The following is a 57,671-nucleotide window of genomic DNA, read 5'->3' as shown; positions in this document are numbered from 1 at the left end:
TCACCAAATCGGCGCGGGTGTCGTTGTTGGCGAAAGTCTGCGAGGAGTTGGTCGTCACGGCTACCGGGGCCAGCTGCGTGGCAATGCCCAGGGGGAAGTTGGACGAGATGCGAATGTTCTGCGAATCCTCCACGTAGAAGGTCAGCAGCTTGTCGACTTTCTTGCAGGCGGCCGCGCCGAGGAGCAGCAGGGCCGTGAACAGAAACAGGACTTTTTTCATGGTCAGAAGAACGAGTGTGGCGCAACATACGCACGCGCCGCACGCAGTGGTTGAACCCTAAAGGCCTCTCGCCGCAGATTCGTTCCAGAGTCCTACGGCACGGAGCTTAAGTGCAGCCCCGCGCCGATTATTGTACTTACACGTTTTCCCGCCCAACGCGCCATTGACAACCGCCGGCCGCCAATCTGCTCAGGGCGTCTGGTGGGCCTGCACCCGGAAGCGCAGCCGCAACTGCAGCCGGGCCACTGCCCACCCTGGCTGGGTCATCTCCACCTGCGGCTTGAGGTAGTATTCCCGGTTGCGCAAATAAGCCAGCAGGGAGGCATTGGTCGGCGTGAGCGTCAGCCGGGTAGCTCCCTGGGGAATGTTCGTCGCGGTAGCCAGCAGAATCTGGTCGTTGCCATTGCCCGACATGATGTAGAAGTTCATCTGCCGCAGAAAGTCAAAGGTCTGGCCCGGCGGGGCGTCTACCGTCAGCGTCGCCTCCGCCAGAGTGGCACTTTGCAGCCGCTCCAGCGACGTTTTATTGCGCCGGCAGGTATCCGCGCAGGCCGACCGTATCCGACTAGTGGCCAGGAACTGCGTCAGGGGGCCGGTGGGAGCGGCGCTGACATCTGCCAAAGCCGTCCACTGGTCGACCACTTCCAGGGCGAGCGTACGGGGCTCGGCTTTTTCTTTCTGGCAGCCCGCGCTTACCAACAGCAACAACAGCAGGCAGAATAAGGTGGTGAGGCGCATAGGCGAAAGGGGCGAAATAGTACCGGACAAAGGTATTCCCGGTGCCGAACGCCGCCACTTGACAATTATCAAGAACGAAGCGGTGCGGCCCCGGCAACCGAATTGCCCGCGCCGCACCGCTTCAAGCTTTTTTGCGCCCACCCTAGTCCATCATGTCGGCCGGTTTGGGGCCGGCGTGCGGGTAGTCGGGGTTCCAGCTCAGGGGGTAGCCGGTGTCCTCGTATTGCAGGGCCGTTTCGGTGAGGTAGAGCGGGCGGAAGGTGTCCACCATTACGGCCAGCTCGTGCGTTTCCTTTTTGCCGATGCTGGCCTCCACGGTGCCCGGGTGCGGGCCGTGCGGCAAGCCTGAAGGGTGCAGGGTGAACGACGCCAGGTCGACGCCGCGGCGCGACATGAAGTTGCCGGCCACGTAGTACAGCACCTCGTCGGAGTCCACATTGGAGTGGTTGTAGGGCGCCGGAATAGCCTGGGGGTGGTAGTCGAACAGGCGCGGCACGAAGGAGCAGATGACGAAGTTATGGGCCTCGAACTGCTGGTGCACGGGTGGCGGCTGGTGAATGCGGCCGGTAATGGGCTCGAAGTCGTGGATGCTGATGGCGTAAGGGAAGAAGAACCCGTCCCAGCCCACCACGTCAAAGGGCGTGTGGGCGTAAATCAGCTCGTGCAGGGCGCCTTCGCGCTTCACCAGCACGCGGTACTCGCCCCGGTCGTCGTCCTCGGTCACCAGCTCGTGGGGCGGGCGGATGTCCCGCTCGCAGTAGGGCGAGTGTTCCAGCAGCTGGCCGAAGTGGTTGCGGTAGCGCCGGCAGGTTTCCACCGGGCTGAACGACTCGATGATGAGCAAGCGCACCGGCCCGTCCTCGAAATGGAACTGGTGAATGATGGTGCGCGGAATGACGATGTAGTCGCCGGGCTCGAAGGCGACCTTGCCCAGCTGGCTCCACAGCTCACCGCGGCCTTCGTGCACGAAGATGACCTCGTCGGCCAGGGCATTTTTGTAGTAGTAGTCCATGCGCCCCGGGGCGGGGTTGCAGATGCTCAGCGTCACGTCGGCATTGCCCATCATGGTCTGGCGGGCGGCCAGGTAGTCGGGGCCGGTGACGGTCTGGGGCAGGGTGCGCAGGTGGGTGGGCTGCAGCGGGCGGTCCTTCAGCAGCTGCGGGGCGTAGGGCCGGGGCGTACCCACGCGCTTGATCTGGGTGGGCGGGTTCCGGTGGTAGAGCAGCGAGGAGACGCCGTGGAAGCCCAGGGTGCCCACCAGCTGCTCGGCGTAGAGCGAGCCGTCGGGCTGGCGGAACTGGGTGTGGCGCTTGCGCGGAATCTGACCGAGGCGGTGGTAATACGGCATAATCAGACGGGAAACGGGGTGGGAATGCGGCCCGCGGGCCGGGGCGGTGAAGGTACGAAAAAGCCGTACCGGCCCGCCACCTGGCCTCTGCGGCGCGGGCTTCACATCATCGTGCGATGGTGCCGCCCGTGGCCAGCCGCTTACTTGCAAGTGGTTTCCGCTCTTTTTCGCTACCGACCATGACGCTGCGCCTGACTGCCCGCTACCTCTTCGTGTTTGCCCTGGCCCTGCTCGTCTTCACCGAGCTGCACGAGCTGGCGCATCTTTCGGTGCTCGGCCTGGTCTGCGGCTCCTTCGGCCCCCGCGACTTCAACCAGTGGCAATCCGGCCCCGCCTGCGCCCATCCCGCGCTGGGCTTCCTCACCAGCGCCGCCGGCCCGCTGTTCTCCTACCTGATGATGTGGCTCGGCGCCACCGCGCTGACTTCCCCGGACCCGAAGCGCCGCGGCCTGGGCTTCTCGCTGCTCTTCGCCAATCTGCCCTTCGCCCGCCTCTTCACCGCGCTGCTGGGTGGCGGCGACGAGCTGACCATCATCCGCACCCTCTGGCCCGACAGCCCGCAGCTCATCCTCTACAAAGCCCTTATGATCCTGCTGGTGGCCGCGCTGTCGGGCCTACCGCTGTGGTGGGCCTACCGCCGCCTCCGCAACCCGCGCCCCTGGCTGTGGCTGCTGGGCTTCGCGCTGGGCCCGATGCTGTTCGAGTTCGGCTACCTGTTCCGGCTGCTGAACGGCGTGCTGAAAGCCGGCGTGCTGGCGCAGCCCTGGGCCCTGGGCACGCCCGCCTTCATCTGGCTGCACACGGCCCTGTGCGCCGCGCTGCTGCTGACCTTTCGCCGCTACCTGCCGCTTATCGACGCGGAAGCCGCCTCGGCCCCACGTGACGTAACCCGGCAGGTAGTCGCATCCGGCGTTGTCGGATGATGCGATAGTGTGAGCCGCAGGGCGAGGTAGTGCACTTTCAGTTGGCGTGGCGCAGCACGGTAGTCGTTTGGGCGTCAGCAACGATACGCGAACTAACAGTTCGCCCTACTCCGCGCTACGATACCCGGCCTACTGCCCGTTCGTCTCGCCCAGGGCCAGCTTGGCATTGGCATCCTGCAAGGACTGCAGGGCCTGAATCAGCTCGTGGTCCTGGTCGCGCAGGATGGCGAAGTAGGCGTCCTTGCCGTAGGCGCTGCGGGCCACCAGGGCTTTGAGCTGGTTGCGCAGGGCGGGCGTGCAGCGGCGCAGGGCCGTCGGGTCCTGCCGGATTTTTTCCTGCGCGGCGCGGGCCGCCAGGGCCTGCAGCTGCACGTCACTCACCTCGAAAGCCTTGCGAAACTGCTCGAACGTGAGCTGCTCCAGCTCCTCGCGGTGGTCCTGGTAGAGCTGCAGGCCGAACTCGCGCACCAGGTTGGCGCCCTGCAGGCGGGCGTAGTAGCGGTTCTGGGCCGAACTGTCGCGGGGCACGAACACGTCGGGCATGATGCCGCCGCCGCCGTACACGCTGCGGCCGTGGGCGGTGCGGAAGCGCAGGTTGGCCGCGAAATGCACGCTGTCGGCGTGAAAGGCCTCGCCGCGGCTGTAGCGCTCTTGCAGGTCCTTGTCGTAGGCGGCCACGCCGTCGCGGTAGGGCTTCTGAATGCAGCGGCCCGAGGGCGTGTAGTAGCGCGCAATGGTCAGGCGCAGCTCCGAACCGTCGCTGAGGGTGATGGGCTGCTGCACCAGGCCCTTGCCGAAGGAGCGGCGGCCCACCACGAGGGCGCGGTCCTGGTCCTGCAAGGCACCGGCCAGTACCTCGGAGGCCGAGGCCGAGCCTTCGTCAACAATGACCACCAGCGGGCCGTCCTCAAACTCGCCGGCCACCCGCGAAAACGTCTGGGTGTCGTACTGGTCGCCCTTGCCGTCGGTGTACACGATTTTGCGCGTGCCGCCGATAAACTCATCGGCAATCTTGGTGGCGCGGTCGAGGTAGCCGCCGGGGTTGCCGCGCAAATCGAGGATAAGCCGGGTCATGCCCTCGCGCCGCAGCCGGCCCAGGCCCTCCTTGAATTCCTCGTAGGTGCCGGCGGCAAAGCGGCTGATTTTGACGTAGCCGGTGGTGCCGTCCGCCAGCAGCGCCGCCACGTCCACCGAGGTGTTCGGAATGCGGTTGCGCGTCATGGCGAAGGTGAGCGGGCGCGTCTGCCCGCGGCGCAGCACCAGCACGCGCACGGTGCTACCGCGCGGCCCGCGCAGCCGCCCGAATACCTGGTCGGTGCTCAGGTGCTGGCCCGATACGCTCTGGCCGTCGACGGCCAGCACCCGGTCGCCGGGCTGCAGGCCGGCCTGCTCGGCGGGGCCGCCGCTGAGCGGGGACACCACCGTCACCGTGTCGCGGAAGAGGTTGAATTCCACGCCCACCCCGTCGTAGTCGCTCTGCAGAAAGGCGGCGGCCTGCTGCTGTTCCTTGGCCGGGATGTAGACGGAGTGCGGGTCCAGCTTCTCCAGCATCCGCTTGATGGCGTAGTCCGACAGCTCCTCGGCGTTGACCGTGTCGACGTATTCGCGGTCCACGTAGCTCAGGATTTCCTTGAACTTAAGGTAGCCCCGGGCCGTGGCGTCGGGGTTCTGGTCGGAAGGCCGGAAGGGGTTCGAGCCCAGCAACACCCCGCTCAACAGGGCCGCGCCCAGCAGCAGGGGCTGCCGCCAGCGCTGCCAGCGACTGCGCGGCACGCGCGCGGCGGCCGGTTCCGGCTGCGAAGCGTCGGGGCGGGGAGCAGGGGTCATCGGCGGCGCGGGCGAGGAGAAGTGGGCGATACGGCGGGGCTGAGGCTCAGAATACTAGTCAAATTTACTTCAACTATTCCGAGACGCTTGGGCTTCGGCCGGGCAGCGAAGTATTTTCAAATAAAAAGCCAACGGCATATTTGAATAGAACAAGCCACTGTCCGCCGGAATCAGCAGCGGCAAAGTTCGGCCGCCGCTTGTTGGGCATCAATCACATATTCCGGCGGCCCCAGCGGCTGGGCCAGAAGGTGGCGTAACCATTCTTTGCGCAGCCATTGTCCTTGTTTCCCCTCTTCCCTCACTCGGTACAACTCCCGCACGGCCAGCCCCCGGCCCTGATCAGCGGCTTCGTTCGGATGCAAGCCGGCCGCCGTATCTTTGCGGGCTGCGACGCCGCATTGGCGCCGCTGGTTTTCCGCCCGTTGTCCCCGCCCGCTTATGCCCCGCCTGCTCGCCATCGATTACGGGAACAAGCGCGTGGGCCTGGCCGTGACGGACCCGCTGCAACTCATTGCCACCCCGCTCGACACCATCCACAGCAAGGATCTGTTCGACTTCGTGAAAAAGTACCACCAGCAGGAAGGCGGGCTGGCGGGCATCGTCGTCGGTATGCCGCGCACGCTGCTGAACGAGGCCACCGACTCCACCTCGGCCGTGGTGGGCGTGGTGCGCAAGCTGCGCCGCGAGCTGCCCGAAGTGCCCGTGCACGAGGTCGACGAGCGGTTTACCTCGCGCATGGCCCACCAAACCATGCGCGACGGCGGCCTGGGCCAAAAGGCCCGCCGCGACAAAGCCCTGGTGGACCGCATCAGCGCCACCATCATTCTGCAATCTTTCCTCGACTCCCGTCCGTTATGATTTACCCCATTGTGGCCTACGGCGACCCGGTGCTCAAAGCCCGCGCCAAGGACATTCCCGCCGACCTTTCGGCCGATGAGCTGCAGAAGCTCATTGCCGACATGTACGATACCATGTACTACGCCCACGGCGTGGGCCTCGCCGCTCCCCAAATCGGCAAGAGCATCCGCCTGTTCGTCATCGACTCGGCCCCCATGACCGAGGACGACGAGGACGACGACGCCCCGGCCGAAGCGGGCGTGAAGCGCGCCTTCATCAACCCGGTGATGGTGAAAGAATCGGGCGAGGAGTGGCCCTTCGAGGAAGGCTGCCTGAGCATTCCGGGCATCCGGGAGCGGGTGTTCCGCCAGCCCGACATCATCATCCGCTACGAGGACGAAAACCGGCAGGTGCGTGAGGAGGGCTTCTCGGGCATGACGGCCCGCGTGATTCAGCACGAGTACGACCACCTGGAGGGCGTGCTGTTTACCGACAAGATTTCGGCCTTCAAAAAGCAGATCATCAAAAGTAAGCTAGCGCGCATCGCGAAAGGCGATGCCAAGGCTGATTACCGCATGCGCTTCGCCGGGCAGCGCGGGCGCTAAAGTCAGATTCGGGCGCTTTTCGGTGTCTCCAAACGGTGGCGGAACCGGGGCAAATACTCAATATTTGTCCCGGCTCCGCCACTTGTTTATTCACCCGTTCTGCCCCGGTATGTTTTCGTCCTGGATTATCCCGCGCCCGTTCCGCCTGTTACCCTCCGCTGCTCTACTGCTCACGCTCGTCGCCTGTATGCGCGAAGGAGTTGAGCCGAAGCGGGTCCTGCCGGAGGCCACCCAAAGCGGCCTGAATACGGCCGGCGCCAAAGTCGACGGCCAAGTGTGGCTGCCCGCCACCGTCATGTTTGCCGGCTCGGCTACCCATGTTGCCTATCAGCGCATCAACGGCCGCCATGAACTCAGGATCAGTTTGCGGCGGGTAACGGACACGGAGGCCGACCCCCTACAGCAAACGAGCATCGGTTTCTACGTGCCCGACATCAGCGCCCCCGGTACAGTGGTTTTCAACCAGAGCGTTGATCCGTACATAATGGTCAACCAGCGGGCCTTTGCGAAGCTCATGTACAGCAAGCCAACGCCTGATCAGGAATTCGTCACGAATTCGGCCATGCACGGCCAGCTTACTGTCACCCGCCTCGATACGGTGGCGCGCATCGTCGCCGGCACATTTGACTTTCAGGCTCAGCAGCGCGGCACTACTGCCACCACCAGCGTAACGGAGGGTCGTTTCGATTTGCGCTACTAACGGCCGGCTACCCGTGTAGTCGGCTGGCCCTGGCACCTGAGTGGCACTACTGGTCCCGCTTCCAGCTCCTGGCCCTACCGCTGTACTTCCTGATTTTCTTACGAAAACGCCCGGCCGAGCCGGGCGTTTTTGCTTTCTTTGGGTAGGCCAATCTGTCCTGCCCGACCCTTATGCTCCGCCGTCCCGTCTTTGCTGGTTTGCTGGCCCTTGCGCTGTGGCTGGCCCCGCCCCGGCCCGATTCCCGCGCCTGGGGCTTTTTCGGGCACCGCAGCATCAACCGGCTGGCCGTGTTTACGCTGCCGCCCGAGATGATAGGCTTTTACAAAGGCCGCATCGAGTACCTGACGGTGCAGGCCACCCGCCCCGACTCGCGGCGCAACGTGGTGGCCGGCGAAGCCCCGCGCCACTTCATCGACTTGGACGTGTACGGCGACTCGGCCGCCTACAAGCTGCCGCGCAACTACGCCGACGCCGTGGCCCGTTTCGGCGAAGACTCGCTGCAGCGCCACGGCATCGTGCCCTGGCACGTGCTGCGCATGAAAAACCAGCTTACGGAGGCCTTCCGCAGCCGCGACGCGGAGCGCATCATCAGCCTCTCGGCCGACATGGGGCACTACATCGCCGATGCCTGCGTGCCGCTGCACACCACCCACAACTACAACGGGCAACTCACCGGGCAGCGCGGCATTCACGGGCTGTGGGAGTCGCGGCTGCCCGAGCTGCTGGCCCAGAACTACGACTTCTTTACCGGCCCGGCGCCCTACATTGCCAAGCCCTCGGACGTCATCTGGGCCACCGTAGCGCGCAGCAGCGCCGCCGTCGACTCGGTCTTGCGCTTCGAGCGGGAGCTGACGCAGAAGATGCCCGAGGACCAGAAGTACGGCTTCGAGGAGCGCGGCCGCGGCACGGTGCGGGTGTACTCGCAGGAGTTTAGCCGCGAGTACCACCAGCGCCTCGGCGGGCAGGTGGAGCGGCAGATGCGCCTGGCCACGCGGCTGGTGGGCGCGTTCTGGTTTACCTGCTGGGTGGATGCCGGCCAGCCCGACCTCAACAACCTGCCCAAGCTCAGCGAAGCGCAGATGCGCGAGCTGGCCCTGCAGGACAAGGAAGAAAAGGCCGCCCCCGCCGTGGAAACCCGCGGCCACGTGGACTAACCCCGGCCTGCTGCTTCCTGTATCTACCTTTCTTCTCTATCCCTTCTAACCCATGCGCTTTTATTCCTTTCCGGGAAAACTCGTCCTTGTTGGCACTACCGCTTTGTTGCTAGCGTCTTCTCCCGATGCCTTTGGGCAGAAAGGCTTTTTCCGCCCCGGCTACGTGGTGCTGGCCACGGCCCCGGCCGACACCTTGCGCGGCGAAGTGGACCTGAACCGCGCCGGGCATACCCAGGCCCAGGTGCAGTTCCGCAGCGGGCAGCAGGCGGCCCGCACGTACGGCCTGCGCGAACTGCTGGCGGCCGGCGACGACAGCGGCCGGCGCTACCGGCGCTGCGAGGTGCCTCAGGGCGAAAACAAGGTGGTGGCCATGCTGCAGGTGCTGGTGGCCGGTCAGGCCAGCCTGTACCAAGACCCCACGGGCAAGCTCCCAGCGACTTTTTACCTTGATAAGCCCGCGCAGGCACCCATGCCGCTCAAGCGCGAGCAGTTCGTGCAGGTGCTGCAAACCTCGTTTGCCGACTGCCCGACGGTCAACACCACGGTGGCGTACATGGGCCGCTACATTTACGAGGCCTCCGAGCTGCGCCGGTACGTAGTCAACTACAACCGCTGCCGCTACCCCTCGGCGCCGGTGCAGAGCGCCTACATTGCCCCGACCAAAAACCAGGTCCTCACCAAGGACTTCGTACGCTGGGGCGTGCAGGTGGGCGTGGCCCGGGTGTCGATATACTACCCCTATTCGGCCCGCGAGACATCCATGACAGCTTCGCTCACGCCCGCCCTCGGGTTGCTGACGACGCTGCCGCTCTCCAACCATTTTGGATTCAGCACGGGCTTCACTTACACCAACTTCCGTTCCGACAACACCTTCGTCCTGCCCGTGGCGGGCACCACTTACATGCGCACCTACCACTATCAGACCAAGGGCGCGCTGGTGCGCTGGCCGCTGGCCATGCGCGTGACGCTGCGCCGGCCCGAAACCGTGTGGCGCCCCTACCTGCAAGGCGGTGTTCAGATGAGCTACTTACTTGGCTCACAGCTCCGGATGCAGACCAGCTACTCCGATCCGAGTACGCCCTTGCCCGGCATGAACTTCACGGAATCTATGGACGGCCTGGGGCGGGGCCTGCTCGGCGAGGCCGGTGTGCTGCTGCGCTACCGCAAGGCGTTGCTGGGAGCCGGGGTCCGGGCCGAATCGACCAACGGCTTCCCGGTGCGGGGCCGCTCCTACCTCAATGACTTCAACCAGCTGACCTTCGCCCTGACGTATTACCGCTAGCAAACGGGCGGCGTATTTTCGGGCCCAGCACCGTTCACGGACCACCGGCCGGCGTCTTTTCGCGTAGCTGCAGATTCAGCGCCTGCGCCGCCCGCTCTTCTAACTCGCCGCCTTCATGAAAGCCACTCTTACCATTGCCCTGCTCTGCGTTTCCAACCTGTTCATGACCTTCGCCTGGTACGGGCACCTGTACTTCAAGAAGCTGCCGTGGTTTGCCAAGACCGGGCTGGTGGGCGTGATACTGCTGAGTTGGGGCCTGGCCTTGTTCGAGTACGCGTTTCAGGTGCCAGCCAACCGCCTCGGCTTCGAGGAAAACGGCGGCCCCTTCAGCCTGTTCCAGCTCAAGGTCATTCAGGAAGTCATTACGCTGACGGTCTTCACCCTGTGCGCGGTGTTCGTATTCAAGTCGGACACGCTGCGCTGGAACCACCTCGTGGGCTTCGGCCTGCTGGTGGCGGCGGTCTACGTGATTTTCCGGAAGTGGTAGGCTGGGCCCATCATTCGTCCGACAACGGGATGTAACAGCAAAAAGCCCGCGCTGCCAAGGCAACGCGGGCTTTTTCGTGAGTCGAAGCAGGTTCTACTGTTGCTTAATGGCCTTGAGCACCTGGCTGCGGCCGTCCACCGTCAGCTGCACCGTGTAAAGGCCGGCGGCCAGCGTAGGCACGGCCAGGGCCAGCTGCTGCGGACCGGCGCCCACCGGCCGGGTTTGCCGGTGCACCACCTGACCCAGGCTGTTGCGCAGCAGCACCGTCACTGCTTGGGCGCGCTGGGCCTCGAAGCGGACCGTCAGTTCAGCGGCGAAGGGGTTTGGGAAGATGGCCGTGCTGGCGGCGGGGCGCACGTCGGCGGCCTTCAGGATGTTGGCGAAGGTGCGCAACGAGCCCCAGGTTTCGGTGCCCGAGCCGGTGGGCAGGTTCACCTTGCGGTAGCCGAGCAGGGTGGTCACGTTGTTATAATAAATGCCCCCGACATCGGTCCGCAGCTCCCCCAAGCCCGCCGCGTAGCTAGCTGAGCCGCCATTATCGAGGATTTCGCCCAGCAGCGTGCTGTCGGCGCTGGGCTGGCACACCTGCCGCATCAGAGTTGTCTGCACCTTGCGGCCGTTGTAGGCAGCAGTACGCACACCAGCCAGGGTGAGCGACTGATAGATAGAGGTCGTTCCGGCTAATGTGTGCGTGAGTTGCGCCAGCCGACTCCCGTCGTTAGCCGTTGCGACCTGACTGTACAGGTACCCGGGGCTAAGCGTGGTACCGGGAGTGTTCTGACAGAACCCATTCGGGGCTGATGGGGAGCCGTAGTTACGCTTGAGCGTGCGGCGCCAGATAGTGTAACGCACCGTGTCGCCGCTGCCACTGAGCGTGCGGGTAAGCACGCTGTCACGCGTCCAGCTTTCGGAGCACAGGCTACCCGTTTGCGTGCCCTCCTGCTTGCTATAACGCAGAAACACGTCGCCGGGCTGAAAGTCGTACATGGCCGCCGGCCCCACGGCGGGCTGGCCCGTCCAGCGGCCGGCCACGCTCAGCGCCGTCAGGGTAAGGCGGCGCGGGCGCTGCCCGTTCAGGTAGCTGCCCAGCGCCGGGCCTTCGACGAAGCCAAACTGCTTGCTTAAGCGCAGCGTCTGCCCGTCGGAAAAGGTAATGGTGGTGATGGAATCGGTGACGCCGAGCACCGTGCCTACGCCGCGGGCGGTGGTACTGGCCGTCAGGCCGGCGGCGGTGGCCGTCCACTGCTGGTTGAGCGGGGCCTGGGTTTTGAGCAGCAGGGTACGGCCGTTGGCGGCGCGCAGCAGGTATTCGTGGCGGTTGAAGCCGATGGTGACGGTGGCCCCAAACAGGCCGTCGGGCCGTATTACGTGCGTCAGATACGTGCACGTCGAAGGTCGGGTGCGCACGCGCACAGCCCGGCCGTTGAAGCGGCCCAGCGAATCGGGCCAGGTCATAGGGCCCGCGTAGTTCAGGCGCACGGTGTGGGTGGTGTCGCCGGCGGTGCCGCTTTCGCTGAACTGGTACACCACGCCCGGCCGCAGCAGGGGGCGGTAAATGGTTTGGGCGCGGGCTCCGGTGGCTAGGCCGATCAGGGCTAGGCAAGCGTACAGGTGCTTCATAAATAACGCGGAAAGTGAATGGAAGAAATACGGCCGCAGATTACGCAGAACGAATCTGATGCGCAAGCCGATGCCGCCGAACAACCCGGCTTCGGGCCCTGCGTACCTAGCGCGTTGCACGCCTGCTTCCCTCCTGCTTTATGACCCGATTTTTCCGCCCCGCGTTGGGCTTACTGCTACTTATTTGTTGCTGCCTGGCCCGACCTGCGCAGGCCCAGAAAGTGGGCCTAGTGCTCAGCGGCGGCGGGGCCAAAGGCCTGGCCCACGTGGGCGTGCTGAAAGTGCTCGAGAAGAACCGCATTCCCATCGACTACATCGTGGGTACGAGCATGGGCGCCATCGTGGGCGGGCTGTACGCGGCCGGCTACTCGCCCAAGGAAATCGAGGAAATTGTCATCAGCCCGCAGTTTCAGGACTGGGTATCGGGCCGCCCGCAGGAGGGCAAGGTGTTCAACTACTACGACGCCAACCCCTCGCCCGCCGCGCTGCACCTGCGCCTGGCCCTCGACTCGACGCTGAAGGCCCGCGTGACGCCCAAGCTCGTCGACGACGTGGCCCTGAACTACGTGCTGGCCACCATGCTGGCCCCGGCCGGCGCCATTTCGGGCTACAATTTCGATAAGCTGCTGGTGCCCTACCGCGCCGTGGCGTCTGAGGTATTCACCCGCGAGCGGGTGGTGCAGCGCAGCGGCTCCCTGTCCGACGCGGTGCGCAACTCCATGGCCTACCCGCTGGCCTTCCGCCCCATTCGCCAGCCCGACGGCCGCTACCTCTTCGACGGGGCCGTGGTCGACAATTTCCCCACCGGGGTGATGCGCGACGAGTTTCACCCCGACGTCATCATCGGCGTGAACGTGGGCGACGTGGCCTTCGGCAAGTACCCCACCGGCAAGGACGACGCGCTGCTCACCGGCACGCTCATCTTCCTCGGCTCGAACGCGGCCGATACGCTGTCGGTGGGCCGCAACGGGGTGTTTATCCAGCCCAACCTGGAGGGCATGACGGCCGGCGACTTTGCCAAAGTGAAGAAATTCATTGCCCTGGGCGAGCAGGCCGCCACCGACAGGCTGCCGCTGGCCCTGCGCCGCATTCAGCGCCGCGAGGATACGCTGGCCCTGCAGCAGCGCCGCCGCGCCTTCACCGAGCGGGCGCCCAAGCCGGAGTTCAAGGAAGTGCGGGTGCAGGGCATTCCGCAGATGCAGCAGAAGTTCGTCACGCGCTTTTTCCGCCGCTCGGGCTCCTCGTACTCGCCTTCAGACATCGAGGAGGGCTACTACCGCCTCGTCAACAACGACTTCTTCAACAACGTGTACCCGCGCGTGCGCTACGACGCCAAGCAGCAGGGTTACGTGCTGAGCGTGGACGCGCGCCAGAACTCCAACTTCACCACCGACCTCGGCGTGCTGCTCACCACCCGCTCGATGAGCAACTTCTACCTGGGCGCGGCCTACCGTTACCTCAACCGCTACCTCTACACCATTCAGGCCGACGCCACCATCGGGCGCTTCTACAACGGGGCCGAGGGCTCGTTCCGCGTCAGCATTCCGGGCCGCGTGCCGCTCTACGTCGAGCCGACCGTCACCTTCAACAACTTCAACTTCCAGGACACCGGCGGGCTGATCGGCAATGGCAAGGCGGCCCAGAACACCGCCCTGCAGCAGCGCGACTTCAAAACCTACGTGCAGGTGGGCTTCAGCCCGAAGTACCGCAGCCGCTACGTGCTCAGCTTCGGGGCTTTCACCAACCGCGACCGGTTTGCCAACGCCGACCAGATCAGCACCGACGCCCAACTGGACCAGAACCGATTCCAGGGCTTCACGGCGGCCCTCGCCTTCCAGCGCAACTCGCTGAACCGCCGCCAGTACGCGACCAAGGGCCGCCGCGCCGAGTTTGGCTTCCGCGGCGTGACGGGCCAGGAAAAGTACGAGCCCGGCTCGACCGCCGAGGGCCTGGCCGGCCGCGAAAAAAACCACCAGTGGCTGAAGGCCAGCCTGTTTACCGAGCAGTATTTCAGCCTCAACAAATCGGACACGGTGGGGGCCCGCACCCACGCCTGGGGCTACATGACGGAGCTGGTGGCCAGCACCCAGGGCACTTTTGCCACGTACCGCTCCACGCTCACCACCTCGCCGGCCTTCCTGCCCCTGCCCGATTCGCGCACCATCTTCCTCGATAACTACCGCGGCACGGCCTACGCCGCCGCCGGCCTGCGCTACGTGAAAGCCGTGGCCGGCACCCTGGAATGGCGCACCGAAGCCTATGCCCACGCCTTCGTGCGGCCCTGGGACCGGCGCCCCGACGACCCGCTGCGGGCCCAGCGCACCAACCTCTTCAGCCGCCCCTACCTCACCCTGATGACCGGCTTCCAGTACCAGACGCCGGTAGGCCCGGCCGCGCTACAGTTCATTCATTACGACGAGAAGGACCACCAGTTCGGCGTTTTCGCCCACATTGGCTACGTGCTCTTCCGCGACCGGTCACTGGATTGAGCTTGGCTCGGTTCGCCCGTTAACTACAAAGGCCCGCTCCTAACAGAAGCGGGCCTTTGTCATGCTGGCAGTCGGAGCTGCCGGGTAGTTTTGGCGTTATTCTGCGGCTTTTTCCAGCTTCACTACCTCGCTACGCAGCGACGTAACCAAACGGGCCGTGTAGCTGCCCGCCGGCAGGTGCTTGGCCCAGCGCACTTCCTGACGGCCTGCAGCTGCAGCTGGCAATTGAATGACATCCACCTTCCGGCCAGCGAGGTCCATAATTTCAATGGTGCGACCTTTTTCGTTGGGCTGCAGGAAGAAGACGAACGACGTGGCCTGGGTGCTGGGGTTGGGGTACACTTGCAGTGCTTCGTCGGATGCGGCTGCCGAAGTGGGCTGCTCCACGCTGGCGCTGGGGCGGCTCAGCGGCCCTTGGCCAGCGTTAGACGAGGCCAGTTTGTAGCGAATATCCCGGCCGCCATTGTCGTTGGCAAACACGTACTGGGTTTCGCGGTAGAGGTTACGACCTGCAATGGACGGCACATTTTGGTTGTTTTCGGATTCCCCGTGTACGCGGCTGATGCCGTCATACGTCGGGTAACCGTCTTTCATCTGCCGAGCCCACACATCTTGGCTCTTGCCGATGCCGGGGTAGTTCTGGCCCACCCACGCCACGGTGTAGTAACCATCGGCGCCGCTATACGTCACCACGGCTTGGCCCGAGTACAGTTCGCGGTTCACGTCGGGGATGACGCTGGTGGCACCGGGACGGAATGCCCCACCCGATTTGCCTACATTGCTAATACCCCAGTACGAAACCGGGCCACGGTCTACCACGCAGTCGCCCCCGGCCCAGTTGCCGACCACTTCCACGTCAAGCGGAGCCGTCGAAAGCGGGCTGGCCGCAATGCGTACCCCACTCAGACCGACGGCCCATTCCTTCTTATCCACCTCGTTGAAGGAAGCACTAAAGACGGGGTTGTCGCCTTGGCTTTCGCAACGAGCCGTGAAGGTCGTCTGCCGTACCGTCAGCAACGACACCGTCTGGTAGGTTTTGAAGTCTACGTAGACGTGGTTGTACACGAACGAAATGTGGTTCTGGCTGCCCACAGCCACATCGGGCGCGAGGGACTGATCCAGCAGCCGCAATGCCCCACCGGAAATAATCGAGCCTCGGGAGCAATACGGTTGTTGGTTGCTGGTTAACACCGTAGCATAGCCGTAGCCGTATTTGATATCCACATCGTAAGCCATCGAATAAGAAGCCGAGGTAACTACTACGTGGCTTTTTTCGATGATTGACTCCTCCCACACGATGGCCGTGTAACCGGTGATGTTGGCGTCGATGTTGGGCGAGGCGTGCTCGCGCAGTTCTCCGATGCTGTTGACGGTTTGGCCCAAGTCCACATAGTTGGGCGAGGCGTAGGGTACAAATTTTGACGTGCCAGCATCCCAGCTAAACACTTGGTACTGCGTACGGTGCTTGCCAGTGCTTGCGTTCAGTTGCAGGTACACCACTTTGGCCAGCAGGTAGCCACCTTCATTGGTCAGTATCACGTCGGGGTCGGACAGTTCGCCCCCGCTGCTGGTGCCGCCAAGGTCTAGATTGCCTACGGCCCCGTTGTAATCCCAGGACAAACGTACGTGGTCAGGTATGTTGTCGCCCGACTGGTCGGTATCGTACACCATGGCCTGTACCCGTCGTCCTTTGGCCAAAGGCAGTACATCGGCGCCGGTGTTGTACGTGACGAGCCCGGTGCCGCTGCCGCTGGCTTTCAGTTCGCCAGTAGCGGCATCGTAGAGCAACTGAGCGTGAACAGCGGGTGTCAAAAGGAAAGCCCCGGCAGCCAGCAGGCCGCGAAAGGTATAATTGTTCATAGTGTGGTAAGCGAAAAAAGACGAAATAGTACTGAGTGTGCATCGAGCCCGCAGGGCGCATAGCCCTCCCGCTCGCAGAGCCTTGCTCCGCTGTATCTTTGCATCTACCAGAGTTTTTGTTGAACAAAGTTGTAACCGCTTGCATCCTAGAAGGAATACAAGGGAAAGTTCAGACAATAGCCCTATTGCAAGAGCAAAAAATTGCACTTAGCAAAGGAAACAACAACAGGTGTGCAAAAGCGGGTAATCGGGGCGGATTGCAAAACGGCTAGTGAGCCGTGGTAGTAGCACAAATGTATATGTCTTAATTCGGCGTCAAAATATTTAGATGTTTATTTTATGTGATTTTTCAAATATAATTTTACCCGCACTTAATCCCAGATGCGCTTACTCCATAAGTAGTATAGATTGGCGCTGGCTTGAGCGTTTTGCTCGATTCACCTGTGCACCGCCGGGCTACATGCTGCTACATGCAGCCCGGCATTAGCGGACTACTCATCAGATTAGGTTACGACTACTAGCCCTAGAGGTAGCAAGTATAAGTACCTGCCTTTACCGTCACGCAGACCACGTAATTCTACGCATACACCGCTTTCCCAATCCGGCAATATTTGTTTTTAAGCAATAGCAAACATAAACAAACTCTAAATGCTATGAAAAAAGAAAGAAAGAAGGGTGCTTTGCTTAGGCCAATTTGCCAAATTGGCGCCGGATCATAGTAGCAGTGCTAAATACTAGATACTCTGAACCATCCGCGCCTTTACCGACACCACCTATTGCCCCCCTTGCCGCTTAGTCATTGACGACCAAGCTGGTTCTGTGTTGTCCTCTGATTAGCTTCTCGCCCGCCTTTTTCTTTCTTAACCTCCTCTTCCCAAACTCCTTTTATGGATCCTTTTGTTGGCGAAATCCGCCTGATGCCCTACTCCTTCACCACGCGCGGCTGGCTGCCCTGCGACGGTCGATTGTTGCCCATTCAATCGAATACCGCCCTGTTTTCGCTGCTGGGCACCCGGTACGGCGGCAACGGCCAGACGACCTTCGCCCTGCCCGACCTGCGCGGCCGTGCCGTGGTGGGCATGGGCCAGGGCGCGGGCCTGTCGCCGTATATCCAGGGCGAGGTGACGGGAACGGAGAATGTCACGCTGAAGCCGCTGGAACTGGCCATGCATAGCCACTCCGTGACGGCCTCCGTGCCCGCCAATAGCGCCCGTGGCACGGCCAGCTCGCCCCAAAGCGACTTCTACGCCGCGACGGCGCCGCAAGCCGAGCAGTACGGCACCGCGCCCAACAACGGCAACATGGCCAACCTGCTCAGCGGCACGACGGCAGCGGTAGGCGGCAACCAGCCGCACGAAAACCGCATGCCCTTCCTGGCCCTCGCCTACTTCATTGCCGCCCAGGGCGTGTTCCCGCCGCGCCAGTAAGGCGCGCTTTCCTCTCATCTCCTCAAGTTACTGCGTATGTCAACTCCTTACATCGGCGAAATCCGGGCCGTCGGCTTCAACTTCGCTCCCCAGGGCTGGGCCTTCTGCAACGGCCAGAGCCTGGCCATTTCCGAGTACGACACCCTGTTTGCTCTGATCGGCACCACTTACGGCGGCGACGGGCAAACCACCTTCAACCTGCCTAACCTGCAGAGCCGCCTCGCGGTAGGCAGCCAGGGCGGGGCGGCCGGCCCGGGCCTGAGTGCTTATCCGCTGGGGGTGACTGCCGGCACCGAGAGCGTGACGCTGAACACGACGCACGTACCACCCCACCAGCACCCATTCTCCTCGAAGATGGCGGCCGCCTCCGGGGGCACGCTCACCGATGACCCGAAGGGTGCTTTCCCCGGATCCGGCAACGCGGCGCCTTACGCCACTGCGCCCGGTAACAACGAGGCCCTGAACCCCAACGCCATCAGCGGCCTGGCCCAACCCAACCCGGGCAGCCAGCCGCACAACAACATTCAGCCCGTGCTGGCGCTGAACTACATCATCAGCCTGTACGGCATCTTCCCGCCCCAGCAATAAGCGGCCGGCTGTATTCTCCAACCTCTTCTCCGACTTTCCCTCATGGACGAACCATACATCGGCGAGATTCGCATCATTTCCAGCTCCTACGCGCCCAAAGGCTGGGCCTTCTGCAACGGCCAGCTGCTGCCCATCAACCAGAACCAGGCGCTGTTTTCGCTGCTGGGCACCACCTTCGGCGGCAACGGCCAAACCAACTTCGGCCTGCCCGACCTGCGCAGCCGGGTGCCGGTGGGCGCGGGCCAGGTGCCGAACGGCACCAACTACGTGCAGGGCATGCGGGCCGGCACGGAATCCGTGAGCCTGCTGACCAACCAGATTCCGAGCCACACGCACGCCTTCACCGGTACGCTGCAAACCTCGACTGACCCAGAGGATATCAGCCCCGTGGGGAACTTCCCGGCCAAAGGCGCGGCGCAGCAGTACAGCGCCGGCCCCGGCGACACCACGATGCTGTCGGGCCCGCTAGCGGGTAATACGGGCGCGACGGGTAACGGCATGGGCCACGAAAACCGCATGCCGGTGCAGGCCATCAACTACGTCATTGCGCTGACGGGCAACTTCCCCTCGCGCGAGTAATTCGGCCCGCCCACAGCCACCCGTCGCGGTCTGCCCCCAACGTTTCTAGGGGGTAGCTGCGGCGGGTGGTTACGCGGTTTTAATCAGTTCTCCTTGCTCTTTTCCTCCCCTACCCCAACACCGTGCGCGTAGCCGTTATCATTAGCAGCCTGCTGGGCTGGCCCCTGCTGCAAGACCTGCTGGCGCAGGGCGTGGTGGCCGGCGTGGCGGTGCCCGCCAGCGGCCGCGAAGAAGCCGAACAGCTTCACCAGTGGCTGACGCAGAGCGGCCTGGCCCCGCGCCGGCTGACCCGGGCCGGGCTGGCCGAAGAGCTGACCAGCTGGCTGACGGCCCTGCAGCCCACGGCCGCGCTGGTGCTGACCTTTCCCTGGCGCATTCCGGCCGCCGTGCTGGATTTGCCCCCCCAGGGCTTTATCAACGTTCATTTTGCGGCGCTGCCCGGCTACCGGGGCCCGGAGCCCACGTTCTGGCAGCTGCGCAACGGCGAGGCGGCCGGCGCCGTGACGGCCCACCGCATGGAAGCCGATTTTGATACCGGCCCGGTCCTGGCGGCAACGCCGGTGCCCATCGGGCTGCACGACACGCACGGGCTGCACCGCGCCCAACTGGCCCTGGCGGCCGTGGGGACGGGCCGTGCACTGCTGGAGGCGCTGCGCACGGGCGCCCCCGGCCACCCGCAGGACGAGGCCGCAGCCCGCTACTGGCCCCGCCCCGCTTTGCCCGACCTGTGCATCGACTGGCAGGAGCCGGCCGAGGCTATTGCCCGGCTGGTACGGGCCGTCAACCCCTGGAACCGGGGCGCCCTGGCCGCTCTGCGCGGGCAACCGCTACGCATCCTGAGCGCCACGCCCCGCCCCGAAACCGTGGACGCCGCTCCCGGCACCGTGGTACTGGCCGCCCCCGGCCAGGCCCTGCTGGTGGCCTGCGGCGCGGGCCAGGTGCTTCAACTTGACATGGCAGCCCTCGAAGAGGGCTTTTTCACGGGTGGACAGCTGGCCAACCTGGGCATTCAGCCCGGGGAGGTACTGGGCACGCTGCCGGCAACGGCCGCCGCGATAATTCCGCAGCCCCAACTGGGCTAACCCGTTTTCTGGAAGATTGCCGGCCGGCCTTATCCGCTGCCCAGCACGCACAAACGCTTTTTCAACAGGTTCCTATGAGATTCAAACCGCTACTATTCTGCCTGCTCCTGCTCAGTACGCTGGGGGCAAGGGCACAGACCCTGCTGCAACAGCAGTCATTCGAAGAAACGGGCACCGACCTGCTGCCGGCCAACGGCTACACATTCACGCCCTTAACTCCGGCCACCAATATCTACTTTGAACGGTCAAAGCTGCCAGTAGCGGGATTTTTGACTACCTCTCCAGCCTCGACGGTAACGAACATCAACGGCATTGCGACGGGCTCTACTGGCACCTGGTTCTGGGCGGCGGAAGGCGTTAATCGTGCTACGTCACCGACCGCGAAATCCGTTACGCTGAATTCCCTTAACGTAGCTGGCAAAACCAGCCTGAAAGTGCGGGTGGCAATGGCTGACGCCCAGGGACCAACCAATCAGGCGGGCACTGGCGGCGGTAGCGTACGCTGGGAAAACACTGATCAAATTCGTATCCAGTACCGCTTCGACGGGGTGGGCAACTTTAACAACGTCGGGCGGTTTGTGGGAGATAATCCAACCACATCACCCGGCCGTCTGCGGCAGGATATAGCACCGTTCGACGGAATTGCTGATGCTGGCGCGCCCATTTTGACTCAAGAACTGACCGACTACACATTTGACATCCCGGGCACAGGTGGCAACCTGGAGGTGCGGGTGGAACTCGACTTTGAGGGCTTCAGCGAGGAATTCGCCTTCGACAACATCCGGGTATACGGAGAGGGAGCTGCAAGCAGCCCCCCGGCGCTGGCTAATATCGGAGGCACCGCTCTCGCCTACACGGAAGGTCAGGGCGCTGTACAGATTACCAATACTCTGACGGTAACCGATTCTGATAACACGACGCTGAGCAGCGCCACGGTACGTTTTACGGCCGGTTACAACAACCTCGAAGACCGTCTGGCCTTTACCCCCGACGGGACGACTGGCAATATCACTGCCAGCGCCTTCAACACCACAAACGGCAGCCTGACCCTTACCTCGTCTAGCCCGTTGGCCGACCTTACCCAGTGGCGGAATGCCCTGCGCAAGGTAACCTACGAAAACATCGACGTAGCGGACGCATCGACCGCGCAACGCACAGTAACCTTTACCGTGACGGACCCAGCCGGCGTCGCTTCTAACTCTCCGTTCCGCAACATCAACATCACCGCTGCGCTGGACCCGATTGCCCCGCTGCCCTACATTGTAACGTTTGAAGAAAACGACGGTGAAGGCACCCTTTACCAGAGCAACACTTTTTTTGCCACCGACGGTATCCAGTTTCTGCGTACCAACGCCAACCCCCGCAACTCGGCTAGCGGCGGCCCGACCACATTTGGCAACGTCGCGGCGGGCACATACTACTGGTTTGGCGAAAACACGGCGCAGACCGACAACCCCGCTCCCGTCGACGACGGTACGCTGACAACCCGGCAGATCAGCGCTACCGGCCTCACCGGCGTCAACTTCTCTATCCGCCTGGGCGCCAGCACCGCTTCGACCACCTGGCAGACGACCGACTACTTCAAGATGTACTACCGCACGGGCGGCTCGGGCGCCTGGACGGCGTTTGCCTCCTGGCGGGGCACGGGCACTGGCGGTGCCGGCGTGATGCGCCAGGACGCCAGCGCCACCGCGGCGCCCGGCTCGGCCGCTCCCACCGGCACCCAGCTGACGACGGCCCTGAGTCCCTTCAGTTTCTCCCTGCCGGCCCTGAATGGGCAGGCAATTGTGGAGTTTCAGCTGGTACTGGTTAACCGGAGCAGCAACAATGACTTCGCCTTCGACCAAATTGAGGTAACGGCCTCGCCGGCGGTAACCACCGCCGCGGCGACCAGTGTCACCGGCACCGGCGCCACGCTGGGTGGCAACGTCACTTCCGACGGCGGCGCCCCGGTGACCGGCCGTGGCGTGGTGTACAGCAGCACCGATAACACGCCCACCATCGGCGAAACCGGCGTCGTGCAGGATACCAACGGCAGCGGCACGGGCACCTTCTCCGAAGCTATTGCCGGCCTGACGCCCGGCACTACGTACTACGTAGCGGCCTACGCCATCAACGGGGCCGGCACCAGCTACGGGGCCGTGCAGACGTTTACTACTACGCCCAACGCGCCGGTGGTAATAACGCCGGCCAACGGCAGCCTGACCAACGACAACACCCCTACCTACACCGGCACGGCCCTGGCCAACTCGACGGTGACGGTGTACGTGGACGGCTCAGCCCTCAGCCCGACGACCACGGCCAATGCCAGCGGCAACTGGAGCCTGACCCAGCCTACGGCCTTGTCGCAGGGCAGCCACACGGTATTCGCCCGCGCTGCAATAGGTTCTTCGGCCCAGAGTGCTAACAGCAACACCAACACTTTCGTAGTGGACACTACGCCGCCAGCGGCCCCGGTAGTCACCACGCCGGCCAACGGCAGCCTGACCAACGACAATACCCCAACCTACACGGGCACGGCCGAAGCCAGCTCGACGGTGACGGTCATCATTGACGGCAGCAGCATCGGCACAACCACGGCCAACGCCAGCGGCAACTGGAGCCTGACCCAGCCCACGGCCTTGTCGGAGGGCAGCCACACGGTGCGCGCTACCGCAACGGATGCGGCCGGCAACGTCAGCCCCAGCAGCAACACCAACACGTTCATCATCGACATAACGCGCCCGACGGTGGCCATCAGCTCGTCGGCCGGCGCCTCGGGCAGCACGACCACGACCACGCCCATTCCGTTCACGGTGACCTTCTCCGAAAACGTGTCGGGCTTCGTGGCCGGCGACGTGACGGTGACCAACGGCTCGATTACCGGCGGCACCGTCAACGGCGCCAGCCCCGGCACCACCTTCACCTTCACGGTGACGCCCGCCACCCCCGGTACGGCTACCACGGTGAACGTGCCGGCCAACGTGGCCCAGGACGCGGCCGGCAACGCCAACACGGCCGCCCCCGCGCCGTACAGCATCACCTACAACCAGCCCAATACCACGGTGGTGTCGGTGACGCGCCTCACGCCCTCGCCCACGGCTACGGCCCAGGTGAGCTACCAAGTGGTATTCGCCAGCAGCGTGACGGGCGTGACTACCAGCAACTTTTCGGTGACCAGCAACACCGGCGCCAGCGTCAGCAGCGCCTCGGGCTCGGGCACGACGTACACGGTGGTGGTGAATACCGGCACCGGCAACGGGACGCTGACGCTGAACGTGCAGAACACTTCCGGCATTTCGCCCACGGTCACCAACGTACCCTACACCAGCGGCGAGCAGTACACCATCCAGAAAGGCTTCCCTGCCGCCCCCACCCTGCGCATTCAGGCGGCCGGCAGCGCCAGCAACAACGGCGACGTGACGGCCTTCGTGGACGTAGTGCAGGTGGTGCAAAGCGGCACGAGCACCGTGGTAGCCAACGGCCTGCAAAACGGCAGCTTCGAAACCAACAACGTTGATCCGAACAACTTCAAGAAGACCCCCGACGGGGTAGTGGCCTCGCCCTGGAGCTTCACCGGCCTGGCCGGCGTGTCGCGCAACGGCAGCGGCTTCGGCTCGTCGGCGGTCGACGGCAACGCGGTGGGCCTAGTGCAGAGCGCCGGCGACAACTTCGCCAGCATCTCGCAAGACTTGGCCGTGCCCACGGGCAGCTACCAGATCAACTTCCAAACGGCCCAGCGTAGCTACACCTCCCGGGACCAGCGGTTGAACGTGTTCCTGGTGCAGGGCGGCAACACCGTCTTCATCGGCAACATTCAGCCGAACAACAACCCCCCCCCCACTTACGACACCTTCACCTCGGCCACCTTCAGCGTAACGGCTCCGGCCCTGACGACCACCGTCAGCAGCACGGCCGCCGCCTCGGGCGGCACCACCGGCACCACTCCCATTCCCTACTCGGTGAGCTTCTCGCAAAGCGTGGGCACCAGCTTCACGGCTTCGGACGTGACGGTGACGGGTGGCACGCTGACCAGCGGCAGCTTCTCGGGCAGCGGCAGCGGCCCCTACACCTTCACCGTGACGCCCGCCACGCCCGGCTCAGCCACCACGGTGAGCGTGGGCGCGGGCGTGGCCCAGGATGCCAACAACACCCTGAACTTGGCCAGCAACTCGTACAGTGTCACGTTCGTTCGCACGACGGCGCCGACGGTGGTAGCTCCCGCCAACGGCGTCACCGTTGCCAGTAACCTGCCGACTTACAGCGGCACGGCCCCGGCCGGCAGCACGGTCACGGTGTACGTGGACGTCACCAGCCGCGGCACGACCACGGCCGACGGCAACGGCAACTGGACGCTTGTTCATCCCTCCAACCAACCCTTGACGGTGGGCGGCCACACGGTGTACGCCACGGCTCAGCTCAGCGGGCAGGGCGTTAGCCTGAACAGCAACACCAATAACTTCGTAGTACCGAATCCGGCCACCTACACCAGCAGCACGGCCGACCAGCCCACCACGACGCGCGTGGCGGCGGGCAGCACCAACCAGGAAATCTTGCGCGTAGCCGTCGTCATCGGCGGGGGCAACGACAACCCGCTGAGTGCCCAGTCCTTCTCGTTTACCACCAGCGGTAGCACCAGCGCGGCCGACATTGCGGCGGCCCGGGTGTACTACACCGGCACCAGCGGCACGTTTGCGACTACCACGCAGTTCGGCAGCACCGTAAGCAATCCGAACGGCAGCTTTACCATTGCGGGCACGCAGCAGCTGAGCACCGGCACGAACTACTTCTTCCTGGTGTACGACGTGGCCGCCAATGCTACCGGCGGCAACCTGCTTGATGCCACGGTACCGAGCCTGACCGTTGGTGGGACAGCCTATACCCCCACCGTTACCGATCCGGCCGGCAACCGGCGCATCGTGGTCACGAGCCGCGTGGCGGGCACGGCGCTGCGCTTCACGGGCGCCAGCACGGCGGGCTACGTGGACTTCAGCGGCAGCACCACTCTGGCGCCGCTGCTCAACGGGGGACAATACACCCAGAGCGCCTGGATACGACGCAACGGGGGCAGCGGCAGCGCAAACTACTACGTGCTCGGCAACGGCACCGGCAGTTCGGCGGCGCCCTTCCTCTATGTCACCGGCAATGGCCGCGTCGGGGCGGGCTTCGGTTCCGCAACGGCTGAACTCAATTCCAACGTTATTGTCAACGGCGAATGGAACCACGTGGTGTCGACCTTCAACGGCACCGTACTGACCGTTTACCTGAATGGTAACGTGGTAGCTACCACCACGCCCGGAGCGGCGGTACCCGCTACCCGCGTCAACTACATCGGCAGCGTAGGCTCCACCGGCAGCAACTTCTTCCCCGGCGACATCGACGAGGTGAGCATGTGGAGCCGGGCGCTGACGCAGACGGAAATCCGCCTGTTGCGCCACCTGACGCTGAGCGGCCTGGAGTCGGGCCTGCTGTCGTACCTGCAGTTCAACGACAGCGGCACCACCACTACCGACGCCGTCGGCGGCACGGTGGGTACGCTGACGGGCGCGGTAACGCGCAACACCAGCACGGCACCCGTCGGCTACGGCACCAGCGCCCTGACCTCGATAACGGGCGCCGGTAACTTCACTTTCCCCGGCACCAACGCGGCCATCAACTTCACCACGCCCGGCACCACGCCCTACGACGTGGTGGTCAGCCGCCTCGACGGCCGGCCCCTGGGCATTCAGCCCACGGCCACCGGCCTGGTGAAGACGTTCACGCCCGCCTACTGGATTGTGGACCGCTACAGCGCTTCCACCTTCGCCGCCAACATTACCTACACGCTCAGCCCCACCGACATCAGCGCCGCCGACGCGGCCAATGCCTCGGCCAACCTGCGCTTGTTCAAGCGTGGTAGCAACGACGACGGCGCCTTCACCGAGGTTATTCCGGCTAGCAGCGCCAACGCCGCAGCCGGCACCGTGACCTTCCCCGTTACCTCGTTCAGCCAGACGGTTATCGGCACCTTGGGCACCTCGCCGCTGCCGGTCACGCTGCTTGACTTCACGGCCGAGCGCCAGGGCGAAGATGCGCTGATCAAGTGGGCTACTTCGATGGAGAAAAACAACGCCTACTTCGCCGTGGAAGGCAGCGTGGACGGGCGCGCGTTCAGCGTGGTGGAGCGACGCGCCGGACAGAGCAACAGTACCTCCCGCCACGATTACCAGGTGACGGACCGCAACCTGAGCCGCTACGGCGCGGCCCTGGTGTACTACCGACTGCGCCAGGTAGACCAAGACGGCACGACCACTTACTCGGACGTGCGCACGGTGCGCGTGCCCGGCCCGTTGAAACCGCAGCTGGCCGTGTACCCGAACCCCGCCCGCACCGCCGTCAAGCTGACGGGGGCCGGTGCCGGCACGGGCATTCAGGTGTTTGACGCCGTGGGCCGCCTCGTCATCAGCACCCGGGCCGATGCCAGCGGCGCCGCCCAGCTGACGCTGCCCGACGCTCTGCCGACGGGCGTGTACGTGGTACGCGCCGGCAGCCAGACCCAGCGCCTGGTGGTGGAATAAGCCAAGGTCACGCCTCCCAAAGTAAAAGCCCCGGTTACTGCGCGTAACCGGGGCTTTTTGGTTGATAACCCCACCTGATGCGGCGGTGGTCGATGCTGCTGCCGGGCAGCTCACTCATTCGACACCGGCCACGGCCGCATCAGGTGGGTATCGGGGAAGCGGCAGGGTGTCGGCGGGCAGTTCCCGCCGACGTCAGCCGCCCGGTGCCGTACGGTGCACCAAGCGGCGGCCCGCATGCTTAGTAGCGTACCAGCGGCAGCGACACCACCCGGCCCGCGCCGCGCACCTGCACCACGTAGGCCCCGGGCCGCAGCGTGCGCAGCGACAGCGCCGGCTGGCTGCCCCCGCTCACCGCCTGCTCCTGCACCAGGCGGCCCGTCAGGTCGAGGATGCGCACGGCGTAGCGGGCGGCGGGCAGGCGGCTCAGGTCCAGCGTGGCCTGCTCGGCGGCAGGGTTAGGGTAGAGCGTCACGACGGCCGGCATGGCCTTGGCGTCGAACTGCACGGCGCGCACCTCGGAGTAGGTGGCGGTGCCGTCGGTATCGACCTGTCGCAGGCGGTAGTAGAGCGTGCCGGCGGCGTAGCGGGCGGCGCCCGGGTCGGAGTAGCGGTATTCGCTCACGGTGGTGGCGTTGCCGCGGCCGGGCAGCGTGCCCACGCGCTCAAAGTCGCGGCCGGTGCCGGAGCGTTCCACCTCAAACCGGTCGTTGTTTTTCTCCTGGGCCGTATGCCAGATCAGCAGGGCATCGGCGCCCTGGGCGCGGACTGTGAAGTCGGTCAGCGTAACGGGCAGCGGCGCCGCGCCGATGGCCGTGGTGACGGTGGCCGAGTTGTTGGTATCCACCGGGTCGGGCACGGCCGAGGAGGCCGCCGTAGCCAGCCCGTCGACGGGGCCGGTGGTGGGCGCCCGGAACGTCACCGTGTTGTCGACGGGCGTGGCGGTGGCGCTCAGGGAGTTGATTTGTCCGAAGGTTACCCAGCCGCTGGCCGGGTCGTAGCTGCCGCCGGTGGCCGTAACGTTGGCGGTGGGCAGGCCGGCGGGCAGCTGCAGCTTGGGCACTACGCTGGTGGCCGTCAGCCCGCCGGCATTGGCCGTGCGCATGGCGTAGGTGATGAGGCTGCCGGCCGTGGCCGAAGTCGGGCCGCTGACGGTGGTGGCCACGTCGGCGCCCTGCACCGTCACGCTGATGTTGGCCGGGCTGGAAGTGTAGTCGCCGCGCAGCACCGACTGCACCGTGTAGGGCGCCACCACCGTGCCGGCGAAGCTGCCGCTGGGCGTGAACGTGACCACGCCGCTGCTATTGACGGCGAAGGTGCCCTTGCCCGGCACCGCCAGCGAGGCTTGTACGCCGGCCGTGTTGGGGTCCAGGTCCACGGTGGCCGGGTCGATGTTGCTCCCGGGCGCCACGTCGTTGCTCAGAATGGGCACGGTCACGGCCGCGTTGTAGGCGGTGGTGGCCGCGTCGTCGGCGGCGAAGGGCACCTGCACCAGGTTCAGGTTGCGGATTTCGTGCACGTTGGTGCTGCCGCCGGTGGCGCCGGCAAAGCCCAGGCGCAGGTTCTGCGGGGGCGTGGCCACCTGGAAGTTGTTGATGGCAGTATATACCGCGTTGCCGTGCTGAATGCGCACCGTAATGCGGTAGGTGGTGGTGCTGCCCGCGGTGGTGGGCACCACGTCGATGTAGGCGCGGCGGTAGTCGGCCGCGCCGGCCTGGGCGCGGGTGGTGGGCACATCCAGCGTAAAGCCCAACGCGCCGGGCGTGGTGCCGGTCAGGTAGGGGTAGTCGGTGCTGGCCGAGCCGTTGCCGGCGCCCCGAATGGCTACGCCGTTGGGCACCCGCCCGCTGGCGTCGACGGTGGGGCTGCCGCCCGAGCGGCCCTCGGTGCCGGCCGAGTAGTTGCCGAACTCGTCGATGCCGATGCCGATGTATCCTTTGGTCACGCCGGCCGACACCGGGTCGATGGTCTTCTGGGCGTAGCCCAAGGAGCCGCCTGAGGCCCCGATGCGGAAGCCGCCGCTGGGCTGGTTGGCATCGACGAGAAACACGCTGAAGCCGTCGGCGCCGTCGGCGGTGGTGCGGCCGTAGCTGAAGAACTCAAACGAGATGGTGAAGCCCGCCCCGGCCGGGAAGCCGATGTTGTCGATGGCGTAGCCGGCCTGGTTGGTCAGCGCGTCGGTCAGGCGCAGGTAGCCCTGGCCCACCGCGTCGTTGCCGGTGCCGCCGGTACCGGTCAGGCGGGCGGTGCCGCCGAAGGTGAAGTTAGTGGCCGAGCCGCTCTTGAAGGGCTCATTGCGGGGGAAGGCCGGCGTGGTCTGGGCCGAGGCCGCCGTGCTGCTTAAGAAACCCAATAACGCTAGGATATGGGCACGCTTCAGCCCGGCGGCCAGGGCCGCAAGAGTACAAGTTGTTTTCATAGTAGTGCAGGAAAGAAGTGGCGCGAGAAGGCAAATCAGATTTGCACCGAAATGTATGCAACTAAGTTCAGCGCCCGCAATAGCAAGTCCTACCACTTTCTTTATAAAGCCCTATTTTTCACGCATATTCTTTTCAATATCGCTCATTTTGTTTCTTAAATTATATATCCAGACAACCGTTACGTGAAATAAATCATCCTCCTCACCAAGCATTATTTTGTACTCAACCATTTTCCACGGCTCCCTGATCTAAAAGCCCTTATTCTTACGATAATTACAAAAAACCATAACTCACTGACCAGCTGACCAGACATTACGAACCCAGCAGAATACCTGGCTAATCCGGAGGCTTGAGCCCGCGCCAGGGCTGGTTCAGTACTCCGCGGCGGGCTTCGTCAACGCGGTGAATAATGGGGCCACCTGGGCCTCAGCACAGTTCGGCGGCAGGTTTAGTCCGCCCTCGGCCCCGCTCCGGCGCAACATTGCCGCCGAATTCGCATCCTTGCACCCGTTTCCCATTCTCCCCCGCTCATGCAACACGCGCTGCGCGCCGGCCTGCTGGCCACTTTGCTCTCCACCGGCCTCGCGGCCCAGGCCGCCCCGAAGGAACTGACCTACACCGTCACCATCGACCCGGCCAAGTCCACCGACGAGTTTCAGGTGGCCCTGCAGCTGCCCCAGAAGCTCAAGAAAGACCAGGCCATCTACCAGTTTGCCTCCACCGCGCCCGGCACCTACCAGGTGATGGACATGGGCCGCTTCGTGCGCAACTTCCAGGCCTTCGACGCCAAGGGCAAGCCCTTGGAAAGCAAGCAGCTCGGCACCAACCAGTGGCAGCTGGCCCAGCCCGACAAGACCCGCGAAATCCGCTACACCATTGCCGAAACCTGGGATACGCCTGTCAACGAGCACCGCATCTACCGCATGTGCGGCTCCTCGCTCGAAGCCGACCACGCCCTGCTCAACGGGCAGACCATCCTGGGCTACCCGCAGGGCATGCAGAATCAGCCGCTGCGCCTGAAAATCAACTACCCCAGCGGCTGGCAGGCCGGCTCGGCCCTCACGCCCGACGCCCAGGGCTACTACCACGCCAAGGACTACGACCAGGCCGTGGACTCGCCCATTCTGCTGGGCCGCCTCACGCAGGCCACCACCAAGCTCGGCGACGCCGAAGTAGCTCTGTACTGCTACTCCAAAACCGACCAGATCAAGGCCGAGCCGCTGTTGGGCGCCATGCAGAAGATGCTGGGCGCCGCCCAGAGCTTCCTGGTGCAGCTGCCGGTGAAGCGCTACGCCTTCCTCTACCACTTCGAAGACCAGAGCCAGGGCGCCTGGGAGCATTCCTACAGCTCGGAATACACGCTGAAGGAGCAGCCGCTCACGCCCGAGTACGCCCAGAGCATCACCGACATGGCCGCGCACGAGTTTTTCCACATCGTGACGCCGCTGAACATCCACTCCGAAATCATCGAGCATTTCAACTTCGTGCAGCCCACCGGCTCGCAGCATTTGTGGCTGTACGAGGGCACCACCGAGTGGGCCGCCCACATGATGCAGCTGCGCGGCGGACTGATTCCCTTGGATGACTACCTGAAGACCCTGCAGGGAAAAGTAGCCTACGACCACCTGCGCGCCGACACCACCTACTCGCTGAAAAAGCTGGGGCTGAACTCCTTCTCCGACGAAGGCCAGCAGCAGTACGGCAACATCTACCAGCGCGGGGCCATGACGGCCGCCCTGCTCGATCTGCGCCTGCTGGAGCTGTCGGGCGGCAAGCGCGGGCTGCGCGAGGTGCTGCTGGAGCTGGCCAAGCAGTACGGCCCGAGCAAGCCGGTGAGCGAGCAGAACTTCTTCGACGACTTCGCCAAGCAGACCTACCCCGAAATCCGCGACTTTTTCCGCCGCTACGTGGAAAACGCCGAGCCGCTGCCCCTGCAGGAGTACTACGGCAAAGTGGGCGTGCAGTACGCCCCCGTGTACCGCACCGGCCGCAAGCTCGGCTCGCTCGGCCTGAACGGCTACGCCCCGAAAAACGGCGGGCTGGCGTTTGCCCAGGTTAGCGCCACGCTGCAGGCCTGCGGCGTGGCCGTCGGCGACCAGTTCGTGGCCTACAACGGCGCGCCCATCACCATGGAAACCTTCCGCCAGACCATCATGGCCATGCAAAGCGGCCAGCCCGGCCAGGAAGTGGAGCTGACCATCAGCCACGAAGGCAAAGAGAAGAAAGTGCGCTGCCGCACGGTGGAGCGCGACGAAACCAAGCGCTTCTACTTCGCCGTCGACCCGCAGGCCACGCCCCAGCAGCTGGCCCTGCGCCAGGCCTGGCTGAAGAACCTGTAGAAGCGCAAGCACAGCCAGAACGTCATCATTCATCTGGCGTACGGCGTAGCCGAAGGACCTTCCTCGGGCCCTGTACCGCCGCGACTTACGAAGAGCAGACGCTTTTTGAAAGAAGCGCACTAACGAAAAAGCGCAGCCACCATGCCCAAACGATAGGGCGTTGGTGGCTGCGCTTCTTCGTTCGTGCGGGGTTGGAGGAAGGTCCTTCGGCTGCGCCTCAGGATGACAGGCAACTCTATTTCGCCGGCCCGATTTTGTACCGATTCATCAAGGTCAGCAGCACGCCGTTGGTCCAGCCGAAGCCATCCTGCGTGGGGTACTCGCCGCCGCCGGCCGTCAGCGCGGTGTCTTCCACGTTGTACTTCTCCAGCAGCTTGCCCGTCTGGTTGAACACGCGCACGTTCAGCGCCACCCAGCGCGTGGCCACGGTGCGCGCCAGCTTGCTCTGCTGATACCGCTCCAGCCCCTCGATGGCTACGTACTGCAGCGGGGCCCAGCCGTTGGGCGCGTCCCACTGCTGCCCGCTGCGCGTGAGCGTCGTCACCAGACCGCCGGGCTTCAGGAAGTCTCGTTGCAGGCCGGCCGCTACCCGCTGCGCCTGCTCCTGGGTAGCCAGGCCGAAGTACAGCGGAAACGCGGCGGCCAGGGTACGTACCCGCGCCGGCTGCCGCGTTGTCAGGTCGTAGTCGACAAACCAGCCCTGCCCGGCGTCCCAGCAGTAGCGCAGCAGGGCTTTTTTGCGCGCCTCAGCCCGCTGCTCGAAGGCGCTGGCCTGGGCCGCGTGGCCCTGTTGGCGGTAGCCGCGGGCCAGGGTCTGCTCCAGGCCGTAGAGCAGGCAGTTCAGGTCGACGGGCAGCAGCTCGGTGGTGCGGATGCTGGCCAGCGTACCGCCCGCCCCGAACCAACGGGTGCTGAAGTCCCAGCCCGAGGCGGCGGCGGCGCGCACGTTGCGGTAAAACTGCGGCGCGGGCTGCCGGCTTTGCTTGGCGGTGGCCACGTCTTCGGCGTAGGATTCCTCGCGGGCGTAGTCGCCGGCGTCCCAGTAGCGGTTGAGCACCTCGCCGCCGGGCAGGCGCACGGCGCAGCGGCGGGCCTCGCCGGGCCGCAGCGAGTCGGCGCCGGCCATCCAGTACTGGTACTCGCGCAGCAGCTGGGGCTGGTAGCGGCGGCGCACCGAGTCGCCCTGCACCTGGGCCAGCAGCTCCACCATCTGGCTGAAAAACGGCGGCTGCGAGCGGGTGAGGTAGTAGCTGCGGTTGCCGTTTGGGATAAAGCCCTGCCGGGAAATCAGACTGGCAAAATTGTCGACCATGCCGCGAATCAGGGGCGTACGGCCACTTTCGCGCAAACCCAGCATGGTGAAGTACGAATCCCAGTAGTACACCTCGCGAAAACGGCCGCCCGGCACCACGTAGGGCCGGGGCAGCGGCAGCAGCGAGCTGTACCGGCCCACCGAGTCCTGGGGCTGGCGCGTCAGCACCGTCCAGAGCGTGTCGAGGTGGTGGCGCAGGCCGGCGGCCGGGTGGCTGCGGTAAGTGGCCGTGGCCGCCGCGGGCAGCTCGAAGTGCTGCGCCACGAAGCCTGGCAAGCTGAAGCCCGACTGCCCGCGCTGCTGCAAGTACAGCCGCTCGATGTCGGCCGGGTTACGGCGGGGCCGGGCATCCACGAAGGTCTTGCCGTCGGGGAATACGTGGCCGAGCTGCACGGCTTTAAACAACGCCGGGTACAGCTGGCGCGGGGAAGGTTGGGCGTGCGCGGCGCGCACGAACAGCAGCAGCAGGCAGAAAAGCGAAAATCGGGACATAGGCAGTAACTCAGGTAGCGCGAAACGGGGTTTATCCGACCGGCGCCGCCACGGGCCAGCGCGAGGCCACGCCGCCGGTGCTCAGCCGCGGCCAGCCGTCGGCCGAGTACTCCAAACGGTCGAGCAGCATCACGCGGCGCGAGTAGCCCTGGTCGGCGTCGATGGCGTTGAAGGTGGGCTGGGCCGGGTCGATGGCGTGGTAGGCCAGCCAGTCCTGCCCGGCCGCGTCGGTCACGACGCAGTTGTGGCCGGGGGCGCGCCAGTCGGGCGAGGCTTCGAGGATGGCGCCCGGGCCGCCGGTGGCATCGGCCAGCGTCTCGAAGGGCCCGGTGGCGGCGCGGGCCCGGGCCACCAGCACGCCGTAGTGCGCGTCGGGCCCGCAGCAGTTGTTGCCGGAGTAGAACAGGTAGTACCAGCCGTGGCGCCACAGCAACCAGCTGCCCTCGATGAGGCGGTGGTAGTGGTGCGGGTCGTCGGGGCGGGCGGGCAGCACCTCAATGGGCTGGCTACCGGCGAGGAAGCTCACCCGGTCCTCGGCCAGCTCCTGCACCCGCAGCGGCCCGAAGCCCGAGCCCCAGTACAGCCAGCGGCGGCCCGTGGCAGGGTCATCGAAGGCCATCGGGTCGATGTCGGCGAAGCCCGGCAACCCGGTTTGCCGCAGCGGCCGGCCGATGTCCGTGAACGGGCCGGCGGGCGCCCCGGCGGTGGCCACGGCCAGGCACAGGCCCGGGCCGTGGTCGGGCTCGGCGGAGTAGTAGAGGTAGTAGCGCCCCGCGTGCTCACTGACGTGTGGGGCCCAGATTTCCTGCGTGGTGCGCGCCCAGACGGGTTTTTCGGGCAGTCCTTCGCCGAGGTAGTCCCAGTGCACCAGGTCCCGGGAGCGGGCCACTTGCAGGTTCACGATGCGCCCCCCGAACAGCTTGGTTTGAGTGCCGTAGGCGTAGTACCAACCGTCGGGGGCCCGGATGATGGTCGGGTCCGGGAAGTCGGCGTCGAGGACGGGGTTGCGGTAGCGGCCGGGAGCAAGGGGCATGGCAAAGCGGCGTGGGTGCAGATGTAGCAGTACGTGCCCGGCCGCTTGCGCGGTGGCCCCACGACTCCGGCCCGCACGAAAAACCCCTGGCTCGGCCAACCACGCGGATTGAACGAACCAGGGGCTTTTCTGCTCGAACCACCAGCCGGTGGCCTAACTCTGCAGCAAGCTGGCCACCGTGGCATCGGTGACGGACTGACCCAGGCCGCTCAGGGCCTGCCGCATAGCCTCGGCCGTGGGCGGCGGCGGCAGTGCCAGCCCGGCCTGCAGCGAGTTGACGGGTCGCAGAAACCAGGTACTGGCCGGCCCCCACTGCGGCGCCGAACTCATCACGCGGTAGCCGCTGTGGTTGCCTTGCGCATCCATGTTGGCATTCACGCTCAGGTAGAGCCCGTTGAAGCCCTGCAGGCGCACGAACAGGTCGGGCTGGCTCAACGTCAGGATTTCGTCGCGGCCGATGGCGGTAATCCAGTCCGCGGAGTGCGGCGCCTGGGTCTGCACGTAGTAATTCCAGTCGTCGCGCACGCTGGCGTAGAGCGTACGGCCGCCGTAGCCCCCTTTGGGCGAAAGCGCCACGTGCCCGTTGTCGAGCTTATACACCACCCACAGAAAGGTGGAATTGTCGTTGGGGTCACAGTTCAGGGCGGAGTACAGCCAGTTGTAGGTGACGCGCAGCCGGCCCTGATTCGAAAGCGGCAGCAGTTCGGCTTCGGCGACGGGTCCGGCCTGGGCGGCCTGCAGGAAAGAGGAAAACATAGGAAGTACGAGGTTATGCCGTGGCTACCGCCGCCTGATCGACCAAATTGCGCTGGAAGCCCGCTACCTCTTCCCCAATGCCCTGCCAGACCAGCAGCGCCGTTTGCAGTTCCAACGAGAGGAGCACATCCACCGTCAGGTCCACCTGTTGCGCGGTCAGCGTGTCCAGATCGTCGGCAATTGCGCCCCACTCCCCTAGCACCTGGCCGGTGGCGTCGTCCACGGCTTGTGTTACTTTGGTGATAGACTCGCCCAGGAAACCCAACTGGCCCGCATAGCGGGCCGCTTCGGTGTCCACCTGCCCGTTGACGATGTAAAAGTTATTGATCTGGGGCTTCAGGTCGTCAAACGCCTTGCTGAGCACGCTGGTGCGCTGGCTCAGCCCGAGCAAGGCCGCCTGGGCCTGCGAGTGAACCGCCGGGTCCAGCGGCGCCCCCGGGTCCAGAGCCGCTACCGTGGCTGCCAGGGGGGTAAAGTCCTGCAAGGCCTGCGCGGCATAGGCCGCCAACAGGCGGCTCTGGGCCACGATGGCCGGAAAAGTGCTCGACTGCCACTGCTGGCAAGCCGTTACCAGGTCCGGAAAATGCGGCAGCATCGTCTGAATTTCGCTCGCCATGGGCTGCGCTATCTGGGCCATTTTCACCCGCTGGTGAATGGCCGCCCAGGCGCTGGCGGGCACGGTGTATAAGTCGGCCACGGAGGCGCTGGCTATTTTCAAGGACATAAAACAGGGTGGGTGAAGGATAAAAGAACCGCAGCAGGCTCGCCGCGGCGCGGGCTGCTGCGCCCGCGCCGCGGCGGCCCTCGTCAGGCGCTGGCTTCGGCAGCCAGCGCGGCCGGAGCGGCCTGCTGCGCCCGTCGCAGCACCACCGTACCGATGGCGCTTCCCTCGAACTGCAGCGTGACTTTGCTGACCTGCGAGAGGTCGAGGCCCGCGTTGGCCGGCGCGGGGTTGACCTGAATGGTCCACTCCGTGAACGGCGTGGGCTGGAAGTACGCGTACTGCACTTCGCGGTCCACGTTCCCATCCAGTTCGATGAAGCCCAGGGTGCCGTCGGCGAACTGCCAGTCGGGGTTGGGTTGGTGCGAGGCCGGGGCTTCCACGTGGTACTCAAACGGGCGCTTGAGCGGGGCGCTGGTAAATTGGTAGCCCGAGCCGTCCAGCTGGTCGCGGTAGCTGCCCGAGGTTCGGATGCTCAGGCTGATTTTCTGCTGGCCCTGGGGCCGGGCTCCTTCCAGCCAGGCGCGCACGGCCGTAATGCGCACCCGGTTCAGGCCCAGGAAGTCGGCCTCGTCGGCCGGCATGGCCCAGGTGGCCGGCTTCTGCTGCCGCAGGGCGGCCAGGAAGTCCGGATCGGTGATGTCCACTTGCTTGTTGCTCATGGTTTCGGGCGCCGGGTTGAAGTGTTCCAGGGCCGCGGCTTGGTCCAGCTTCATGGCCGTGAGCGACTGCAGCCCGGTTTCGAGGTTGTTGACCGGGTCGATAACCTGCGGCCGCACCTGCGAGGCAGCCATTGCCCAGTAGAAGTAGGAGGCGCGGTAGTTTTGCAGCGCCGCCAGCAGCGACTCTTTCGCGTCGAGGTAGCGCTGGTAGAACTGCTGCATCACGGCGGCCGTGATGCTCTGCCCGGCCGTGAGCGAATTTACGTAGGCGTCCAGCCGGGCCTGCTGCTGCGCGGCCAGCTGCTCCTGCAGCAGCACGCGGGCATACTCCTGCCCGGCCTGCACCGCCGCCAGCTGCGCCGACGACAACGACTGCCCGTAAATCACCAGCACGTCGAGCGCATCCTGGTAGTCCTGGGCATAGCCGATGCCCTTGGCAATGGGCTCGGCCATCACCCCGTGCACGTGCAGGCTGAAAATCTGCCAGGCGTCGGCCGCCGAAAGGTCGGCCCCTTCGGCGTCGAGGTCCATGTCCTGCAGCTGCTTCACCGAGCCCTGGGCCCCCTGAATGTCGCTGGCCGCCTTCACGATGGCCATGGACAGCTCGTACACCTTCTGCAAGCCTTCCACCAGCTTTTTCAGGGTCTTCATCACCTCGCTCAGCTCCTTGGCCAGCTTGGCAATGGTCGACGCCGTGGTGGCCGCCGCGGCTACCGAATCGGCGGTGGCCACGGCCGCGCCGGCGGCGGCCGGGGCGGCTTCCTCCTGCCCCACGGCCATCAGCGCAATGGCGCCGGCAAACACGACCACGGCCCCGGCCAGCTCAAAAATGGCCTCAGCAATGGCCTTCCGCTCGTACTCGGGCAGGCCGATGTTTTCGAAGTTGATACCAATCGACTGGGCTTTGAGCTGCTGGGCGCGGAAGTTCTGCAGCGCCTTGTCGACGGCCGCCTGGGCGTTCTGGTAGTTGGTGCCGGCCTGCTGCTTCAGCCCTTGCACGTAGGCACTCTGGTACTGGGCGTTGTCGCGCAAGGCCTTGGCCTGCTCAATGTTTTCCGCCGTCAGCACGCTCTGCGTGTTCAGCGCCATGTAATCCGACTCGTACTGCCGCGCCTCGTCCACGAAGGCCTCGGCCAGCTGCCCGTACACGCTGGCCGTGAGGTAGGGCACGAAGGTGGCCCCGTTGGCCTGCGCGTTGAGCTGCGAGGTGAGCAGCGTGGCCAGGGAGGTGCTGCGCCAGAACAGGCCCGACAGTTCGTCGGCTTCGGCCGCCCAGTTTTTCACCCAGGTCATAATGCCCAGGGCCAGCGGCGGGTTTTGGTCGTAGAGCAGCGACCCAAACAGGAATGCGTTGGTCAGCGCGAGCGGCAGGGCTTCCGGCAGCTCGGCGGGCAGGCCCTGCGCGTAGGTCAGTGGCTGCTGGGCCGGTTTCCCCGCTTGCGGGTCCAGCCCAATGTGCACCCCGGCGCTGGCCAGCGGCGCCGTCAGCGCGAAGGTGCTTGGCTGCGGCTGGCCGGCCACCACGGCCTGCACCGTCCAGGTGCCGCTGCCCTCGGCCGCGAAAAACACGAAGCTGGCCGTGCTGGTCTGCCGGAAATCCAGCACCACGGCGGCCTGCGCGCCCACTTCCACGCGGCGGGCCTGCACCACCAGCGCCGCGCCGTTGAGCACCCAGGTGAAGTGGTCGGGCACCGTCAGCACATCGGCGTACAGCGTCACCACGGGCGGCGTCACGCCGGCCGCGTCAAGTTGGCTGCGCACGTCCTGCAGGTTCAGGTACATGGCCCGGAAGGTGGCATTTACGGCCGAAATACCGGCGTCGGTGGCGTGCGGCACCCGGGCCTGCACTTCCAGCCCGTTGTAGAGCGCCGCCCAGTCGGCGGCGCTCTGCGGTAGTTGCGAATTGCTTTCCATAGTCAGCAGTCGAAGCAGGGGACTAAACAGCCGCAGCGGCGGGCTCGGCGGGTACTGCGGCCGGGTCCGTGCTTTGGTTGTCCACCGTGATGTAGGCGTTCATGCGGTAGATATCGGCTTCGGCCGCCACGTCTTTCCAGGCCTGAATGGCCTCGGCAATGCCCAGGTTCATGATGATGGGCAAGGCCTGCCGGATGTCCGAGTCGATGAGGGCCACGATGCTCGTCAGGTCGTCTTTGATGCTGCCCCACAGGCCCTGAATCTTCTGAATCACCGGCAGCGCCGCCGACAGCTCCTGGGTAATGGTGTTCATGCCGATTTCGGCATTGTGGATGGCTATCATCAGATTGGTGTCGGCGGCCAGCGTGGCGCTCATCGAGCTGATCTGGGCCTGCGTGGCGTGCATCAGATCGAGGGCGTCGGTGGCGCGCTTGCCGTATACCCCCGCCACCACGGCGGCGGCGATGGTGCCAGCCGGGAATATCCAGGCGTAGGTGGGCGAGGTAGCCGCCACGATTACGTCGTGGTTATACTCGTTGGTAGCGTCCTTCAGGATTTGCTGCTGGTCTTTGATCTGCTGGGTGAGCTGCTGCACTTCGGTGCTCGTCGCCCCGTACTTGTCGTTGTACTTTTTCAGCAGCCCGCTCTGGCCGTCGGTTCCCACCAGCGTCGTCTTGTCAGCGGCGGTCTGGTTGGCGAAGTCCTGAATCTGGTTGTACACCTGCTGGGCGTGGTCGGCGTAGGTCTGGGCCTGCTGGGTGAGGTTGTCCAGGATGGCTTTCAGCGCCTTCAGGGCCTGGGCGTTGTCGGGGTCGTTGCTCAGGATGTCGGCTTCCTGCTGGATGGCGGCGTAGTAGATGGGCGCTTTTTTGGTGCCGTAGAAGCTCACGTCGCTGGCCAGGCTCACGCTGGCGGGGAAGGTCGTGGTCTGCCAGGTGGTGCAGTGAGCGTTAATCGATTTGTAGCAATCAATCAGCTCCTGAAAATCGGACAAGTCGCTCGGCGCGCCGGCCCCCAGCGAAGCGCGGAAGGCGTCGGAGGTAGTGGGCAGCGCCAGGGCATCTTTCACGTACGTCTGAATGGCCAGCCACTCGGGGGCGGAAAGCGTGAACTTAGGACCATTGGGAGTACCGGGCGTAGCCAGGGCACCGGGGGCAATGCTGGGTGTCGAATTAGCTGACATGAGCAAGAGAAAAAGGGTTGATGGGGTTGAAAACTGACCCAATCTTACCCCCTTCCCCGGCCAGGCTACAGGAAGATTCACCCTGGATTGTGACTATGATTTCCGCCGCTCGTCCTGTTAATCCACGCCAGGCCAGACCAACTGCGTCCGCGGCAGCCTAGTTATCAATCGGTTGCTAACCAGCAAGTTATCCACCCAAGCCAGTCAAACCCACCTTACAATGTTCATACTACCAGTTATAGACTACTCGTTCACACAACGCTTACAAGGGACATTCCGACAATGGTTATACCTATAAATCAGGTAATTATACGTCTCATCGGGTAATTTTACGCGATTCATGGGCGCAAAAATGCTTTTACAGCCGTTGCCGGCCGTATTCCGATAAGGCCGTGAGCGGCATGCTACCGGTACCTATGATTGTTGCTGCAGCCACACGTAGGCCGAAGCCACGTCGCCGAAGGCCACCACCACCGGCCGCTCGATGTGCTGCAGGGCCTGCTCGGTGTGCTGCCGCATCATGAAGTCGCGCGGGAATACCCAGGCCAGGTACTGCAGCCCGGCGCTGGTCATTTCCTCCAGCCACCACGCGCCCCACAGGGTGAGCTGCATAGTTTGCCGCGTCACGCCCGAGTTGTCGTTGAGAATCTTGCGGCAGGGCTGCCGGCGCAGCGCCTCCAGCATCAGCAGGCACGCCGCCTGCGACGACTCCTGGTCGTGCAGCCCGCGCCAGTCGCAGTACAGCCACTCGTTGGCGGCGTCGTGGCTGATGACCAGCCCGGGAGTGTCGACCAGAAAGTGCATGGGCGAGGAGAAAACGGCCAGCGCGGCCGGTGATAAAAGTAAGGCCGGCCAGCTTACTTCCCGGCCATCCTTGTACTTATGTAAGGCGCTTGCATGATTTCCGGTTCATTTTACCGGCATTTCGTACCTGCCACCAGATTGACGCAGCCCTTCCCGCCCTGCGGCCGTATCATTGCCCACCTCACGTCTTACTCCCCCGCTGCTTATGGAAGGCCTGGCCAAAATCGAAGACCTCGGCAAGCCCCGCGTGGTTATCGTGGGCGGCGGTTTTGGCGGCCTGGAGCTGGCCAAGGCCCTGCGCCACGCCCCGGTGCAGGTCGTGCTCATCGACAAGCAGAACTACCACACCTTCCAGCCCCTGCTCTACCAGGTGGCCACCGCCGGCCTGGAGGTCGACGCGGTGGTGTCGCCCTTCCGCAAAATCCTCGACGAGCAGGAAAACCTCTTCTTCCGCCTGGCCGAAGTGCAGCGCATCGACGCCGAGCGGCAGGTGGTGGAAACCTCCATCGGGCTGGTGCGCTACGACTACCTGGTGCTGGCCACCGGCGCCACCACCAACTACTTTGGCGACGCCGAAATGGAGCGCAACGCCATTGCCATGAAGAGCGTGATGGACGCCATCGAGCTGCGCAACACGGTGCTGTCGAACTTCGAGAAGGCCCTGCAGCTCGGCGACGAAGTCCAGCTCAACTCCCTGCTCGACTTCGTCATCGTGGGCGGCGGCCCCACGGGCGTCGAAATTGCGGGGGCCCTGAGCGAGCTGCGCAAGCACATCTTTCCGAAGGACTACCGCGAGCTGGACTTCCGGCAGATGGACATTCACCTCATCCAGAGCGGCGACCTGCTGCTGAAGGGCATGTCGGCCGAGGCCTCGCGCAAGTCGCTGGAGTATCTGGAGCGCTTTGGCGTGCAGGTGCACCTGAACAAGCGCGTCAAATCGTACGACGGCTACACCGTCACGCTCAACACCGGCGAAACCCTCGTCACCCGCACGCTCATCTGGGCCGCGGGCGTGGCCGGCGCCCCGGTCGACGGCCTGCCGCCCGAGTGCCTGCGCAAGGGCGGCCGCTACGCCGTCGACGAGTTCAACCGGGTGAAGGGCCACCCCCACATCTTCGCCATCGGCGACATTGCCGCCATGGAATCGACGGAGTACCCCGAGGGGCACCCCATGCTGGCCCAGCCCGCCATGCAGCAGGGCCGGCTGCTGGCCCACAACCTGGAGCGTCTGCTGGCTGGCCAGGCCCCGCAGCCCTTTCGCTACGACGACAAAGGCTCCCTGGCCACCATCGGCCGCAACCACGCCGTGGCCGACATCAAGCTGCTGGGCAAGGACCTCAAAACCCAGGGCTTCCTGGCCTGGATCATCTGGATGTTCGTGCACCTGATGTCGCTCATCAGCTTCCGCAACCGCCTGTTCGTGTTTCTGAACTGGACCTGGAGCTACTTCACCTTCGACAAGGGCCGGCGCTACATCATCGGTCCCACGCGGGAGCCCGTGCCGGTCGAAGCCACCACCGAAAAGGCCATCGTGTAACCCGCCGCCCCGGTCGCCCCAACGGCCGGGGCGGTTTTGCGTTCGGGCGCTGAGCCGGTTGAGCCACGCGGCCACAACGCAGGAGCGGCGTTGGGCGGATAACGACCCGGCCGCCGACACCCTCATCCACTTACCGCATCCGACCGCCGCGGCTCGCACGTGGGGGCGCGTTGCATCATTGGGTGAGCCTTGCACCGCCGACGAACTGGCGCCCCCGGCACCGGGCCTGATACTCTCATTTCGGTTGAGTTATGGCCTGAGAATGGAGAGGAAACTTTCATTGACCAACATAAAACTTTACTTTAACTAATTTTTATTTGCATATAACAGATATCAGGATTAGTTTTATTCAACAATAAATTTCAAACACCATATTACCATGCACTCCACCCTCTCTCTGACCCTTCTGGCCCTGGTTTTCCCCCTGACTTCGGCCCTGGCCCAAACGGCCCCTGCTCTGCCCGCCACCGCCGTTGCCCCGGGCCTGCCCGCCGACCATTCGGCGCAGGTTATCAAGGGCCAGGTTATCGACGAAGATGGCCAGCCCCTGCCCGGCGCCACCATCATCATCAAAGGCACCCGGCACGTGTGCAGCACCAACGCCGACGGCGTCTTCTCGCTGCCCAGCGCGCACCCGAGCGAGCAGGTACGCGTGAGCCTACTCGGCTACACCGAAGCGGATATGGCCGTGCGCAGCGGCACCGCCAACGCCGTGACGCTGCAGCTGCTGCCGGGTACCCGTATCAAGCACGGCGGACGCCACAACGGCAAGCTGCTGGCCGTTGGGCGGGCGGAAGAGTAACGCGGCCCGGGCCCGGCTGCTGGCAGCCGGAGCAAACCCGTCCTTAGCGGCTTGCCGCTTGCTCGCCGGCGTGCATCTGCGCCAGCCAGTTCATGGCGGCCTGCTCCTCGATGAAACGCTGCACCTGGTAGGGCCGGTGGTCGAAGTAGCTGAGCTTGGGCACGTCCGCGTCGGCTTGCAGCTCCTCCAGGTGCGTAGGCGTAAAGAGGTAGGCCAGGTACACCTTGCCGCCCAGGCGTGGCGCCAGCTGCGGAAAGAATTCGTCCATCATCCAGCGCGAATCGGCCTTGTGGGAGTGCAGCCGCCGCCGGCCATCTACCAACCACCAGCGGCACTGCCGTGCGCTGGCGGCCTCCAGCAGGGCGAGGTAGCCGGCCTGCAACTGCTCAGGCGTCACCGACTGCAGCCAGCGCCCGACGAGCACATTTAGCTCAACCCGGTAAACGATCTGGAGAAACTCCGGCGAAGGCAGGATCAGCATGGCAGCAGTGCATTGATGCCGTAAGGTAAGGCATCGGCTCAAAAGGCCTGGCGGTTATGCAAATCTGCCAGGCTGGAGTTTTACCATAGCAATATTGTATTTATAAAATATACAACTCATATTGTCAGCACACGCTCCAGGCACTACACTGCCGCCACTCTTCCTGCTACACACCTATTGATCCACGTTTTTCCCGTTTGTATGCCTCTACTGCTACCCCTATGTTTTCCTGCGCAAGTGCTGGTCCCGGCACCGTTCTGGTGGGGGCGCCCCCTACCCTTTACCGCCAAGGCCTGCTCGCCACATTGCACGACACCTGGCCCACGCTGGAACTCACGCTGACGACCGACGCCGACCAAGTACCGGCCCTCGTGCACCGGCAGCCCTTCAGCCTCATTGTGCTCGATAGCTCGGCGACCAGCCAGGGGCTCCCGCTGCTCATTGCCAACATGCGGGCGTTTCGGCCGCAGCAGCCGGTGCTGGTGCTCACGGCCCAGCCCCTCGCGCGCCGCTGCCGGCAGGAGCTTCGGCACAGCGCCACCACGCTGCTGCCCCGGCATTCGTCGCCGCAGGAGCTGGTGCAGGCCATTCACCCCTGGCTCAGCAACCCCACCGGCAGCCGGCTTTCCTCGACGGCGTCCATGGCCCGGCACTTGGGCCCGCCCACGCCATTTAGCCGCCGGGAGCTAGACGTTCTGCGCCTGGTGGTTGATGATTGCACCAACCTGGAAATTGCCCGGCACCTGGGCCTGAGCGTGCGCACCGTGGAAAGCCACCGCCGCGCCCTACTCCAAAAAGCCGGTGTCCGCAGCCTGATCGGGTTGGTAGCCCAAGCCGTGCGCGGAGGCTGGATTTCATCCTGATGCCAAGTAGACCCCAGTGGTACGGCTGCCTCCCTGCTTCTGCAGCGCCGCTATGTTACAAGGCCCAATGAGTAATGTTCAAAAAACCAGCCGCAAAGACCAAGTCAGGCGTGACAAATAGTGCAATTAATCCACCAGCAATATCATAAGGCATAGCCCCGCCTATGTTATTTTCAAATCATCATTATTCCGATCCGAAACACACAATCCAATTATTCAGTATCTTCACCGATGCCCACCAGATTTTCCAGTCCAATTTCACCCTGGATTACTGGTCGAGCACCGGTCAAGTGTGGCCGCACGAACCTGACCGCTCATTCCCACGTTCCTCCAGCTATGAAACACCTGGCTACCCTCGTTATCGGCCTGCTCCCCCTGGCCGCCGCTGCCCAAACCCAGCCGACCATCACCAAGGCCGATAGCAGCCAGGTCGCCAGCGCCCCGGTGCAGCCCGCGGTGCTCGAATGCGCCATGCTCACCGGCCGCGTTACCGACGCCTTCGCCTACCCGCTGACCGGCGCCACCGTGATGCTGCGCAGCCGCGACAAAGCCTTCGTGACTGACGCGTTCAGCACCAATGCCGAGGGCCGTTACCTGGTCACCTCCAAAAAGCCCATTCCGCGCGACGTGGTGCTGCTCATCACGGCCGCCGGCTACACCACCCTGGAGCAGCCACTGGCCAACTGCCAGCCCCTCGACGTGACGCTGGAGCCGCTGCCCGGCACCAAGTTCAAGTCGGACGGGCGCATCAAGAAGACCAGCAATACCGGCAAGATCAAGTAGGTCGCGCCGGTAGCCTAGCGGCTGCTTAGCATATGCCCTGCTGTGCTGCGTACCGCCCCGATAGCTCGCCTGACGGGGTGCTGTTTTTTTGTGGCCCAGCCATTCTATCAGCGCACCGGTGACATCGTTGCGCCGCACCAAGGAGAGTAGCACCCTTGCTGCCGGACCGCGCCGCGCTTACCTGCTCGTTGCCGTACCCCGCCCTTACGACACCCCGCCGAGAGTCTTTCAAGCAACACTGCCTGTTCCGGCTAACCGGAACAGGCAGTGTTGCATTAGCCTACGATTGTCGTTTACAGCGCCGTTTTCCGGGCCTCCACCGCCGCTATGAAATCATTTAGTTCGGTGATGCGGGCGGTAGTCTCGGCCTGTTGACGCTCGCGGGTGAGCAGGGCCACCGGGCCGCGGGCTTCCTGGCGGTCGGTCAGGTCGGCGCGGCGGGTGGTGGCGTGGCGCAGGTCGGCCTCTTTTTGCTTGCGGACTTTGGTGCCGGCGGCCAGGGTGGGAACCAGGTCGGTCAGCGAGTCGATTTCGGCGTCGAGGCCGGCCATTTCGGCCTGAATTTCGGTGGCGACGTCGCTGGACGCGTCGCGGGCGTAGTCGATGTTGGCGGCGCGGTTGTTGAGCCGCTTTAGGTCGGCGGCGGCCTGGTCCAGCAGGACGTCGCACTCGGCTACGGAGGTCAGCAGATTCACGGAGTATGCCATTGGTAAAAGCGGTTAAAAGGTGGACTTAAAATTCAGGTAATGAACGCCTAGCCCCTTTCCCAAGTATTGCCAAGCTCAACTATTTATCAGGCGGTGTGGATAGTAAGAGGGTGTTGGGGATTTTATTTTCAGCTCATGCTGCATCTGGCGTCCGCTTGTCGAAGCATCTCTACCGCTTCGTCAAGGATGCTTCAACGAAGCGGTAGAGATGCTTCGGCAAGCGGACGCCAGATGCAGCATGACGTTCTAGAAGCACTTTTAACACGCTCTAGGTAAAAAGCACGCCATGCTTCGACAAGCGGACGCCAGATAAAGCATGACGTCCGGAAAGGCCTCAGAATAAGAACGTGTTTGGGATTTTAGGTTTTGGTCATGCTGCATCTGGCGTCCGCTTGCCGAAGCATGACGCGCTGGAAGCCTGTTCAGCAAAATCCAACACGCTCTAACTTTCCCAGTTACTGTCCACAGACCCTAGTAAAAATCGGCTAGCAGCTGCGCCAGCTCGGCGGCCTCGGCTTGCAGGTGACGCAGGCGCACGGTGAGCAGCAGCTCGGCCGCTGCTTCGTCGGCAGCCAGCGCGGCATGGGCTTCTGCCTGCCGGGCCGCCACCCACTGGCGCCGGCCCGCCGCCCCCGGCCCCGCATCGGCCGCTACGGCTGCTTCCAAAGCCGGCAATATCTGCTCCCAGCGCCGGGCCTGCTGGCTCCGGGCCTCGTGCTGCGCCAGCGCCTGCTGCAGCTGGGCGGCCCGCCGGCGGCACCGGGCCAGCCGCTGCCGCAACGGCGCGGCGGCCGGCAAGGTGCTGCTGGCAGGCGCCGGGGCGGCGGGCTCGGCCGGGGCCAGGCCCAGCGGAGCCGGGAGCAGATCGGCCAGCTGGCTGAGGCGGCAGCGGCTTTCGGGGCCCAGCAGCTTGCGCCCCGCCTCAACGTGCGCCACCTGCCCCCGCGTGACGCCCAGGAAGCGGGCCAGCTCCAGCTGCGAGAGGCCCAGGTAGGCGCGGACGGCGGCGGTCAGCGTGGCGGAGGGAATGGCTTTCTGGGGCATAGCCTTTCCAACGAACAAGGCGCCGCGGTAGCATTGGCAGAAAATTATTGTTGAATGCTACCGGACCAGGGTAGCATTCCCCGGGAAAATTTCCAGAATGCTACCGGGCTGAGCCCAGACCGGCAGCGCGCAGCGGCCAAAGGCTGGTGGACGTGCTGGATGGCCATGCGCACCCGGCGTCCGCCCGTCGAAGCATTTACACCGCGGAATTCAACGAAACGGTAGAGGTGCTTCGACGGGCGGACGCCGGATGAGCAGGACGTTCTGTTGTTTGGCCTACCGGCTACAGATTCCAGCCCGGGTAGCTGACCGAAGCCTCTGCGCCCTGCGCGGCCTCACCCCCGCTGCCGGTGCAGGTTGGCGGGGCTGGGATACCAAGTAGGGTTGGCGGGCAGGTGCAGGCGCTGTCCCTCGAACTGGCGCAGGCCGTGGGCGGCGCCGGCCAGCTCGCGGAAGCCCTCGGCCACGCGCACCCGATAGTCCTCGTCGATGTAGAACAGGTGGCGGTCGAAAGCACGGTGCAGGGTGGGCGTCAGGGCCAGGCCGTTGGGCAGGCTGTCGTCCTGGCTCACGGCCCAGGGCACGATGTGACAGGCGTCGAGCAAGGGGTTGGGCGCCGCGCTGCGGGTGCTGCTCAGCTTCAGGCCCGTGACGGCGCAGGTGTGGTCGTAGGCATCCAGCACCACGCGCTTGAACAGGCCGCTGCGAATGGCCACCTGCAGCTCATCGGCGGGCTGGGGACGAACGTGGTAGAGCGCCGCGGGCTCGGCGGCCAGCATGTGCTGCTGCAGGGCCAGCACCTCGGCAGCCCCGGCGCGGGCCTGGTAGCGGCCACGCGTCTGCGGAAAATAGCGGTGCAATAGCGCCTGGCGCAGCTCCTCGCGGGCCGCGGGCGCCTGCAGCAGCACCCACAGTTCCTCATCGAGGGTGGCGTATTCGACGGTGTCGCGCAGGCTGCGGAAGCTTTTGACCGAGCGCGAAGCCGTCAGCAGCACTTCCAGCCCCGGCAGCGTGCGCAGGTGCCAGAACCCGTCGCCGGTGAGGTGGTAGAAGGGCAGGGAAAAGTCGTTGGCCCGAAACAGCGCGGAGGTGCTCAGGTCGCGGCAGAGGCTACGGAAGGCGGCCAGCAGCTCCGGGGTGATGTAGATGCGGTTGTCCTGGATGCTGCCGTCTTCGATGCCTTCGAGCACGGCCAGCAGCAGGGCGGGCTTGTACGGGGCCTCACCGTGCTGACGGCTGCGCGCCACGCGCAGGTGGGTGAAGCGGTGGAGGTAAATGGTCAACGAACCCAGCAGCTTATAGCTTTTTCCGAACGGCTGGGTCAATATAGAAGCCGGCTGCACTCAGTTCGTCGGCCAAGCGGCGCTTCCAAGCTCCTGCTTTGTCGTAACCTTCATACACCACGCCGCTAAAGTCGCTGGGCATCTCCACGCTGCCAGCCATGAGTACGAACACGTGGCGGCGGTCCAACAAAGCCACGAAGTAACCTAACTCCAGTATCACGTTCTGCCGGGCTCGGGGGGCCAGCGCGGGCGTGGCTTTGCCGGCGGCTTTCAGGCCGCCCACATCGTCGGGACTACAGAGTACGATGGCGTAGCCGCAGGCCCGCGCCTCACGGTCAAACTTCTCGATGATGGTGTCGCCTTTGTTAAGGGCTTCGCTGAGCACTACGTCATCTAGGCCCACTTGGTGCAAAAGGCCCTGTACGGCTAGCCGCATGGCCTCGTCGCGGCCGTGCACGATAAATACCTTGCGGCTTTCGGCCTCTATGGTTTTGAGGGTACGCAACAACATGGTTCGGGCCGTATGCAGCGCCGGCACCTCTAGCAGGCCGTGCCCGAAGACATGGTCGGTGCTTTTCAGCTTTCCGGCCAGTTCTACCAGTTTTTTTTGGTGGGCGGCCCCGCGTACCAGCTTGGCTTTGCCCAGTAACCCAGCCGCAGCAGTAGCCGCAGCAGCCAACGCTTTTTGCGCCTCTTGTTCGTAGCCAACGCTACGACCGTACCGATCCTTGGCGGCGGGCAAGGCAATAGCTTCTACTTTTTCACGCAGCGCCTGAAGTTTTTTTCGATCCATACAGGAATGACAGAGAAATTAGCTGATGGAAGAAAGCCACAACAGCCCAGCCGCTTCGCCCTATTTCTGCAGCATGCTTGCGCGGGTGAGCTGCTATTCTCCCGTAGTAACTTGTGGCTGCCACAGTTGCTGCGGGCTGATAATTGGTAGGATGGCGGCACCAAAAGACGTACCCGCCAACCGCGCCTGCAGCTGCCCGCGCATAGTAGAATAGGCTAGACTGACGGCCGTATGAGCCAGTTGCAAGGGCAGCTTTCCGTCCTTGCGTAACTCGTCCAGCCCTTGGTATTCAAACACTACGGCAATACGAGCTTTTACGCGCGGTTTAGCACCAGCCGGGCGGGCTTTGGCAGAAATGGTGATGTCCGTGTGCACGTCCACCCGCAGTTGGTCGGCTTCCAGTGAACTAAACAGGATGTCGGCCTTTGATTTAAAACCATACTGTCCGTGAGCAGCCATGGGAGGCATGGTGTCGTCCAAAGTCAGATGCAATAGTTGCACTTGACACAGCGTCAGGGCCGCAACCGCAAAACGCGATGCGTCAGCAGGAGTTTCAGCCATCAGGCGGCTTCTGTGAGTGTGTATACTTCTTCCATCGGCGCGGTGCGACGGCGCTGGGGCTGCTGACTACGTATCGGCGGTTGCCAGGAGTCTTCGGCTTCGGCCCATTGTACCTTGGCCGGTGCCGTACGCGCAGCCGTAGCCGCCTGGTCGCGGAAGGTCAGAATCAAGTCTTCCTCCAACACGGCCTCCAGGCGCGTCAGGCTTTTGAGCGTGAAGTTATGCAAGCCACTGAGCCAACGGCTTATTTCCGACTCCTTCTTACCCAGCCGGTCTGCCAACGCTTTTTGCGTTAGCCCTTTCCGCTTCATAGCTGCGGCAATCAAGCCGGACAGTTGCATCGATTTATCTACAAACCGCTTTTCCTCTTCGCGAGGAGAAAGTTGAGTGAGCAAGTCAGTTAAGGTATTCATCGTCGGGGATGTCAATTTCAAGTGAGTAGGCCTGGGTAGCGTTTTCGGGTAAGCGCTCCGGCCCTACGTGGCGCCGCCGTAGCGCCTGTACTACGTAATTCATCAAGCGAAAGTGCGGCAGGCAGTCGGGGCTTTCCTGTACCGTCTGGCTTGATTTGATACCACCGCCACAGAGCAGCAGGGTCCGGTCATCAAACCGGTAGCAATACAAGCGCAACGGGCCTTTGTCTATGGGCAGTGCGTGCCCCTGGCCTTCGCCCGGTCGGAAGAAGCGCAGCAACGCGCCTTCCAACCGGGCAATTCGGTCCAGCCAATCAAGTAATGTTCGTAAAGCGGCTCCAAAGCGCTTGTCTGATTGGTAGCGGGGGTGAGCAAGCATCCGGCCGAAGAAGCGGGCTGTTTCTGAGTCAGTCTGCTCCGGCAGCCGCACCGAGTACAAGCGAGCTTTGGCCCCCTCGGCAAACCATACGACTTCAACCAGAATCTTCACTTAAAAGTTAAGGCAAAAGTAAAGAATTATTTGAACAGCAATCGGCCAGGCAGATAAATTTCACGTGCTACCCCAAGCTCCGGTAGCGCACCCGCTTGGGCTCCACGTCCCCCAGGCGCTTCTTCTTGGCCTCCTCGTAGTCCGAGAAGTTGCCCTCGAACCATACCACCTGCGAGTCGCCCTCGAAGGCCAGGATGTGGGTGGCCAGGCGGTCGAGAAACCACCGGTCGTGGCTGATGATGACGGCGCAGCCGGCGAAGTTTTCCAGCGCGTCTTCCAGGGCGCGGATGGCGTTAACGTCGAGGTCGTTGGTCGGTTCGTCGAGCAGCAGCAGGTTGGCGCCCTGCTTGAGGGTGGTGGCCAGGTGCACGCGGTTTCGCTCCCCGCCCGAGAGCGAGCCGACTTTCTTTTCCTGGTCGCCGCCGCGGAAGTTGAAGTTGCTCACGTAGGCGCGCGAGTTCACCTGCCGGCCAGCCAGCAGCATGGTTTCGGTGCCGCCCGAGATGGTTTCAAACACCGACTTGTTGGGGTCCAGCGTGTCGTGCTGCTGGTCCACGTAGGCCGTCTGCACCGTGGGGCCCACCACGAAGGTGCCCGCGTCGGGCTTCATCTGGTCGGTGATGAGGCGGAACAGCGTGGTTTTGCCGGCGCCGTTCGGCCCGATGATGCCCACGATACCGCCCTGCGGCAGCGCAAACGAGAGGTTTTCGAACAGCAGCTTGTCGCCGAAAGCCTTGCTCAGCCCCTCGGCCTCAATCACCTGGGCACCCAGGCGCGGGCCGTCGGGGATAAACAGCTCCAGCTTCTGCTCCTTTTCCTTGGCGTCGGCCGTCACCATCTTGTCGTAGCCGGCGAGGCGGGCCTTGCTCTTGGCCTGGCGCGCTTTCGGGGCCATGCGCACCCATTCCAGCTCGCGCTGCAGCGTTTTCTGGCGCTTGCTCTCGGTTTTTTCCTCCTGGGCCAGGCGGTTGGACTTCTGCTCCAGCCACGAGGAGTAGTTGCCCTTCCACGGAATACCCTCGCCGCGGTCCAGCTCCAGGATCCAGCCGGCCACGTTGTCGAGGAAGTACCGGTCGTGGGTCACGGCAATGACGGTGCCCTTGTACTGTTGCAGGTGCTGCTCCAGCCACAGCACCGATTCGGCGTCGAGGTGGTTGGTCGGTTCGTCGAGCAGCAGCACGTCGGGCTCCTGCAGCAGCAGGCGGCACAGGGCCACGCGGCGCTTCTCCCCGCCGGAGAGGTTGCCGATGAGGGCATCTTCGGGGGGCGTGCGCAGCGCGTCCATGGCGCGCTCCAGCTTGTTGTCGAGGTTCCAGGCGTCGAGCTGGTCGAGGCGCTCCTGCACCACGCCCTGGCGCTCCAGCAGCTTGTCGAAGTCGGGGTCTTCGCCGCCGAAGGCTTCGTTGATTTCCTCGAACTCCTTGAGCAAGGCCACCGTTTCGGCCACGCCTTCCTCGATAACCTGGCGCACCGTCTTGGCCGGGTCGAGCTGGGGCTCCTGCTCCAAGTAGCCCACCGAGTAGCCCGGCGACCAGACGACTTCGCCCTGAATCTGCTTGTCGACGCCGGCAATGACCTTCAGCAGCGAGGACTTACCCGAGCCGTTGAGGCCGAGCACGCCGATTTTGGCGCCGTAGAAGAACGAGAGGTAGATGTTCTTGAGAACCTGTTTCTGGGGCGGGTACACCTTGGTTACCCCCGCCATGGAGAAAATAATGGTGGGCTGGTCGCTCATGCAGAGAACTTGTGGGTTGGAGTCAAAAGGGAATTGTAGAACGTCATGCGGACCCTACCGAAGCAGCGCTACCGCTTCGTGCGTTCGTCATGTCGAGCGAAGTCGAGACATCTTGCGTGCTGATGCTGGAGAGTAAACTCAACGAGCAAGTTACCCTTGGACGTCAGCACGCGAGATTCCTCGACAAGCTCGGAATGACGTGCAATGTGAGGCAAACGAAGCGGTAGCGCTGCTTCGGTAGGGTCCGCATGACGTTCTTTCGCAGCAGGTGCCCGCCGTTGTTCAGCTGGTCACACCGCTTTCACAAAGCTACGCCAGCCGCGCTACAGAACACAGCCCGCAAAGTTTACTTGCGTCATATATAGGTTCTAATGCAACTTCCGGCAGCGGATGCCAGCGCCGACTGCCGCGCATTCCTTTTATTGCCTAACCAAGCTCGTCTGCCTACGTACCGTCAAGTCGTTACGAAACCCGTAAACTTGTGCGTTTGACGTTTTCCGCCACCCACCACCCCGCACCTATTCAGTAGGTTAGTATCCGTATGGAACAGCAAACCCAGCTGCTCACCCAGGCCCGTCAGTTTGGCTACATCGAAGGCGACCAAGTCTGGCTCAAGCCCTTCATGGAATTCCCCGCCCGCCAGGTCGGGCAGGTAAAAGACACCGAGGACGCCGCGCTGATGTACTTCGCGCAGCGGTTCGAGAGCTTCCGCACCAAGGTCGACGGCCTGCTGGCGCGCATCGACGAATCCGAGAACAAGGGCTCGTTCCTGATGAAGGCCCTGCACCTGAAGGAGCAGATCGGCGCCTACGACGGCCTCGGCGACTTCACCGCCCTGCACGAGCGCCTCACCGAGGCCGAGGAGCAGATTCGCACCCTCGTCTCGCGCAACCGCGAAAAAAACCTCGCCACCAAGGCCAAAATCATCGAGGAAGCCGAGGCCCTGCATACCAGCGTCGACTGGCAGGCCGGCGCCGAGGTGCTCAAGGACCTGCGCCAGGCCTGGATCAAGACCGGCCCGGTGGCCAAGGAGCTGACCGACGACATGGAAAACCGTTTCCAGGCCGCCGTCGAAGACTTCTACACCCGTAAGAAAGCATTCCAGGCCGATAAAAAGGCCATGACCAACCGGGCGTTTGAGAAGTACAAGTCGCTCATCCACAAATCCGAAGCCCTGCAGAACTCCGACGACTGGGAAGGCGTCACGGCCCAGCTCAAGGAGCTGCAGCAGCAGTGGAAGGACGTGGGCGGCTCCTTGCCCCGCAAGACGGCTAATGACCTGTGGACGCGCTTCCGCGCCGCCCACAACCGCTTCTTCGACCGCCTGAAGGAACACATCAGCTCCAAGCGCAGCGAGGCCAAGGACCACTACATGGACGACAACCTCACCCGCAAGCGCGACCTGGTGAAGGAAGCCGAAGCCCTGGTGGAGCGTCCCATGCACGAGGCCGTGGCCCGCGCCAAGGAGCTGCAAACGGCCTGGAAAAAGGTCGGCCCCGTGCGCGGCCCCGAGTCGGACCGCGTGTGGGAAGCCTTCCTTTCGGCCTGCGACCGGGTGTTTGAACTAAGCTCGCTGGAGCACTATATTCGGAAGCGTCAGCCCCAGGAAGGCCCCAAGCCCCCGGCCGACGAGCAGTACGCGCAGCGCGTGGCCGCGCTCAAGGACTTCATCAAGTACGACCGGCAGGAGCAGGCCGTGCTGGAGGAAAACCTGGGCAAGCTCACCGATACGCCCGGCAACGAGGCGTTCCGCAGCATGCTGCAGAGCAAAATCCGGGCGTTCGAACGGAAAATCCGCACCAAAAACGACCTCATCGAATTCCTCCGCCTGCGCTACCAGCAGTAGCCAACATTTCGGCCGCGTTTGCGTTGTCAGCCCAATACGCGGCCCTTTCCTGACGCCTTGTCGGCCGGCCACCCCTCGGCCGGATTTTTGCGGGCGCCGCGCCCGATACCCTTTCTCAACTTCCCCCCTTTTTTACGCACACCCTGACTATGTACTGGACCCTTGAACTTGCCTCGTACCTGGAAGATGCTCCCTGGCCGGCCACCAAAGACGAGCTGATTGACTACTCGATCCGCTCGGGCGCCCCGATGGAAGTCGTGGAAAACCTGCAAGCCCTCGAAGACGACGGCCAGCCCTACGAAAGCATCGAGGAAGTGTGGCCGGACTACCCGACCAAGGAGGACTTCATGTTCAACGAGGACGAGTATTAGGAGCCAGTTAGTAGTTGTCAGTTGTCAGGATCTTTACCGGCCCCAAGCCGCCTGCCTGATGAGTCTATCAACTGACAACTCGCAACTGACAACTGCCAACTCTCCTCTCGCGCTGCGCGCGGACAATCTGGTTGCGGGGTACGAACGACGCGTTCTGCTCCGCAACCTTTTTTTGTCGGTACCCCAGGGCGCCTTTGTCGCCATTGTGGGCCACAACGGCGCCGGCAAAACCACCCTGTTCCGGGTGCTGACGGGCCAGCTGCCTTACCAGGGCACCGTTGAAATAGCGGGCCGCGACCTGCGCACGGTGCGCCGCCCGGCCGTGGAGGGCCTGCTGGCTCACCTGCCGCAGCGCAATGTGGTGGGCTTCCCCATCGAAGTGCGCGAGCTGGTGGTGATGGGCCGCTTTCGGCAGCACCGCGGCCTGCTGGCCGGCTACACCCCGGCCGACTACGCCCAGGCCGATGCGGCCCTGCAGGAAGTGGGCGCCGTCCACCTCGCCCACCGCGACTTCACGCTGCTCTCCGGCGGCGAGCAGCAGCTCGTGTGGCTGGCCCAGCTCCGGCTGCAGGACGCCGCCCTCTGGCTGCTCGACGAGCCCACCCAGCAGCTCGACGTGTACTACCGCCGCCGCGTGTTCAGCCTGCTGCGCCGCTGGGGCCAGGAATACCGCAAAACCATCCTCTGCATCACCCACGACCTGGAGCAGCTCCCCGCCATGCCCGGCTACCTGCTGAACATGTCGGCCCCCGAGCCCCAGCTCCAGCCCCTCAGCCGCGCCACCGTCGACGCCGCCCGCGCGTGGCTGGAAAACGAAGCGAGCCTGATGAGCAATGAGCAATGAGCAATGAGCAATGAGCAATGAGCAATGAGCAATGAGCAATGAGGCTACGCCTGCCTGCCGGCCCGGTTACGCCAATTCCTCATTCTTCATTGCTCATTGATAATTGATCATTCCGCCCTCTTCCCTGGCCGGCCCAGCAGCACCTGCCCGATGGAGCGCAGAAATGGCCAGGGCGTCACGGAGTTCATCACCCGCAGGTTTTCGGGCCAGGTGGTGCGCTCGTCTAGAAAATCCAGGATGCGCTCCACCGGGTTGCGCTGAAACAGCTCGGCGAAAATGTCGCGCGTCCCCTCGCCCCGGCGCTGCATGATGTCGAGCAGCAGGCTGTCGAAAAAGCGGAACTGCCACTGGTCCCCGGTCAGGTCGGCGGGCAGGGTGCCGGTGGTGGCAAGGGCCTCGGTGAGGCGGGCGGCTTGCTGCTGCATGCGCAGAAAGGCGTAGCCGGTGCTGGCCTTCACGCGCCCGCCGCGGGTGCCCAGGTTCACGATATTGGCCCCGTCGCGGGCCGGAAACGGGTGGTCGGTCATCGGAATGGCGCCGGTTTCCGTTTCCACCACGCGGTACGGCCGGCTGGCCAGCATCGTGGCCAAATATTGCCGTAATGCGGCCTCGTATTCGGCCGGTGGCAGCAGCTGCCCCGAAAACAGCGTGTACTCCACCAGCGCCCGGCGCGGGCCGAAGGGCAGCACGTACACGAAGCGGCACTCCCGCTGCTGCTCGACGGTGAAGTCCATAAACACCGGCGTCGTGGCATCGAACGCGTCGAAATCCGTTTCCACTTCCCAGCCCAGAAAGTGCTGCCAGAGGTAGCGCCGGTCGGGCCGCGGCACGGGTTGGGGCGGGCGGCTATCGAAGACGTAACGGGCCGTAAACTCGCCGGCCGAGGTGCGGGCCCGCACGCCGCCGGGCGTGTTCGTCAGCTCCTCGACGTGGGCCGGCACGCGCGTAAACTGCGCCGGCCGGGCCGCCAGCGCCGCCTGCACGAAGCGGTAAAAGTCGATGCCCCGCAGGGTGCAGTAGCGGTAGCGCCGCAGCGGCAGCACGGCCGAAAACCGCGGGCTGCGAAATGCCAGCTGCCGCCACTCGGCCGCCAGCACGGCGTCGTAGGGCGTGGGCTGGTCCGTCCAGAACGACCAGGTCCGGTCGTTCTGGTCTTTGGCGGCGGGCTCCAGCAGCAGCACGCGCTTGCCTTGCAGGCGCGGCTCCTGGCTGATATAGTAGGCCATGCTCAGGCCCGCCGCGCCGCCGCCGGCCAATAGGTAGTCGTATTCGGGCTCCAATCGGTAGAAACGTAGCGTGACGGGGCCTTGACGTTCCGGCCCCGCCCCAAGCTACGGATTCCGGGTCGGCGGGGCTACGCGCGGGCCAGCCAGGGCGGCAGAAAAGCCCCGGTCATGTCGCGGATGGCGTCGCACACGTCCGGGTCGAGGGCGTTGCTGAAGTGCTGCCGCCCCGGCAGGATATTGACGCGGGCCTGCAGGCGCTCCAGCCACAGTTTTTCATTCTGCTGGTAACCCGTGGTGTAGGGGTCGTCGTCGGAAAGCATGACCACCAGCTTATCGGCCGGAATGGCGCGCCGGGCCCGGTCGTAGTCCACCGGGGCGTTCATCCAGTTCAGGATATCCTGCCAGGGGTTGTCGATGAGAAACCAGCCGGCCACGCACAGCACCCCACCCACTTGCAGCTCCGGGTCCTTCTTGTTGATTTCGGCTAAGTGGTGCAGAATAGCCAGGCAGCCCACGCTGTGCCCCACCAGGTAGGTTTCCTCCTGGCGCAGCCGCTCCGCCGGCAGCATTGCCGCCAGGTAATCGGCAGCATTACTGACGGTCGGAATCTGCCAGGCGGGCATGTCCAGCGGCTTCACTTCGTAGTGGCACTGGTCTTCGGCGGAAGAAGCTTCGAGCTGCTGCTTCAGCCAGGGGTACCAGTCGCTGCCCGAGTTGCCGCCCCAGCGCGGAATGATGTAGACGTGTTTGGTAGGAACCATGCCAGATAATTTGCGTGCCGGGCCCGGTATCTGCTCTGTCGGCCCACTGATTATTGGCTAAGTATAAACGTCGGAACCTGATTTACTTACACCTTCCCAAAATGGCCTTATTTTCCCAAAAAGAGAAGCCCCGGTAAACGCCGGAGCTTCTCTTCGGGAACAACAAGATTCACCGCGCTAATCACGCATGTTTAAGCGCTAAAGCGCCTATATCAGAGTTGCCTTCAAAAGCAGTGCTCAGGCCCGTTAACGGGCAGTTTTGGCAGGCTACCGGCGCAGCGTTTCAGTATGGTCGAAGGCACCGGCCAGGTCGCGCACGGCGTCGCGTACGTCGAGGTCCAGCTGGGCGCTGAAGTGCTGCCGACCGTGCAGAATGCTCACGCGGGCCTGCAGGCGCTCCAGCCACAGCTTTTCGTTTTGCTGGTACGCCGAAGTATACGGGTCATCGTCCGAGAGCAGCACCATCAGCTTGTCTTCGGGAATCGCCTGGCGGGCCTGCTCGTAGTCGATGGGCGCGTTCATCCAGTGCAGGATATCCTGCCAGGGGCTATCCACCATAAACCAGCCGGCCACGCACAGCACCCCGCCCACCCGGGCGCTGGGGTCTTGCTTGTTGATTTCGGCCAGGTAGTGCAGAATAGCCAGGCAGCCCACGCTGTGGCCCACCAGGTACACCTCCTGCTCGGCTAGTTTGGCGGGCGGCAGCAGCTTAGCCAGGTGCTCCACGGCTTGGCTGATAACGGGCACGTCCCAGGCGGGCATGTCCAGCGGGTGCACTTCGTAGCGGCAGCCATCCTCGGCCGCGGCCTGTTCCAGCTGCTGCTTCAGCCAGGGGTACCAGTCGCTGCTGGAGTTGCCGCCCCAGCGCGGAATGATGTAGACGTGTTTGGTAGGATTCATAAGAGAGGGTGGGTGAGGGAAAACGGCCAACATTCGTTTGGGCACAATAACACGACTTCATATAACTGAATTAATATCATATAACCAAACTACAGATCAACAGTGGTAAAATAAAAAAAGCCCCCGGCCGGGCCGGAGGCTTTGCGCAGCTGCGCTGAAGTCGGTTAGAAGTTCGGCGAGAGCAGGTACTTCTGGTAGAAGTCGTCGATGATTTTCACGGCTGAGGCCGCGTCGTCCACGATTTGCACCAGCTGCATGTCCTCGGCCGAGATGTTGTGCTCCTCGTGCAGCATCAC

At 64.1% G+C, this 57,671-nt stretch carries 48 protein-coding genes (2 of these 48 cut by a window edge); 21 read left to right on the top strand and 27 right to left on the bottom strand.

The window, feature by feature from the left end:
- The 3 genes from FDY95_RS07875 to FDY95_RS07865 form a co-directional block, all read right to left on the bottom strand.
- Nucleotides 1-220 carry the 5' portion of a hypothetical protein gene (locus tag FDY95_RS07875; RefSeq protein ID WP_138076416.1) on the bottom strand. The gene continues 308 nt to the left of window position 1, outside the view, so the window shows 220 of its 528 coding nt (coding positions 1-220); it begins with the start codon at nt 218-220; its stop codon lies beyond the left edge, outside the window.
- Between the two features lie 189 nt (nt 221-409).
- Nucleotides 410-958, bottom strand: a complete 549-nt coding sequence (locus tag FDY95_RS07870; RefSeq protein WP_138076414.1) for a hypothetical protein — start codon at nt 956-958, stop codon at nt 410-412.
- A gap of 142 nt (nt 959-1,100) precedes the next feature.
- A complete protein-coding gene (locus FDY95_RS07865; RefSeq protein ID WP_138076412.1) occupies nt 1,101-2,306 on the bottom strand; it encodes a homogentisate 1,2-dioxygenase in 1,206 nt (401 codons plus the stop codon).
- Nucleotides 2,307-2,485: 179 nt separating this feature from the next.
- Here FDY95_RS07865 and FDY95_RS07860 point away from each other — a divergent pair, with 179 nt between their 5' ends.
- The gene (locus tag FDY95_RS07860) at nt 2,486-3,229 is read left to right on the top strand and encodes a hypothetical protein (RefSeq protein ID WP_138076410.1); all 744 of its coding nucleotides are present in this window, start codon (nt 2,486-2,488) and stop codon (nt 3,227-3,229) included.
- A gap of 129 nt (nt 3,230-3,358) precedes the next feature.
- Here the strand turns inward: FDY95_RS07860 and FDY95_RS07855 are convergent, their stop codons facing one another.
- Complete coding sequence (locus FDY95_RS07855) at nt 3,359-5,056, bottom strand: S41 family peptidase (protein WP_138076408.1); 1,698 nt, start codon at nt 5,054-5,056, stop codon at nt 3,359-3,361.
- Nucleotides 5,057-5,494: 438 nt separating this feature from the next.
- Here FDY95_RS07855 and ruvX point away from each other — a divergent pair, with 438 nt between their 5' ends.
- From ruvX to FDY95_RS07825, 6 genes are all read left to right on the top strand, one after another.
- The gene (ruvX, locus tag FDY95_RS07850; RefSeq protein ID WP_138076406.1) at nt 5,495-5,914 is read left to right on the top strand and encodes a Holliday junction resolvase RuvX; all 420 of its coding nucleotides are present in this window, start codon (nt 5,495-5,497) and stop codon (nt 5,912-5,914) included.
- Complete coding sequence (gene def / locus FDY95_RS07845) at nt 5,911-6,498, top strand: peptide deformylase (RefSeq protein WP_138076404.1); 588 nt, start codon at nt 5,911-5,913, stop codon at nt 6,496-6,498. Before ruvX ends, def begins: the two co-directional genes overlap by 4 nt.
- Before the next feature lie 109 nt (nt 6,499-6,607).
- Nucleotides 6,608-7,198, top strand: a complete 591-nt coding sequence (locus FDY95_RS07840) for a hypothetical protein (RefSeq protein ID WP_138076402.1) — start codon at nt 6,608-6,610, stop codon at nt 7,196-7,198.
- Between the two features lie 170 nt (nt 7,199-7,368).
- Nucleotides 7,369-8,352: a zinc dependent phospholipase C family protein gene (locus FDY95_RS07835; RefSeq protein ID WP_246073962.1), complete on the top strand. Its 984-nt coding sequence runs from the start codon at nt 7,369-7,371 to the stop codon at nt 8,350-8,352.
- 52 nt (nt 8,353-8,404) lie between these two features.
- On the top strand, nt 8,405-9,634 hold the full coding sequence (locus tag FDY95_RS07830; protein WP_138076400.1) for an outer membrane beta-barrel protein: 1,230 nt from the start codon (nt 8,405-8,407) through the stop codon (nt 9,632-9,634).
- Between the two features lie 115 nt (nt 9,635-9,749).
- Nucleotides 9,750-10,121: a DMT family protein gene (locus FDY95_RS07825; protein WP_138076398.1), complete on the top strand. Its 372-nt coding sequence runs from the start codon at nt 9,750-9,752 to the stop codon at nt 10,119-10,121.
- A 93-nt stretch (nt 10,122-10,214) separates the two neighbouring features.
- On the opposite strand, the gene FDY95_RS07820 is transcribed toward FDY95_RS07825, so the two are convergent.
- The gene (locus FDY95_RS07820; protein ID WP_138076396.1) at nt 10,215-11,741 is read right to left on the bottom strand and encodes a T9SS type A sorting domain-containing protein; all 1,527 of its coding nucleotides are present in this window, start codon (nt 11,739-11,741) and stop codon (nt 10,215-10,217) included.
- Between the two features lie 140 nt (nt 11,742-11,881).
- Here FDY95_RS07820 and FDY95_RS07815 point away from each other — a divergent pair, with 140 nt between their 5' ends.
- Nucleotides 11,882-14,230, top strand: a complete 2,349-nt coding sequence (locus FDY95_RS07815) for a patatin-like phospholipase family protein (protein ID WP_138076394.1) — start codon at nt 11,882-11,884, stop codon at nt 14,228-14,230.
- Nucleotides 14,231-14,326: 96 nt separating this feature from the next.
- Here FDY95_RS07815 and FDY95_RS07810 read toward each other — a convergent pair whose 3' ends face one another.
- Nucleotides 14,327-16,090, bottom strand: coding sequence for a T9SS type A sorting domain-containing protein (locus tag FDY95_RS07810; protein WP_138076392.1), 1,764 nt, complete (start codon nt 16,088-16,090; stop codon nt 14,327-14,329).
- Between the two features lie 887 nt (nt 16,091-16,977).
- Here FDY95_RS07810 and FDY95_RS07805 point away from each other — a divergent pair.
- From FDY95_RS07805 to FDY95_RS07785, 5 genes are all read left to right on the top strand, one after another.
- Entirely contained in the window at nt 16,978-17,517 is a 540-nt protein-coding gene (locus tag FDY95_RS07805; protein WP_138076390.1) for a phage tail protein, read from the top strand.
- Between the two features lie 36 nt (nt 17,518-17,553).
- Nucleotides 17,554-18,105 (top strand): phage tail protein, encoded by a 552-nt coding sequence (locus tag FDY95_RS07800; protein WP_138076389.1) that lies wholly within the window; start codon nt 17,554-17,556, stop codon nt 18,103-18,105.
- A 42-nt stretch (nt 18,106-18,147) separates the two neighbouring features.
- A complete protein-coding gene (locus FDY95_RS07795; protein WP_138076387.1) occupies nt 18,148-18,684 on the top strand; it encodes a phage tail protein in 537 nt (178 codons plus the stop codon).
- Nucleotides 18,685-18,806: 122 nt separating this feature from the next.
- The gene (locus FDY95_RS07790; RefSeq protein WP_138076385.1) at nt 18,807-19,766 is read left to right on the top strand and encodes a methionyl-tRNA formyltransferase; all 960 of its coding nucleotides are present in this window, start codon (nt 18,807-18,809) and stop codon (nt 19,764-19,766) included.
- Nucleotides 19,767-20,431: 665 nt separating this feature from the next.
- Nucleotides 20,432-26,302, top strand: a complete 5,871-nt coding sequence (locus FDY95_RS07785) for an Ig-like domain-containing protein (protein WP_138076383.1) — start codon at nt 20,432-20,434, stop codon at nt 26,300-26,302.
- Nucleotides 26,303-26,540: 238 nt separating this feature from the next.
- On the opposite strand, the gene FDY95_RS07780 is transcribed toward FDY95_RS07785, so the two are convergent.
- Nucleotides 26,541-28,718: a T9SS type A sorting domain-containing protein gene (locus tag FDY95_RS07780; RefSeq protein ID WP_138076381.1), complete on the bottom strand. Its 2,178-nt coding sequence runs from the start codon at nt 28,716-28,718 to the stop codon at nt 26,541-26,543.
- Between the two features lie 531 nt (nt 28,719-29,249).
- Here FDY95_RS07780 and FDY95_RS07775 point away from each other — a divergent pair.
- Nucleotides 29,250-31,058, top strand: coding sequence for a M61 family metallopeptidase (locus FDY95_RS07775; protein WP_138076379.1), 1,809 nt, complete (start codon nt 29,250-29,252; stop codon nt 31,056-31,058).
- A gap of 235 nt (nt 31,059-31,293) precedes the next feature.
- On the opposite strand, the gene treA is transcribed toward FDY95_RS07775, so the two are convergent.
- The 7 genes from treA to FDY95_RS07740 all read right to left on the bottom strand — a co-directional run bounded on the left by treA (nt 31,294) and on the right by FDY95_RS07740 (nt 39,935).
- Entirely contained in the window at nt 31,294-32,862 is a 1,569-nt protein-coding gene (gene treA / locus FDY95_RS07770; protein ID WP_138076377.1) for an alpha,alpha-trehalase TreA, read from the bottom strand.
- A gap of 31 nt (nt 32,863-32,893) precedes the next feature.
- Nucleotides 32,894-33,895 carry a glycoside hydrolase family 43 protein gene (locus FDY95_RS07765; RefSeq protein WP_138076375.1) on the bottom strand — a complete coding sequence of 334 codons (1,002 nt, stop codon included), beginning with the start codon at nt 33,893-33,895 and terminating at the stop codon, nt 32,894-32,896.
- Between the two features lie 153 nt (nt 33,896-34,048).
- Nucleotides 34,049-34,651 (bottom strand): hypothetical protein, encoded by a 603-nt coding sequence (locus FDY95_RS07760; protein ID WP_138076373.1) that lies wholly within the window; start codon nt 34,649-34,651, stop codon nt 34,049-34,051.
- Nucleotides 34,652-34,664: 13 nt separating this feature from the next.
- Complete coding sequence (locus tag FDY95_RS07755; RefSeq protein ID WP_138076372.1) at nt 34,665-35,375, bottom strand: hypothetical protein; 711 nt, start codon at nt 35,373-35,375, stop codon at nt 34,665-34,667.
- Between the two features lie 83 nt (nt 35,376-35,458).
- Complete coding sequence (locus FDY95_RS07750; protein ID WP_138076370.1) at nt 35,459-37,948, bottom strand: hypothetical protein; 2,490 nt, start codon at nt 37,946-37,948, stop codon at nt 35,459-35,461.
- Between the two features lie 22 nt (nt 37,949-37,970).
- Nucleotides 37,971-39,131, bottom strand: a complete 1,161-nt coding sequence (locus FDY95_RS07745) for an alpha-xenorhabdolysin family binary toxin subunit A (protein WP_138076368.1) — start codon at nt 39,129-39,131, stop codon at nt 37,971-37,973.
- A 414-nt stretch (nt 39,132-39,545) separates the two neighbouring features.
- Nucleotides 39,546-39,935, bottom strand: coding sequence for a hypothetical protein (locus tag FDY95_RS07740; RefSeq protein ID WP_138076366.1), 390 nt, complete (start codon nt 39,933-39,935; stop codon nt 39,546-39,548).
- 205 nt (nt 39,936-40,140) lie between these two features.
- Between FDY95_RS07740 and FDY95_RS07735 the strand changes: the two genes are divergently transcribed.
- Together FDY95_RS07735 and FDY95_RS07730 are read left to right on the top strand one after the other, a co-directional pair.
- Complete coding sequence (locus tag FDY95_RS07735) at nt 40,141-41,472, top strand: NAD(P)/FAD-dependent oxidoreductase (protein ID WP_138076364.1); 1,332 nt, start codon at nt 40,141-40,143, stop codon at nt 41,470-41,472.
- Nucleotides 41,473-41,851: 379 nt separating this feature from the next.
- Nucleotides 41,852-42,274, top strand: coding sequence for a carboxypeptidase-like regulatory domain-containing protein (locus FDY95_RS07730; RefSeq protein ID WP_138076362.1), 423 nt, complete (start codon nt 41,852-41,854; stop codon nt 42,272-42,274).
- Between the two features lie 43 nt (nt 42,275-42,317).
- Here FDY95_RS07730 and FDY95_RS07725 read toward each other — a convergent pair whose 3' ends face one another.
- Nucleotides 42,318-42,755, bottom strand: coding sequence for a hypothetical protein (locus FDY95_RS07725; RefSeq protein WP_138076360.1), 438 nt, complete (start codon nt 42,753-42,755; stop codon nt 42,318-42,320).
- Nucleotides 42,756-42,976: 221 nt separating this feature from the next.
- Between FDY95_RS07725 and FDY95_RS26750 the strand changes: the two genes are divergently transcribed.
- Nucleotides 42,977-43,618: a response regulator transcription factor gene (locus FDY95_RS26750; protein WP_138076358.1), complete on the top strand. Its 642-nt coding sequence runs from the start codon at nt 42,977-42,979 to the stop codon at nt 43,616-43,618.
- 336 nt (nt 43,619-43,954) lie between these two features.
- Nucleotides 43,955-44,401 (top strand): carboxypeptidase-like regulatory domain-containing protein, encoded by a 447-nt coding sequence (locus FDY95_RS07715; protein ID WP_171025582.1) that lies wholly within the window; start codon nt 43,955-43,957, stop codon nt 44,399-44,401.
- Between the two features lie 293 nt (nt 44,402-44,694).
- Here FDY95_RS07715 and FDY95_RS07710 read toward each other — a convergent pair whose 3' ends face one another.
- The 8 genes from FDY95_RS07710 to ettA form a co-directional block, all read right to left on the bottom strand.
- Nucleotides 44,695-45,108, bottom strand: a complete 414-nt coding sequence (locus tag FDY95_RS07710; protein ID WP_138076354.1) for a hypothetical protein — start codon at nt 45,106-45,108, stop codon at nt 44,695-44,697.
- Nucleotides 45,109-45,579: 471 nt separating this feature from the next.
- Complete coding sequence (locus FDY95_RS07705) at nt 45,580-46,152, bottom strand: helix-turn-helix domain-containing protein (protein ID WP_138076352.1); 573 nt, start codon at nt 46,150-46,152, stop codon at nt 45,580-45,582.
- Nucleotides 46,153-46,487: 335 nt separating this feature from the next.
- Nucleotides 46,488-47,435, bottom strand: a complete 948-nt coding sequence (locus FDY95_RS07700) for an HNH endonuclease (RefSeq protein ID WP_138076350.1) — start codon at nt 47,433-47,435, stop codon at nt 46,488-46,490.
- A 13-nt stretch (nt 47,436-47,448) separates the two neighbouring features.
- Complete coding sequence (locus FDY95_RS26570) at nt 47,449-48,228, bottom strand: TIR domain-containing protein (RefSeq protein ID WP_212744872.1); 780 nt, start codon at nt 48,226-48,228, stop codon at nt 47,449-47,451.
- A gap of 93 nt (nt 48,229-48,321) precedes the next feature.
- Entirely contained in the window at nt 48,322-48,789 is a 468-nt protein-coding gene (locus FDY95_RS07690; RefSeq protein ID WP_138076348.1) for a hypothetical protein, read from the bottom strand.
- Nucleotides 48,789-49,202 (bottom strand): helix-turn-helix domain-containing protein, encoded by a 414-nt coding sequence (locus FDY95_RS07685; protein WP_246073961.1) that lies wholly within the window; start codon nt 49,200-49,202, stop codon nt 48,789-48,791. Before FDY95_RS07685 ends, FDY95_RS07690 begins: the two co-directional genes overlap by 1 nt.
- Complete coding sequence (locus FDY95_RS07680; protein WP_138076347.1) at nt 49,186-49,692, bottom strand: hypothetical protein; 507 nt, start codon at nt 49,690-49,692, stop codon at nt 49,186-49,188. The genes FDY95_RS07685 and FDY95_RS07680 overlap by 17 nt, the downstream gene beginning before the upstream one ends.
- Before the next feature lie 67 nt (nt 49,693-49,759).
- Nucleotides 49,760-51,427: an energy-dependent translational throttle protein EttA gene (gene ettA, locus FDY95_RS07675; RefSeq protein WP_138076345.1), complete on the bottom strand. Its 1,668-nt coding sequence runs from the start codon at nt 51,425-51,427 to the stop codon at nt 49,760-49,762.
- A gap of 541 nt (nt 51,428-51,968) precedes the next feature.
- On the opposite strand from ettA, the gene FDY95_RS07670 reads away from it, so the two are divergent.
- From FDY95_RS07670 to FDY95_RS07660, 3 genes are all read left to right on the top strand, one after another.
- Nucleotides 51,969-53,273, top strand: a complete 1,305-nt coding sequence (locus tag FDY95_RS07670) for a DUF349 domain-containing protein (protein WP_138076343.1) — start codon at nt 51,969-51,971, stop codon at nt 53,271-53,273.
- A gap of 149 nt (nt 53,274-53,422) precedes the next feature.
- Nucleotides 53,423-53,644, top strand: coding sequence for a DUF2795 domain-containing protein (locus FDY95_RS07665; RefSeq protein WP_022821757.1), 222 nt, complete (start codon nt 53,423-53,425; stop codon nt 53,642-53,644).
- Between the two features lie 58 nt (nt 53,645-53,702).
- Nucleotides 53,703-54,488: an ABC transporter ATP-binding protein gene (locus FDY95_RS07660; RefSeq protein ID WP_138076341.1), complete on the top strand. Its 786-nt coding sequence runs from the start codon at nt 53,703-53,705 to the stop codon at nt 54,486-54,488.
- A 107-nt stretch (nt 54,489-54,595) separates the two neighbouring features.
- Here the strand turns inward: FDY95_RS07660 and FDY95_RS07655 are convergent, their stop codons facing one another.
- The 4 genes from FDY95_RS07655 to FDY95_RS07640 all read right to left on the bottom strand — a co-directional run.
- Nucleotides 54,596-55,768 carry a lycopene cyclase family protein gene (locus FDY95_RS07655; RefSeq protein WP_138076339.1) on the bottom strand — a complete coding sequence of 391 codons (1,173 nt, stop codon included), beginning with the start codon at nt 55,766-55,768 and terminating at the stop codon, nt 54,596-54,598.
- A 74-nt stretch (nt 55,769-55,842) separates the two neighbouring features.
- The gene (locus FDY95_RS07650; RefSeq protein WP_138076337.1) at nt 55,843-56,475 is read right to left on the bottom strand and encodes an RBBP9/YdeN family alpha/beta hydrolase; all 633 of its coding nucleotides are present in this window, start codon (nt 56,473-56,475) and stop codon (nt 55,843-55,845) included.
- 267 nt (nt 56,476-56,742) lie between these two features.
- Nucleotides 56,743-57,375: an RBBP9/YdeN family alpha/beta hydrolase gene (locus tag FDY95_RS07645; RefSeq protein ID WP_171025581.1), complete on the bottom strand. Its 633-nt coding sequence runs from the start codon at nt 57,373-57,375 to the stop codon at nt 56,743-56,745.
- 164 nt (nt 57,376-57,539) lie between these two features.
- Nucleotides 57,540-57,671: the final stretch of an LOG family protein gene (locus tag FDY95_RS07640; protein WP_111477575.1), read on the bottom strand. 732 nt of this gene lie beyond the right edge of the window; only the last 132 of its 864 coding nucleotides appear in the window; its start codon lies beyond the right edge, outside the window; the stop codon is at nt 57,540-57,542.

Origin of the sequence: Hymenobacter jeollabukensis, from assembly GCF_005771675.1 — a bacterium.
Taxonomy (GTDB): Bacteria; Bacteroidota; Bacteroidia; order Cytophagales; family Hymenobacteraceae; genus Solirubrum; species Solirubrum jeollabukense.
Note: the sequence above shows the minus strand (reverse complement) of the source record. Positions and strands in the feature narration are given on the sequence as shown.

Excerpts from the sequence above, each read along its gene's own strand:
- FDY95_RS07780 (WP_138076381.1), bottom strand. The coding sequence starts at position 28,718 with ATGAAAACAACTTGTACTCTTGCGGCCCTGGCCGCCGGGCTGAAGCGT.
- ruvX (WP_138076406.1), top strand. The coding sequence starts at position 5,495 with ATGCCCCGCCTGCTCGCCATCGATTACGGGAACAAGCGCGTGGGCCTG.
- FDY95_RS07840 (WP_138076402.1), top strand. The coding sequence starts at position 6,608 with ATGTTTTCGTCCTGGATTATCCCGCGCCCGTTCCGCCTGTTACCCTCC.
- FDY95_RS07670 (WP_138076343.1), top strand. The coding sequence starts at position 51,969 with ATGGAACAGCAAACCCAGCTGCTCACCCAGGCCCGTCAGTTTGGCTAC.
- FDY95_RS07725 (WP_138076360.1), bottom strand. The coding sequence starts at position 42,755 with ATGCTGATCCTGCCTTCGCCGGAGTTTCTCCAGATCGTTTACCGGGTT.
- FDY95_RS07810 (WP_138076392.1), bottom strand. The coding sequence starts at position 16,090 with ATGAACAATTATACCTTTCGCGGCCTGCTGGCTGCCGGGGCTTTCCTT.
- FDY95_RS07825 (WP_138076398.1), top strand. The coding sequence starts at position 9,750 with ATGAAAGCCACTCTTACCATTGCCCTGCTCTGCGTTTCCAACCTGTTC.
- FDY95_RS07685 (WP_246073961.1), bottom strand. The coding sequence starts at position 49,202 with ATGAATACCTTAACTGACTTGCTCACTCAACTTTCTCCTCGCGAAGAG.
- FDY95_RS07860 (WP_138076410.1), top strand. The coding sequence starts at position 2,486 with ATGACGCTGCGCCTGACTGCCCGCTACCTCTTCGTGTTTGCCCTGGCC.
- FDY95_RS07755 (WP_138076372.1), bottom strand. The coding sequence starts at position 35,375 with ATGTCCTTGAAAATAGCCAGCGCCTCCGTGGCCGACTTATACACCGTG.
- FDY95_RS07760 (WP_138076373.1), bottom strand. The coding sequence starts at position 34,651 with ATGTTTTCCTCTTTCCTGCAGGCCGCCCAGGCCGGACCCGTCGCCGAA.
- FDY95_RS07815 (WP_138076394.1), top strand. The coding sequence starts at position 11,882 with ATGACCCGATTTTTCCGCCCCGCGTTGGGCTTACTGCTACTTATTTGT.
- FDY95_RS07745 (WP_138076368.1), bottom strand. The coding sequence starts at position 39,131 with ATGTCAGCTAATTCGACACCCAGCATTGCCCCCGGTGCCCTGGCTACG.
- FDY95_RS07855 (WP_138076408.1), bottom strand. The coding sequence starts at position 5,056 with ATGACCCCTGCTCCCCGCCCCGACGCTTCGCAGCCGGAACCGGCCGCC.
- FDY95_RS07735 (WP_138076364.1), top strand. The coding sequence starts at position 40,141 with ATGGAAGGCCTGGCCAAAATCGAAGACCTCGGCAAGCCCCGCGTGGTT.
- FDY95_RS07705 (WP_138076352.1), bottom strand. The coding sequence starts at position 46,152 with ATGCCCCAGAAAGCCATTCCCTCCGCCACGCTGACCGCCGCCGTCCGC.
- FDY95_RS07750 (WP_138076370.1), bottom strand. The coding sequence starts at position 37,948 with ATGGAAAGCAATTCGCAACTACCGCAGAGCGCCGCCGACTGGGCGGCG.
- FDY95_RS07730 (WP_138076362.1), top strand. The coding sequence starts at position 41,852 with ATGCACTCCACCCTCTCTCTGACCCTTCTGGCCCTGGTTTTCCCCCTG.
- def (WP_138076404.1), top strand. The coding sequence starts at position 5,911 with ATGATTTACCCCATTGTGGCCTACGGCGACCCGGTGCTCAAAGCCCGC.
- FDY95_RS07645 (WP_171025581.1), bottom strand. The coding sequence starts at position 57,375 with ATGAATCCTACCAAACACGTCTACATCATTCCGCGCTGGGGCGGCAAC.
- FDY95_RS26750 (WP_138076358.1), top strand. The coding sequence starts at position 42,977 with ATGTTTTCCTGCGCAAGTGCTGGTCCCGGCACCGTTCTGGTGGGGGCG.
- FDY95_RS07650 (WP_138076337.1), bottom strand. The coding sequence starts at position 56,475 with ATGGTTCCTACCAAACACGTCTACATCATTCCGCGCTGGGGCGGCAAC.
- FDY95_RS07795 (WP_138076387.1), top strand. The coding sequence starts at position 18,148 with ATGGACGAACCATACATCGGCGAGATTCGCATCATTTCCAGCTCCTAC.
- treA (WP_138076377.1), bottom strand. The coding sequence starts at position 32,862 with ATGTCCCGATTTTCGCTTTTCTGCCTGCTGCTGCTGTTCGTGCGCGCC.
- FDY95_RS07710 (WP_138076354.1), bottom strand. The coding sequence starts at position 45,108 with ATGGCATACTCCGTGAATCTGCTGACCTCCGTAGCCGAGTGCGACGTC.
- FDY95_RS07865 (WP_138076412.1), bottom strand. The coding sequence starts at position 2,306 with ATGCCGTATTACCACCGCCTCGGTCAGATTCCGCGCAAGCGCCACACC.
- FDY95_RS07660 (WP_138076341.1), top strand. The coding sequence starts at position 53,703 with ATGAGTCTATCAACTGACAACTCGCAACTGACAACTGCCAACTCTCCT.
- FDY95_RS07830 (WP_138076400.1), top strand. The coding sequence starts at position 8,405 with ATGCGCTTTTATTCCTTTCCGGGAAAACTCGTCCTTGTTGGCACTACC.
- FDY95_RS07775 (WP_138076379.1), top strand. The coding sequence starts at position 29,250 with ATGCAACACGCGCTGCGCGCCGGCCTGCTGGCCACTTTGCTCTCCACC.
- FDY95_RS07835 (WP_246073962.1), top strand. The coding sequence starts at position 7,369 with ATGCTCCGCCGTCCCGTCTTTGCTGGTTTGCTGGCCCTTGCGCTGTGG.
- FDY95_RS07820 (WP_138076396.1), bottom strand. The coding sequence starts at position 11,741 with ATGAAGCACCTGTACGCTTGCCTAGCCCTGATCGGCCTAGCCACCGGA.
- FDY95_RS07765 (WP_138076375.1), bottom strand. The coding sequence starts at position 33,895 with ATGCCCCTTGCTCCCGGCCGCTACCGCAACCCCGTCCTCGACGCCGAC.
- FDY95_RS07665 (WP_022821757.1), top strand. The coding sequence starts at position 53,423 with ATGTACTGGACCCTTGAACTTGCCTCGTACCTGGAAGATGCTCCCTGG.
- FDY95_RS26570 (WP_212744872.1), bottom strand. The coding sequence starts at position 48,228 with ATGGATCGAAAAAAACTTCAGGCGCTGCGTGAAAAAGTAGAAGCTATT.
- FDY95_RS07690 (WP_138076348.1), bottom strand. The coding sequence starts at position 48,789 with ATGGCTGAAACTCCTGCTGACGCATCGCGTTTTGCGGTTGCGGCCCTG.
- FDY95_RS07715 (WP_171025582.1), top strand. The coding sequence starts at position 43,955 with ATGAAACACCTGGCTACCCTCGTTATCGGCCTGCTCCCCCTGGCCGCC.
- FDY95_RS07870 (WP_138076414.1), bottom strand. The coding sequence starts at position 958 with ATGCGCCTCACCACCTTATTCTGCCTGCTGTTGTTGCTGTTGGTAAGC.
- FDY95_RS07805 (WP_138076390.1), top strand. The coding sequence starts at position 16,978 with ATGGATCCTTTTGTTGGCGAAATCCGCCTGATGCCCTACTCCTTCACC.
- FDY95_RS07800 (WP_138076389.1), top strand. The coding sequence starts at position 17,554 with ATGTCAACTCCTTACATCGGCGAAATCCGGGCCGTCGGCTTCAACTTC.
- FDY95_RS07740 (WP_138076366.1), bottom strand. The coding sequence starts at position 39,935 with ATGCACTTTCTGGTCGACACTCCCGGGCTGGTCATCAGCCACGACGCC.
- ettA (WP_138076345.1), bottom strand. The coding sequence starts at position 51,427 with ATGAGCGACCAGCCCACCATTATTTTCTCCATGGCGGGGGTAACCAAG.